Origin of the sequence: Arcicella gelida, assembly GCF_034931025.1 — a bacterium.
GTDB lineage: Bacteria > Bacteroidota > Bacteroidia > Cytophagales > Spirosomataceae > Arcicella > Arcicella gelida.
Genome location: NZ_JAYGIL010000006.1, coordinates 115,343 through 171,625 on the forward strand (window position 1 = coordinate 115,343; position 56,283 = coordinate 171,625).

The window sequence follows — 56,283 nt, forward strand, 5'->3', positions numbered from 1 at the left end:
GTTACACCCATATTTCTAAGAGTTTGCGAAGTAACATTTCCAATTAGAGGAATTTTTGAAACTGTTAAAGGAGCTAAATAACTTTTCTCTGTTCCTTGTAATATTTGTATTTGTCGAGCTGGTTTAACTTCATTTGTTGCTACTTTGGAAACAGTTTTATTGGTCGCTAATGCCATTGAGATTGACAAACCTGTTTCTTTGATAATTTTTTGGCGTAATTCTGAGGCAAATTTCCACGTACCAAAAAAACGCTCCATACCAGTCACATCAACATAAAATTCATCAATTGAAGCTTTTTCAACAACAGGAGCATTTTCAGTAATAATGTCAGTCACCATTTTTGAATGTGCTGAATAAGCTTCATAATCGCCTCTCAAAATAATGGCATCTGGACAAAGCTGACGTGCTAATTTCATAGGCATTGCAGAACGAACGCCAAACTTACGAGTCTCATAAGAACAAGCAGAAACAACGCCTCGGTCAGACTGCCCACCCACAATTACTGGTTTCCCTACTAATTGTGAGTCACGCAATCTTTCTACTGCCACGAAAAAGCAATCCAAATCCATGTGTACAATTGCCTTATCGTTCATTAATTTCTTTCTTTATGAATACAAATATTATTCATTTTTAATTGTATTAGCCAACAATATAAATAAAATTATTGTTCAAATATTAAATAATCGCCAAAATGAATAAAAAAAGTATTCAAAATGAGTTAATTCAAATGCCTTAAAATGAGAAAAGCCCATCAATTGATGGGCTTTTTAATGCTTGAGAAAAGTGGTTTCAATACCTAAATGGTTCGATTCAGAATCATTTTTGGGGTTACTAAACTGTTTCAGGAACTTAGGCTGCTGAATAATGCTAAAACAAATTTACGAATCTAATCGGTTACCCAAATTCTTTTGGTATTTAGCTATGACAATATTGTAGTATGAATATTGAAGGAACTCAAAAAGAATATTTGTACTATTATTTGAAAATATTTTAATTAGGACTAAAAATTAAATCAGTTTAGTTAGTTTTTTTATAGATTGGTATAAAGAACCATTTTGTATTTTTGTATTTTTGTATTTTTGAAATATTCTAAATGGTTTCAACATTGAATGACGATAAGTAGGAAGAAAGAGTTAGGAGCATTTTACACTCCTAATTTAGTTACAGATGCACTATGTAACTGGGCAATATTAAATAAATCAGATATTCTTCTTGAACCCAGTTTTGGAGGATGTAATTTTTTGGTATCATCTATTAATAGACTAAAATCTCTTGACTGTAAAAATCCCTTAGAAAATGTCTTTGGCTATGATATTGATAGTGATGCTTTTAGGATACTCAATGAAAAAGGTTTGTCTGGCGACAATTTTTTACATAAGGATTTTCTCAAATCACAACAAAATGACCTCCCGAATAAAGTAACAGCTACTCTTGGAAACCCACCTTTTTTACCAATAAACAAGCTTCCTTTACAGTACCGTCAAGAGGTTTTAGAAAATATAAAATTTAGAACATTAATAATTGATAAGAGGTCAAGCCTGTGGGTTTATTTTATAGTCCATTCCCTACATTTTCTAAAAGAAGATGGTAAAATGGCTTGGATTGTTCCTGATAGTGTATATTTCACAGATTATGGCAAAATATTTCTTGCTGAAATATCAAGTTTGTTTTCATCGGTGAAATTATTGCGTATTAAAGAAAGGTTTTTTTATGAATCAGGCACTCATGAAAAAACTTGTATTTTACTCTGTGAAGGTTTCGAAAAGACCCCTTTGGGGTTGGAAATATTTAATTATGAATCTCTAAATAATGCTCTCGCTGATTTAGCTAAGAATAAGTTTATAAATAGACCTGAACCTACAATTACTAATTTTTCTATCTCAAATAAATTCAAACTCATGAAGCTTGGAGATATATTTGAAGTTCGAATAGGAATAGTTATAGGAGCAACTAAATTACTCACTCTTAAAGTAAAAGATGCTGAAAAAAGCCCTTATTTCCCAGAGTATGTTTACCCTTTAATAACAAAGGGGAAGCAACTTAAAAATATAACAATAAATAAATCTACTCTTTTACAAGTTAAAGATACAGCTTCATACATTATAGATGGCGTTAATTTAGAAAAGAGTAATTATGAATTATATAAATGCTTACTTGAGAGTATTCCCAATGATGTAATTTCTAATGTAACGTTTCAAAAGCGTACTCATCCTTTTGGATATGATGACTTTAGAAATCCTGATGCTTTTCTCACATATTTTGCTCAAAAACTTCCACGTCTAATCGAGAATGAAAACAAAGCCCTAAATTGTTCAAACTCGATTCATAGATTGTATTTAAAAAGTGATTACCTAGAAAGGAGTGATATCATTAGATTTATTGCAATACAAATGTTTTGTAATTTTTTAAGTAATGAAACTCTATCAATTGCTCGAGAATATGGAAATAATATCTTAAAATATGAGCCAAGTGATGCTGTCAAAATTCCAGTACTAATTCCCATTAAATTTCAAAATTCTTTCAAAAAATCCTTAGATATAATTTTTGAAAAGCTAGTATTAAAAATTGAAGCAGGTAAGCTAGATGATGCAAGCAAAATAGCAAAAAAGTTCCTTGATTCATTTCTATTCTAAATATTCAAATTAAGTGTTTTTTTGTTTTTATTGACCATAATGAAAATCTCTAATTAAATATTTTTTATTATGTCTCAAAGAATTCATGTGACTATGTAAGTTATTAAAATATTGTTCGTACAAAAACTTCTCGTTTTTATAAATTAAGTCTCTCCATTCTGGGGCTTCATGGATTTGTACAGCATCATTATTGGTAAATTCACATAAAATCATATCAAGTAATAATGCTAGGTTCATGGGAGCAAAACTTAATCTTGGTATAGAGAGCCAGTTATCTAATTTGGTATCTTCTAAACCATCATCTAACATTTCCTGAGTAGATTTACCTCCATACTGTAAATGAAAAATAGGTACTCTTTGATTGGTAGTAATTTCTGGAAGAGCATAATCAAAATGGAATTTTCTTATTAATTGTTGTTCTTGCTCATCGCAAAGAGCTAGAAAATAAGAGTTGATGCCCTCTTCGCCAATAATGTTTGCTCCTAAAATTACCTTGTGAATTTGTTTTTCCACAACCATATGAAAACTTATGTGAATTTTAAAAGAGTTTTCACTAAAGTCGACACCTTTATAAGAAGAATAACTATTGTATAAGTTCGTGGCTAAATCTTGGAATGATGAATTGAAAAAACCTCTTGCTTGTATATATTCTAGGGTTTTAAATTCATTTTTTTTAAAATCCGTAAAAGGCGGATATTGAGTATTTATTTTCATTGTAAAGGTGCCATTAATCGTATTTCATCAAAATATAATAATTTTTCATAACCTCCATGTAAAATAGTTTCCCTGAGTTTTATGGCCACTGCGACAGAATCTCTTGATTCATCAACAAATGCAACTGTCTCAGGAAATGCTTCTTGTGTGGCATGACATTTTGAATAATCATCTTCAGTGATTCTCTCAAGCAAACGGCCTCTATGGGATGGTAAACCTGGAGAATTTACATTCTCTCCTAGAATGTTTATCAATTCAGACTTCCACCAACGAGGATTTTTATCATTCGAAAAGATGCCAGTATACTTAGCCCTTTCAAAAGTATCCTTTACTTTTTCAAATCCAGTTTCATTTAACCCCAATAAAGTAGCTGCCCATAGTTCATCATACAGAAATCCTGGACGAGACATAAGTGTTTTTCTCACCCAATTAGAAATTTCAATAATTAGTCCACCATCATGAAAGTTTTCTTTTAGATTTTTAGGAATTATTGCTTTTACTTTTTCTTGGTCAATTATTGGACATTTTAAGAGAGTTAAAAGTGAATTTATGCTCTCTGGTTTCTTACGTTTTATTTCATTAAAAGATGTTGCAATAGAATGAATTTCGGCATAATAATTAGAAATATTTTCAATTGGATACATTTCTTCATAAATATTTTTTTCTTGACTATCAACAATACTTGGCTCCATTCCAGTAAAACAAACAATAGGACATTCTTTCCATTGTTGCCTAATAATTGATGCGGCGGAAGACCCTTTTTTTATCAGATTCGTATTTGGTATTGAATCGATTAGATTATGGTCAATGATTATAAGCTCAGGTTCTTCATCTTTCAAAAGATTTTGTATTATTTCGCCTACATCTTGTTTGTTTACGTCAATAAAATCGCACTTTATCTCTAAAGAGGCTGCTAAATTATTCGAGCTTATTATTCTTTCAGGATTATCGTCAATCCAAATAAATTTCATCATTATGCTAATTTAATTTCTAATACTGCCTTCCATTGTTCAAATGGATTAATAAATTTAATACTTCCTTCATGAGCCAAAATTATCTCTTTAACAATTCCAAGTCCAAGCCCACTACCACTACCAACCATAATTGAATCTTCAGGATTTATCTGTTGTTCAAGCTTATTATACAAATTTCCTGTAGGGTCTGATATAAATGGGATAAATACTTCCTCATAATTTGATTCGTCAATTCCCAGACCTGTATCCATTATTAATATCTTATTCAATCCCGATTCACGACTTGCTTGGACATTTATTACCCTTTGGTTTCCCCCAGCAATTACAGATTTGATTGAATTTGATACGGTATTAAGTAAAATCGAATACAATTCAGCTTCTAAAATATTCTTAACCACTAAATTGTTAGGTATATCATTATACCTAATTTCAATATTATATTTTTTTGTAATAAGGTCAAAAACTTTGGCTACCTTAATAACTCTATCTTTAAGAGCAATATTACCAGCTCTAGCTTTTCTATAGTCTACTCCTACCAAAGATGTTAGACCCAATAACTCTTTAAGTCTCTCTTTCAAATTTTCAAATCCATCTGCAATTTTTAGAAGACTCTCTTTACTATTTTCATTGACATCCTTTCTAATATTATTTAAGGAATTTTTACTATCTTCTAATAGTCCCAGTAATGATTTTACTTCATGTGAGAAGATCAATAATAATGTTGAAGTAGAAGCTACTAATCGTAAATGTAAAAGTTCAGCTTTATTAGACTCATTATGTCTTTTTATTACTTCTGTAGCCTTAAGAAAAGATTTTTCAGTTTCAATTCTTTCACCTTCTGGTAATGTCTTTGTAATTAATTGAACTTCTCTTTCAAGGTAGTTTACAGCAGCTTCAACTGCTTTTATAGGTTCTATTTTTCTATGAAGGACGTCTTCAAACTCAAAAAGTGCTTTCTGAGTTTGTAATTGCGATTGCTGTCTAAGGTAGTAATCTCTTAGAATAGTTGACCAATCAATGGCAAACCTAGCAAAAATTTTCAATTCATCTACCGCATCAGAGGCTACAAAACCCTCTCTGTTTAGCTTCATCTCAAACCCTATCGCTTTTTCACCTATTACAACATTTCCCATGTAACTCCTCATTGACATCATGTTTAGTAAAGAACGTGAAGCATCAACACCTTGCAATTTTTGTGCAAAAGCTAATAGCTGGTTTTTAGGAGATGCTTTTCTCAAACCACGGTCTTTATCTATGTCTAACCAATCATCATCACCATATGGATATACCCTAAAGTTTCTAAATCGTACTTGAACACCACCCCATTCAGGTAATATTTTTTCTAAACTGTCTAATGATAATAGAGAAGTATCTCTCATTTGGTCTCTCTTATCAACAAAAATAGCCACCTTTAGACTCACATCATTTAGATGTGTAAGTTTAATATTTGAAATTATTGATTTTTTCCCAAGGCCAAGTGCATTTAAATCACATACTATTTGTTTGTCATCATTTATATAAGCACTCAAAGTTCCCCAGCCAGATTCCATAAAATCTTCACGAATATCTCTTACTCCTCCCTCAAAATCAGGTGCTAAAATTTTAACAGTAAATCCTGGGTCTTCCACATATCCTTCTCGTTTTGTACCAGTATTTGCTGACAAAACAGAAAGTTGTCTTTTTAACCAGTTATAACCTCTAAGGTTCCATTCATCTGCAATTTCTCTAATAATTAATATCGTTCCTGTTGAAGAATTTTGTAATATTTTTGTTTGACCTCTACATTCAATTTTTGTTACATCAGTACCTGGTTCAAACTCTAACCATGGGAAATCAACTTCTGTATATTGTATTTCGTTTTGAAAACCCACAGAACGATTATTCTCGGTACCCGATGTTATTAGTTTTAAATATCCTCCTAAACGTCTACACGAAAATCGCCCAATACCCTTTGCTCCTGTTAAAGGTCTGCCAAAAATAGGTGAAACGGAAACATTCTCTTTGTTATTTGTAGCAATACGCATCCAGTAATCTTGGAGCGTTTTAAAGTTCATACCTTTACCATTATCAATTACATGTATCTCCGATTTCCCTTCTACATTTTGAGTGAAAACGATTTGAACCTCAGTAGCATCAGCATCATAACTATTTTTTACAAGCTCAATCAATGCAAGATGAACAGTTTCTACTAGTTTTTCACCTAGCTCTCTAAGTAAAGCACTGTCAACAGTAAAATTAAGTATTTGCATGTATTTATATTTAACAAAAACACTCTGATATAAAAATCGTTTATTTAACGAAATATATAGTCACTACTAGCAATTAGAAATTGTTCAACATCTAAAGCTTTACGACTACCAAGATTAACCACCACTAACTATCATTTGATTGTTGAATATATTAGAATAAGAATCTACAATTAATATTTATACTAATTACTAAATATCAATGTTGATACTTCCTTTGAACTCTAATCTCATTATAGAAATTGGATAATATTAATTCTCTATGAAACTCCCATCACAAAATATACCTATTATTTTCGTATAACTTTCTAGTTTGTATGTATGGAGAAATATAATTCTTTGTTTAAAATTGAATACATTAGGAATTAAATCATTAAAACAATTTAAACTTTGCTTTTTCATTAATATTTCAACGCAATTTCGCAAATCTATCTACTTCAATTCATATTTTTTAGCGTATAAATACCTGTTTTATCCGCTAAAAAGTATAAATATGCCTAAAAATGAATAAAAAACCAAATGTAGTTTACTTTGGAAAATAGAACGGAATGCCTTGTATAGTTTGGTTAAGCTCATAAATATGGTTTACCAATTTTTTTTCAATAAAGCAATTATTAACCTTAGTAATCGGAATACTGAATACTAATTTCTCAACAACACGAAGCTTCTTTCGAAGTACGCAATCGTTTTAAAGATTGTTTATCAACCATTCTGAACATTCGGAGTTAAAGCCAGTCCAAGCTGCTTCACCTGTCAAAGCTACGACTAACAATTCATCATTCGAATCTATGTATTTTTTTAAGTGATCTTTAATTGTCACTGCTGTTGATGAGGATTTGATTATAAAAGTACTGTCTAAACAGTGCCACCAAGTACCAAGTTTTTTTATCTCATCAATTAAGGTTGTGTAATCTTGACCTGATTTATTTAAATCATAGCCAATTAAGTAGCTTTTTTTCATATATCTATTATTTTTTTTCCTTTTAATGTAAGGCTTTTTCCATCTTGTAACCTTTCTGGTGGATAAAGTCTGATGCACCTCAAGATTCATGAATGTTAATTAAGGCTATTCTGCCGGATATTAAGCCAAATTGAAAAGTAAAGGTTGATACACAGTTTCAGTCTGTCCTGCTTTTGCATATACCTATATAAGAACCAGTACATCTTCGGTCAATTCCTTCGCATTAGTCTAATTTTATCAGGCTCAGCTAAGTTTTTAATTCCTTTATTTATTATGTCAACATTCTCCTTGGGAGTCTTTGATTCCAATAGTTTCCCCTCTCTTTCAACAATCAAGTCTCGTCTTATTTCTTCTGAATTATCTTCAATGTGTCTCCTAAAAATAATATAGTTTTTGTCAGGATTAAAGTCAACTATTTCAATACTGAAATATTGTGGACAGTCACCTCCATTGAAATATCTAATGCCGGTTCGAATTTTTTGAACTCCAGTATAACCTTGATATGTACTTGAGGATTCACTGTAAGAAATAACTGTTGGTAATGTAATCTGTATGCTGTTATCTTGGTAAGTTACTTCCCATACTCCCTGATAGGGATAACGGTCTTCTACAAAGTAGCCTCTATATATCGCCGCAGATGTGCTTAAAATTGTTGATATTGCTACTGTCCACACAGCTTTACTAATCCATTGCGAACGGAATGGTAGGATTGAAGTAACATCAAGAATCCATAAATACATTACACTTGCAAAAGTCCCAACCGAGATAGCTAAAACTATATCTGAGGCCTTTGGTGGATTAAATATCAATCGCATTGAAAACCATAGTGATGGAGTCAGAATGATAGCAAGCATTAATATTAATGCTTGTGTAGCTAAAACGGGAGTTTTGACTATTTGTAGCGTCTCTAATTTTTCCTTTTTTTGTTCAGACATAAAAATGTTATTGAAAAGTTTTATTGCTAAGGATGGTATTGACGAAATAATGAGAATAGTTTCTCATTGCCTCATTTCGTATTGTACCCATTAGATTGAAACAAGTTTTTAACAATACAAAATGCGAATTGTATTTTATGGAGTGAGCCAAAAGTATTCACTTCATTTTGTCTCAAATAAACAGATTTATTAAATTTTAAAAAACAGTGAACATGAGAATAAATCATCATTGTTATTTTATAAAACTATTAATAATAACTAATATTCTTTAGCGTATAAATACCTGATTTATAATTAAAAATGGAATTTTATTCTAATTTATTTCGGTTAAAGTATAAACAAGCACAGAATTTATTTGCATTTTCAAAACAGTTTAGTAATTTTATATCAATAGGTGTAGAACTATTAACTAAATAGCCCGAGGGATTTTCCCACGGGCTATTTTCTTTATATTATTGAAGTGTTGATTTAATTTGATTTGTTAAAATCCAAATTCTGCAGTAACCTGAGTAGTCATTTCAAGAACAGCTTTATTCAAAATATTTTTTATTTCTTCAGGGCTTGGCGGGTCTTGCTGATTATAAGTAATCCCTTTTATTTCAAGGTTTTCTATCACGATTTGGCATTTTGGCCCACTATACACCAATTGCTTTGCTTTCCACTTATTATAAGTTGCTCTAATATTAAAAATGTTAAGGATGCTGCCCATTAGTTCTGATTGTTGTTAAGTTTTGTTTTTAAAATTGCGATATTCAAAAAGTGATTGACCGCTCCTAATTCTCCTCTTAAAGCTACCTGTACTGACAAATCTTCTGAAGTAACAAATTTATGTTCAGTCAAGAGTGTAACAGCCATCAAATACTCAAACAAGGTAGCTTGTTGCGAAACAATTCTACCTTGTAAGAAAGTAATGGTTTTCAATAAATCAGGCTCAAAAGCGATGCTTTCCATAGTTTTATAAGCTGAAAAAATCAACAATTTTATCTGTAAATGATTTTACCTTTCTCGCTCCAGATAAACCTTTACTTTTTTTGGGTCTTGGCTTTGAAATGGCGTAATCATAACCTACTCGCCTAGCAATTGCCTTAAAATCTGCTTTATCTCCAGCCAAAAGATTTTTATAGAATTTATTTTTTGCTCTTAACTGTTTAAGCTCTGCATCATCAGATTTTGCACCAAGCCCCATCTGATTTTTCTGAAGATATTCAGATAATTCCTTTGAAAGCTTATCCTTGAATTTCGAGTTTTGTTTTACCTTGGCAATAAGCTCTTTGTTTTCTTCACGAAGCTGCTCCTTTAAGATTTCATTCTTTTCTAATTGCGATTGCTTTGGTGCTTTTGTCTTGATGACCTTTGAAGGTTTTGATTCATTGGATTTAGTTTCTTGCTTTGCAGGTTTTTGAGCTTTTTGAACTGATGGTCTTGAAGCTTTTGAGTTTGGCGAAACAACAACAGGTTTTTCTACCTCCTTGATTGTTGCCTTTACTGTTTTAACCCATGACTCCAAAGTAGCTTCTGCATCTGGGACAACATCAAAGATTGAAAAATCGGTAAAATTATCTGTATCATCTTTAAGGATTTTGTAGTTTTCCTGCGATACATTGTCAAGTTTTGCCAAGTTTTTGGCATCAAAATTTTTAATGAATTCTTTGTCGTGTGCTTTCATTGATTGGGATTTATTTTAGTGCCATTCTTGCCTCTTCTTGCAACTGCAATCTAAGACGGTATTTGTATTTCTGTTTTGCTGCCGAATTTTCAGCCTTTGGTGTTTTAACCTGATTTTTAGCTACATATTCATTAAGCTTTTGATAATAAAGAGAAATGACAGAGCTTAGGGATGGGTCGTCGTTGGCTTCTTTGAAGTTTGCACTATAAACCTTATCAAAATCCTTTAAAACCGTTGGCAAAGTATTGAAAGGGATATTTGATGATTGTTGGATGTAATTACTTGCTGAAATCATTGTTTTTTATTTTAGTTGAATAAATTTCCCTTCTAAGCCACATTTTTGGAGAATCCTTGCATTCTGTTTACCATAGGCTATTAAAACAGATGGTGAACCAGCACTATCACCTTCAATGCCCTTAACAGTATAAAAATTAAGTCTTCCTTTTATAAAAAAAACTGCATCAGCTTTATTCCAAACTTGTTCAAAAAACATTTTTGTTTCAGTCCTGGCAAAGGTTAAAGCAATAGCATTTTTATGTTTTGAGCACTTTTCAAGCCATTTTGCTGTTTCTGTTCCATAAGGAGGATTACACCAAACTCGTCCTTTCCAAACTTGTAATAAACCATTTTGCTTTTTTGTATAGTGGTTTTTAGCCGTATTCCAAGGGCGTTTAACTGGACTACAAGGATCCAGGTTAAAACTTCCCAAAGCTTCAATAATATAGGGTGGTGTTAGCCATTCATCTATACCTTTATTTCGTTCGAAAGAAGTATCCATTTCTCAAATTTTAGAGAAATTATTAAAGAGAAAAATCTATTATCTATTTGACTGAACTCAATTAGACTGTAATCAACAATAATTGTAAAAAACAAAAAGCCCTTCAATGTAAAATGAAGGGCTTTTTAAAATTGTCGAAAATCTAAATTTGGTTGAGTTTCAATTTATATGACAATAGTTCATTTTTAAAGGTAATGGACCTTGGCAAAGGCTTCCTTAATTCTTTACCATCTGATAAACTGGTATCACTAAATTCATAACCAGTTATTTTAAGATTACGGTCTGAAACCAATAAAGATAAGCTGTAATTTTGTTGAAGAATTTCTAAAAATTTTGGCAAATTATCATCCGTCACAATTGCCTTAAATGCACTCCCTTGTTTTACAAAATCCTTTTCTATTGTAAGTTTTCTAAGAGATGAATCAAGGTAAATTTCACTCATTTTACTTTTGATAGGCAAAATAAAAATGTAACTCCTTACTGAAGATAAAGGACTGTTTTGTATCGTCATACCAATGTTAGTTGTTAAAACTGTACCTTGATAAACACCTCTTAATACTTTCAATCCGTTCCCGATAGGAATTGCAACCATATCATCTGCACTTCCATAAGTTCTTTTGCCATATTCAAAGTATTCTGGCATCAAAATTCCTTTTCGTACCTCACCTGTTTCAGTAGTATATTCAATTAATTTAAGCTTGTATTCATTAAAGGTAGGGCTACCAAAAGCTTGCAATAAATTACCTGTTAAAATATACCTTATAGCTCTCTCAGAATAATTTGCTTTTGAAGCTTCAGTCCATTTTTGGTAAGAATTATTTAAGTCAACTTTTTCAGGACTTCTTGAAATAGATTTAATTCCATTTACCCACTTTAAGCCATCTCCAGTAATATTGAAGGTTCTACTTCTTTTACCAGAAGAGATGGCAAATTTCAATTTGATGTTGCCCGGCGTAAAAGGGTTTTCTTTCTTTTCATTAATTTGAAAACCCGTAAAAATACCCAAAGTATCTCCCTCAGATGGCTTTTCAATGATGTATGGCAGATGTACCACCATACCGATTTTAAACCATTTGAAAATATTTTCGTTGAAATATTTAATTTGTTTATCTACTGATTCAACTTCACTGGTAATTTCTTTTTGTTCATCTATTTTGTATAAATTCAAAGCATTCTCAATCGCTATAAACCGCATTTCAACATTCTCAATTTTTTTGATGTCTTTTTTGCTTGATATTTTATCTCTACGTTCCTTATACTTCTCTTGAATCTCTAAAATTCTCTTTTCTTTAAGGTCAATGAGTTTATCTCTACAAATTTCAGTAAGAGTTATTGCGTATTTTTCAGGACTAAGCCCTTCTAATTGCCTAGTGATGTTTTTTTGAAGCTCGTCTGCTGAATAAGGCTTTTTCAATTCACGAACATCACATCTTTCTACATAAGTAGAAGTACTAAATGGAGATTTACCTCCTTTGCCTTCTACAATGATTTTTCTATCAAGCACTTTTGCTTGCAAATCCACAATTTCAACTTCCAAATCATAATCCCCAGACTCAAGCTTTATTTCGATAGCACTTCTGTATAATTCCAATACATCATTATAAAACTTGTCTTGGTCTGAACATTTCAAAAGAGCTATCCTTCCTGTTACTTTTTGCGCAGCATTTTCTTGTACTTCTGTGTCGGTATCTTTTTCTTTCTTTGGAATCGGATAACCAATTCGGGCATTAATAGCTTTGTTTTCTTCTAAATATTGTGTTACCACTTCGTCACCATACTTATTTAAAAAATCTGCTGATTTCAAAATTGATTCTGAATTACGCTGATTACTAGCAGTGTTGGCGTCGAGTGATTTTAGCTTTTTTTGCAGCATCATCATCAATCTTTTTTCTGCTGGTATAGAACTTGTAACGTAATCATACATTGGTTTTAAAATCTCGCCGGTTCGTTTAATTCTCCCCAATTTTTGAACCTCAGTATTTATATCAAGTTCCGATTGTAATACAATCATCACACGTTGTTTTACTTGGTTTACTGGCACTTTCTTAGTTGGAATAGCATGTGCTGAAGCACCCGTAGAACCGCTTTGATTTATCATCAAAACATCGACTTCGTTGTCATTAAATCTACGGAAAGCATCAGTAGCATTTTCTTTTGGACGTTTCACAATTCGTCCAACCCATCTCAAAGTTTGAGATTCAATTCTACCTAATCCTTTTTTAGGATTATCATTGCCCGTTCTCATTAATTTGGCAGCTTCTGCATTGGTCAACTTTTTTTGCTCCAGCTCAACAGCCAATTTTCTACCTGTTACCTCAGCTACTATATAACCTGCACGCTCTATTCTCATTTTCACCAAGTCAATCGGCGAAAGAACAACACCAGAAGATGTAGTCCTAATCATGTTTTCTATAAACTTGTATTCCGATATCGCATCTTCAGAAAAATTATTAATATCAAATTCCTTGTGTTCTCTTACTCCATTCGATGTAACTTCAGTGTACCTCAAGATTCCCTTTAATCCTTTCAATAAAACAGTAGTAAAATCTGCATTGATAAGGCTATCTTCTTCAAATCCATCTTCTCCACTTTCGTTCGACAAAGATTCAACAAAGCTCCCCATCGTGCTTGAAAAAGCAATGACAGGTTTTTTACCTTGCTTTAATCGCATGATGGCCCTATCTGCTACAGCCTCAGCCTTAATCGCAAATAACAATTGATTGAAAACATTAAATAATTTAGAAAAATATGGGGTTGTGTCGGCACCAGCTCCTTTAGTACCTTTTCTAATGTCAACTTCAGACTGACTTAGAGAAGCTATGTTATCAAGTTCTTTGACTTCTGGAATTATATATTTTTCTTGAAAATCAATGATGGCACGCATTACTTCAGTAACAGCATCAGACTTTTTCTTGTCAGCTCTAGCATTCTCATCAGTACAATAAAATTCTTGATACATCTTTTCAAACTTATCCTTAGTTTTCACCTCATTACCTCCATTTGCTTCAAGAGTAACATAGTTGACCTCAATGCCTTCAAAGTTTCTTTCTCTTCTAATCATTTGCCCTTCTCCGACCAATTGAGAAGAAACAATTTCTTGTAGAGCTACTCCTCCTTTATAAATAGCTTCTGACAACTCCGCTGAGTTTAAATTAGCCTCAGAAATAGATGTTTTGGAAGCATAAATAGGCATATTATCGGGTCTCTTTGCGAAAGTTGCAGACAAAAAGGCAACATAAGCATTCTTTAAAACCATTGATAATGCCATACCTCTAATAGATTCGCCCGAAGCATTGTGTGATTCATCTAAAATCACCAAATTATTTTTAGCAATATTTTTTAAGAAGTTAGCCTTTGGCGAAAGCTCTAAACTACCAGCCACAATTTTATTGCCTGACTGTATTTGTGAGTAGGTAAGCATCACAAGGTCAAATCCAGCAGGTATTTTCATAGTATCAAGCACCTTTTTTTGTAGAATTGGGTCTGACGCTTGATACAATATGTTTCCATCTGCATCTTTCACATCGGAAGCACGAGCACGGGCGTTCAATATGTATGGAATCGCATGACTACCTTTTGATAAATCCCGATTTTTATTTTCAGAATAACCTGCTATGATTTCATAAGGATTTTCTTCTTGAAAGGTTTTATACTCTTTTGCTGAACCGTATTCAATTTTTTCTTCTTCAGATAGGCTTGAATATGGCTTGTAACGAATAAGCTTTTTAGTTTCGTTTTGTTTAATTTTCAGGGGTTGAGAGGCATCTTCTAAGCCAATATCAACCAAATCACGATAAATGTCACTAAACAAATTGGGCTTTTCTGTTATAAAAATTGGAAGAATACCCTGTGCCATTGCATAACGAATCAACCCAGCGGCTACACGTCCCTTACCTACACCAGTTTGGTCACCAATGATTAGCCCTTGATTTTTGTATTCAATATTAAAAATTGCTAATGCTATTGCATCAATTTGTTCTGCAGCAAAGGCTCTATATAAGGCTTCTTTATTTGAGTACAGAAGTTTTAAACAAAGAAAATCATCAACATCACCGATAATTGATTTCAGCTTTTTTAAAGCTTTAACAGTCTCTGTACCCATAGAATCGGGGGTATCTACTTGTAATGATTTTGAATTACTAAGTGGCATGTATGGTACACCTAAACCATTGAAAAGAATTGATTTTTTCATTGAAAAATTCTTTGATAGAGTTCTTGAAAGGTATTTATTTGATTAGATTCTGTTTTGTTTTGAAGTGGAGCATAACCACTTACTTCTTTTTTTCGCCCATCAATTAGGATTAATCTGATGTTAAAAGAAGTTCCCATTCTTGAATACAAATCACCATTGATATTGATTACATCCTGAACATTGTAATGACTGTAAAGGAAATTAAGGAAAATACGGTTTTTGCCTGCCTGAATTCTGCCAACTTCATCGTAATTAGTATGCCCGCCAATAATAATGGCAGATTTACCTGAATCTTTCATGGATGAAAGAGCCAAAATTGCCATAAGATGGTCGAGGTCTTTGATGGTAAACCCATCAAAATTTTGGTATTCGTGCTTTTCTAAAGCCCCAAATGGAGGATTTGTTATCACTGCATCATACTTTTTGATTTTATCCTTGAAGAAATCCTGATTGGAAGAGTCTATTTTGGAAACTTTATCATAATTATCTCTTTTAAGATTGATTATTCTAATATCATCCAATTCATTCACATCAAAATTATCTGTAAAGCCAGCAATTGTAAGTAATCCATTACCCGCACTTGGCTCAAAGAATCGACTACTTTTATGAGGTTTGTCAATGCCACAATATAGGCCCATTAAATAAGCAATTGGTGCGGGTGTACTATATTGCTGCAACAAAACAGAAGTACTTGTTCTTAAAGATAAATTTACTTGCCGTTTGTAAAATTCAATGATTGATTCAAAACGCTCTTCAACATTTTTAGTTTCATCATGGGCCATCTTACGATAAATTACAACTAAAGCATATTCAGTTTGCTCTTTAACTTCACGGACATTGCTAATTCCGAAACGTTTAGCTTCTGATTCAAGCGAAGTTTTGTTAAGCTTATCCCCTTTATTAAATCTAAGTGTAATACTGTCAATATAATTTAGAGGACTTTCTATTGTTGAAATCTTTGTCAATTTGTCTTTAAACGACAAAAGTAAATCTTTCCAATTCATAGGGTTTTTAATTTGTTTTCAAACTTCAATAATGCTGTTTTCCACTTAGGAATTTTCTCTTTAGTTTTATTTTTTTCCAACCTGTTGTTAGCCCATTTTACTAATTCTGAATTGTTTCTTATTAAAGTTTCAGCCCACGAACTTTCTTTCAAATACAAAAGAATATGAGTATCCAAATCGAACTTGACTGACGAATAAAAAAATACATCAAAATAATCAGTCATTGTATCAGAATTATCATAATTATAGCTTTCTACTATGTTTTTACAAGTATTTAATAAGTCTTCAGCTTTTTTATTAAAATAACTCTCATTTGGATGTTCTTGATACCAAAATGAATCCCAACCATTATAATCTGGTTTAAATGGTTTAAAACCACAATCTTTTATCTCTACTTTAAGTGACCATACCCCTGAGAAGGATTTTTTATTAACAGAAATATCTATATCTGGATATTCCTTTAAAATATCATTTTTTACTAATTTTGAAATTTCAAGTGCTGTTAATTTTCCGTTGTAATTACTGCCTGTATAACCCATGACTATATTTTTTGAAGTTGTTCTTTGAAAGAAATAAGCTGTTTTCTAAAACCATTCTCTTGTTTAATAATCGACATTTTAGAATTTTCAATACGATTCAGTGGCTGAAGCATATAAATTAATTCACCATACTTAGTATCACATTGTAAGATTATTGGTCGTAAACGTTCGGTTGTTGTTGAAATACTTAGCGTAAATTCTTTGACCTGTAGTTTATTTAATAGCTTTAAAATTTGCTTAAAAAAATTACCTTCTATAAAAACTAAAAAGGAGTCAAAAGATGTATTAGAAATCAACTTTGTCTTAAATTCCTGAACTACTAATTCTTTTGTTTTAAAATCATAAGTTATGTTTTCAGTATTTATTTCAAATTCATAAGGATTTAAACTCGACCTAATAATGATTGGTTTTGATGCTTTATCACCATAATTTGAAAGTTTAAAGGCAGTCTGAAAAAAGGTATCAAACTCTTTTAGAGTAGGTGTTATCGTTACCCTTGGGTCATTATCACCCTTTATAAATCCTAGATAATCTACAAATTCCTTGTTAGAGTTAATTGGTTTTCCATCAAGCGTGTAAGTACCTCTATAGTCAGTTTTAGCATTAAAGTATAAAAATGAATAGTTATTAGTAGCTGCTAAACCATTTTCAGAAAAATTCACTCCAGTATATAGATCCTCATCCATCCCATCATTCTTATTGACAAAATCTCTAAAGAGATTCATGAATTCGACATTATCAGGCTGAAAACCTTCTTTAACCCGTGTTTTTTGTGGCTTTAAAGCTTCATTTCCAGCAATTTTAGCCACTAGACGAGATATAGTTTCAGGGTCGAAAGTAAGGGTTGTATTTTCTAATTCAACCTTAATTCTCTCTGCGAAATTAACAGTCGTTGCTCTGCCTCCAACAATTACTTCTTTCTTTTCGGCTGGCAAATAAACAGCTTTTACTTCAAGCTTATTTTTCAAATAACCTACCAGACTTTCAACGTTTTCGGTCGGAATAGTATTAGTCTCAATATCTTTATTATAAACTACCCCATCTTTTTGAAATGTATTCCAAAGCTTTACAATAAAGGTTTCTCTTGCAGAATAAAGGTTAGTTGGTAATTTTCCCAATCCATTCGTTTTAATTTCATAATCAATATATTTCCCTTTGTCTTCATAATTGAACATATCCTGAACAGGGTCTAAAACAGTATTACCAACTTTGATATAGATATGCTGCCAACCTTTTCCGTAATCAGCCATTCTGATGGTATGGCTGATGCCTAAATTACATAGAATAGAAGAACAAAAAATGGTAAAATCCTCGCAATCCCCTACTTTATCTTTCCAAAGTTTGTTTGGAAAACGTATTTCTTCAAAGCCCTTTTCATCTTCACGATACTTTATATACGTTTTTACAAAAGCATATATTTTCTTTGAAGTTAAGTAAGAGTTTTTCTGTTTTTTAAATCTAACAGCAATAAGCTCTGTTTGCTTTAATGAAGCGGGAATGTACCTTTCGCAAATATCATAAAAAGTATCCTCCGTATGGATTGCTACAGTCTTTTTGATAAAGTCGGCTTTTGTTGGCTTTTTAAAGTAATTATCCATCTATTTTTTTAGGAGCTTTTTAAAAAAATCAATCACTTTTTCTCTGAAAAAATAAGTGACAACAAGTAGAATGCCTACCAATATGGCCCAAAAACTATTGGATACATTTTTCTCATCTATAATAGTGATGGTATGACCTTTAGTGGCATTCATTTTCTTAACAAGGGCATTGTAAGCCACAACAGAGTTATTTACTTTGTCGGTTGTGTAGGTAGTTCCAACCAAAATACAGCCTAAAGTATCCATCTGGGTATTCCCCCATTCGATTCTTACGCCGGTATAGCCTTTTACGTTCTGAAGATAGAAGTACCTTTTGCCATTTGATGGCGATTGCTGAACAGCTAAAGCATATTTACCTCTCGGAATTGCGGTATTTCCATAAATCTTTAACTCCTTGATTTGTTCGAGAGTCATCAAGCTACTTAAATTTCTGTCAATATCTTCAAGGGTATAACAAGTAAAAGTACCATCGACATAGAGTTTGCCAATCGTACTTTTACTTGTTTTTAAAAATCGTTTTACGACTAAGTCCATGTTATTTTTTTATTCTTAAATAGATAGACAAACCAACCAAGGCACATAAAATAATGATGAGGTGTAAACGCTGTTGAGATTCAATTTTTGTAGCCTTCAAATCTGCTTCTAAAACTTTATACTTTTTCTCAACATCCTCTTTCTCAAGTCTATATTGCTCAACACGAGCGGGATTCTCCTTTTTAAGGGTATCCACCCTAATTGTTTCAATATAAATCGTTTGAACCTCTGGACACTTTACTTGAGGTACATAAGAAGTCTTTGTTACAGGATTGATTATTTCAGGACAATTCAAGAAGATTGCTCTATTGATAGTAGTATCTTTCCTGATGATGCTAAATCCTTTGATGTACTCTGTACCGATTGGAAATTTGTCGGCACAGGTTTGAGCCAACTCGGCAGGATGTTCCCGATAAAATTCAATAGCACGTGACCGAGCTTTTTTCTCGGTCACGCAACTGAATTGAAACAAAAATAAAATCGAAATTAAAAAATACTTTTTCATGCTATTCTACATCAAACATTTGGCAATAAATAGTCTTGTTGGCGTTTGGAATTTGGTTTAGATTAAGGTCTTTGTCAGCATATTGTACTGATTCCCAATCGTTAACTCCTACGCTAAAGTATTTCATTCTGTATCCTACCTGAGTCCTGGCAATAAAAGAAAGAGGCTCAACACCTTCGGGTCTAAAAGCTGTCAATAAAACCTTTGAACCAGATTTTTTGATTAATACACCCAGTACATCGGTAGTACTTGAATCCCAATCAATGGCATAGCTTTTTTTCCATGTTACCCCATTATCAAGGCTGTATTCTGTAAACCAAAATTCGGGAACTAATGATCTGTAATGTTCAATTGCCCCAATAGACTCTAGCATTTCTACCGCAGCAGTTGCACCACCATAAGTATCAATTCCACCTAGATTTCCCTCAACTGCTCTATCCCACAACCAGCCATCAACATCGTTCATAAACAATGCTATAATGAATAAAAAGGCGTATTTTCTACCTACATTCTGATTCGTATGACTTGCAAGAGTATCAGCAATTAATGCACCTGTTGAACTTCTTGAGAATTGATTTTTACCTAAATTACCACGGTCGCACACCATTTTAGGCATAAACATATTACGATGTTTACCTAGTTTGTAGTAACAATAGTAAGACTGCCATTGTAGAGCTGTTACCAACAAACTCATTGGGTGTCTAACTGTTTTGTTAGGGCCAAACTTATTAACAACAATAAAGTCTCCTGCATTATTCAAAACATAATTACTTCCTTGTGGGGCAACTTCTTCAAAGTAAAAAGATTGTTCATTACAAGGTAATGCTCTTTTAAAATCTGTTAACCTTAGTCCAATTAAATCCTTACTTTGTAAAGTTGTTGTAGTTTCGGGCTTCCAATCTTCATTAATGTTAACTTGTGGTGAATAGTTACCATTAGCATCTGGATAATTGTAGTACTTTTTGGCTTGAGTTGCTTGGTCTTCAGTGTAACCCATTTCTAAAAAGAGTCCTGAATACATACTAGAATAGTATCCGAATGTTCTACTGAGTACACCAAACCCAAAAAGTCTATGCTTACGTGAACCATTCTCAGTATTATTCTCAACATCCACAACTATTATTTGTCGCTTTGTAGTGTCAAGAATATTATCCCCACCTCCAAAAGCATTTGATTGCCCAACTCCACGTCCTAATTCAAACAATTCTTCATCTGTACCAGTAAGCCAAGGCTCTACTGCACCAGCACCATACTGACTATGTGTTCTGTACTGAAAAGGAATTGCACTTGTGAAAGTTGGGTAGGTTAATGCTTGCTCTGGCGTATGTATATATTCTACACCATCGTTAGCAGTGTCTAAATTTGTTGACCCACTAAATCCACATTCCCACGGTTTCTTAGCACCAAATGGATACTGTTCCAAATCCCAATATACGCCCCATACTGGTCGTGGATAGCCACTTTCATCCTCGTAGTAACGAGCATTAATAGTTCCAAAATGTGCAATGTTAAGGTTGCCAGTTTGTGGTGCGAGTGTTCTAGCTAAATTTCTGAAGGAAGGTAATTGGAATGGAGTAGCTACATCGTCAAAAAGTACTGGCAATGTAATCTGCTTATTGATGTTTGTGTTTGAAGGGTCTTCTTCTTTGCTAATATTACCTGTGGCAACATTGGCATTTCCATCAGAACTTTCTTTTTTGTTCGCAAATAAATAACGAACTAAATAATACACCACTACAATCGGAAGTACTATTTTGACAAGGATCGATATTAATTTATTTTTCATCAAAATTAATTTTAAAACTTTTGAAATTTGACATTGCTGTTGCCAGTGATGTTAAATTTCAAAAGTTTTAAAAATTGATTTTTGGCTTACCTGCCTACACTAGACGCTATTAGATAGTATCATGCTAAACTGGCTTTGCCTCAGTAGTTTCTTCAATAACTAAATAGTTAATTACTGTAGCATCCCAACCACTACCTGTTTTTTCTATTTCTAATATCAGTTCTCCACTCGTAGAAACCCTATCATTGATTTTGGTAACAGCTGGGTTACTATGCAATTCACCATCGGCGACATAAGGGTAACTCAAGCCTGTATCCTTAATTACTATTACATCACCTATTGTAAATTTTGTCTGATGTCCAGAATACTGAGAACATGAAATAATATAAAACTGGTAGAACTTGGCATCGTCCAATCCTATAATTTTGAGTTTCGCAATTGGGTTTCCATTATTAAGCTCCAATGCGGTTCTCATCGCATTTTCGCTTCTAATGTACAACCCTTCTGGAAGTGCATTTGGTGTTGCTCCTGTAAATCCAGTTTCAAATGCACTAATTGTAAGACCCGATGCTGAACCTGTGGTGTTAACAAGATTAACAGATTTTTCAGTCGTATCTGTAGGGTCTGGAGCATATTCATTAACATTAGAATCACTACTACTAGGGTGATAAGCACCACGAAAGCTAATTTCTACAGTTTGCAAAACCTCATAATTATCGCTTACTGGCTTATCGGTAAAGGCTGGAGAACCTACTACTAAGGATTCATTTCTATAAGCAGCTGCTTTGATTTTTGCTACATAATAATTTGCACTAAGTGCAGGGTCGCCAATACTAATAACCCCTGTATATTGTAAAAATGCTCCTCCATTTGTACTATAAACAATTTGAGACGAACCTAAAGGATGTGAAAATACCAATGTTCGAGTTAAATTATCTGCAATTACAGTTGGTGGTTCAGGCTGGTCGTTCATATCTGGACGTAAACCAGAGAAAGGACCAGGGTCAGTTGGATAAATTCGATTCAAACGGTTAACATCTAAATCAACACCATCTAACACAGCCGTGATTAATCCTTCTCCTGTTGAACCTGCTCGAAGTGACCCAAAAGGGTTTTGATTGACTGTAGCCCTTTGCGAGTACGGAATAAATAATGTGTTTTGTCCTCTAGTCAACTTATAATTAGTCTTATTGGCTTCTGTAACAGCAAAGTCTGGGTCACTCGGAAATGTCCATTCTACATAACGGTCAGTAATTGAGTCCGCTATCAAAATGTTATTGTTTTCTTCCAGTGGCATATCAGCAGGGGTCATTAATCTACCATATAGTCCTTGAAGAAAAATATTCCCTCTGAATTTGCGTAAATTCTTACAATCGTAAATGAAAAGTTTAAACTGGCAGTGAATCATATCTAAACCATTCAAAGCATACATATAGCTTGCGTTGGTAGGGAAATAACAATTTTCAAGTCTGATATTTACCCCCGTTTCAATAAATTGGGTATATGCTTCTTGACCACCAGTGATTTTAATTTCCGTTCCTTGAACGTTCTTCAATAAAGCATTTGAGCAATTTTCAAGTTCGCCCAAATCATATAGTTTGTCTCCAGACAGATTATAAATATTTTCAATCGTATATCCACTTGTCAACTTCAATACCAAAGCAGGAGAGTATCTTCTATTAGAGTTTGCAATAACACCACCTTTTCCTACAATTCCTGAATTTCCAGAAGTATCGTCCAACTTAATGTTTCTGATAATCATATTGCAATTAGGGTTTGTGAGTTCACCATTAATTCTAAATGAACCGCCCCACACATTACGTACAGTTATGTTGTCAATTTCAAAATCATGAATTCCTAAACCAGAAGTACCACCATCTGTTGCTCTAATACAACAGAAGCCCCTATCGAAAGTAAGGTCAAAGAATTTACAATGGTGTCTTTGGTCACCTCTAATGATAGTACCTGCATTTGCTTCAAGGTCGGCATTTCCTAGCTCCAGATTCCTTAAAATTGTATAACTTCTTATATTCCAAACTGTTCCAGCAAGCCCTTGAACATCAAATTTAGGTTTGATTCCAGCTGCTCCTTGAAAGGTAATCCAATTTGTACCATTGTTATATACAGGATTGTACTCACCGTCCAACAAATAGGTAGTTTGGGTATTGAATTGAACAGTTATATTTTCGGTAATATTAGCTGTAGCCAACCAAGCATCAAGTTCCTCTCTTGTATTACAACCGAATAGTACAGTACTACCATTTGATTTTTGAACCATGATGGGAGATGAACTATTTATTGTCCCTGTTATATCTACGGTACTGACTAAAGCGGCAGATGGCACTCTATCTGTAGCCTCTCCCACACGCAATGCAAAATCACCCATTGGTATATTAATATCACCAATTGAAATAGGGTTACTAGGTATAGTAAGCCAAGTAGGTGAAAATGAACTAAAATTTGGACAGTATTGATGGTCTGAAAGCGAGTATGCTGGATTCAACGTGAAATAAACTAAGTTGAGTTCATCATCAATCACCATATTTGTTGGAGCATCAGGCGTAATAATCGTTGAAGTTCCCTGTAAATTATAACTAACCAAATTGATGATTTTTTGTCCAGTACCATCAGCATAGAATTTAATATACAAATCTACATTCGGCTGATTAGCCGTGTGTACTCTAATCCAAGTAATACCACCGTCTGTACTGTGTTCATAGTAAATACTTGAACCTGTAGTCCGAAATCTCATCAGCCCTTTTGTAATTGCCTGAGTCGATAAGCCAGAAGTATCCCCTTCTTTCCATTCTTGCTTTCCTGCGTACTTTCTAGTGTAGAAATCCATCCCTGTAAATCCTTCAGGGTCAGGAGTATAATCTAAACCTAGAATAATACCATTGGTATCTTCTACGTTCCATTGTATAATTGAACTTGCTCCTGCTAATATTTTAACGTTAGCTACACCAGAAGCATTTGGAGTAGTTGACGTTATTGTATTGAAAGCAACTTGCATACTGTTCAACTCAATAAATTCTCTTACCGCACCCAGTTGAACAGCTACATTGTTTGTTACTTGATAATTTGTAAATGTATTTACTGCAAAATTGTACAAAGATTTCAATGCACCTTCTGAGGCAGAGTAACTTACTGAAATTGTAGATGATTTGAATAACTGAACATCAAACTTTAAAATCACTTTAGTTTTGTCTAAAGGAGGTATATATATTGTTGTTACAGGGTGAAAAATAGTTCTTCCAGCAAATTGCTCTATGATAGAAAAGGCATTGATAGCAGTTTGCTCATCTTTCATCTCTTCATTAAAAACTAACTCTATTGTAGAACCTAGAATATCTGTATTAATAGATAAAATAGTTGGCGGTTCATAAGAAGGTGCAGTAGTTGTACCTCCTGCTGTAAAACTAAATGGAGAAAATGAACCATCATTATAAGATTGTATTTTATAAAAGTAGTTCGAAGATGCAACTAAACCAAAATCTCTATAAGTCCGTAAATTAATTGGAATTTGAGCTACTTGAACATAAATTCCATTTGCTTCATTACTTCTAAATAAATTGAAATTTGTAGCATTTACTTCTTCTAAAATTGGGTAATCCCACTTTAATTCAACATTGCTTGATGTTGATTTATCTTGAATAAGGTTGGTTGGTTCAACCAAAACTCTTGCTGTTTTTCTTTCGACTGTAACTGATACTTGAGATAGTTTTTCTCCATCTACAAACTGCACTCTGAAATAATAAGTAGTATTAGGTGTTAATCCAGAAATAGTAGTTTCTGCGTTATCTCGATAAACTTCCTCAATAATTGCAAAACCTGAATTTGCTTCAGTACTCATATAGATACGAGCCTTGTTTTGACCTATATTTTCATCTATCCAAACAACTTTAATACTTGTAGTACTTAATATTTGAGTTTTTAAATCTTTAGGAGTTTTTAATACTTTCGTTCCAACTAGAGAGGTTTTAATTATTAATGGTAATGCACTAATTGTTGTTGTAATGTATTTAGCACTGGAGTTTATTACCGGTATTAAATTAAATACAGTTCCATTTATATCTTGCTTTACCTCTTGTTCTTCAAAATTAATAGATTCAATTATAGTAGCTGAGTTACTAACTTTTAATTTAAGATTATATGAACTATAGTCATCGACGGCTTTCCATGCAACTAAAATAGTATCATCAGTATCAATGTTTTTATAGGCAAAAATCCAAGTATCTAGCGAATAATCAACTACAATATCAAGTTCCGCAATACGCACCACTCCAGCTTCTATAACCGTATGTGAATAAGTAAATCCTTCTAGTTCTGTTTTGAAAGCTGCAACATACCAAAAAGGCAAAAGCCTTTTTCTGTTAGGTGAATTATAATACTCGATACCCTCTGTAAGCATAGAAGTATTAAACTTTTCACGAAAAACCTGTTGAGGTCCTAAGCTCTCGAGAAAAAATGGATTTGCTTGACCTGTTTGCCCATATATATATTGACAAACAACATCAAGTCCCAAACTATTATAAATCATATATGACCTTAATAACCCATAAGCTTTAAATTTTGACCTATCAATAGGGTCAAATTTATCAAATCCATAAAGAGCCTTATAAGTCTCATCATAACCAAATTCAGTGACACCAATGTGACAATTTTGCATCTCTAAAGAACGAAATGTATTCAAAATTTTCGTTCTATGTATTAACTCTCCATACTCTGGCATTAAAGCGTAACCCTCAGCACTTAAATCATAAGTCGGCATATCGTTTAATTCAGAATAAGTATTATAGTGGTGAAAGTTAAGGAACTTAATAGGATAATTCCCTTTGCCTCTATACACGTCCCACCACATTTTCATTACTCTTATATAGTCAGTGTTTATAGAAAACATACCCGGCATAACAAGTACTGCATTTGGGTCAGCACCTTTTAAGCCAAATCCAACTCCTAATTCACCTTTATGTCCATCCCAAAGAGCAGACAAATAAGCTGCCATTTCTTCTGGATTAAAGAAAGCAGATGCTCCATGCCAGTGTCTATCTCTTTCATTACCAAATTCATAGTATCTAACGTATCCTAAACCTTTTCTACCATCATTTTCAACGAATTGATTATATATTTCTGGTGCATCAGGATTAAATCCCCACCGATAAGCTAATGCTCCTATAATACGAGCAACATGACTATAACTATGCGGGTTAGTAGTTACGTTTAAGTCAAATTGATTTAATCCTTTATTTAAAGGTTTTGCATTTGTGTTGTCTGAATCACGTAAATACACAAAATCTGCAACAATTGTAATGCAAAAATCTTTAATTCCAAGACTCTGCATTTCTTCAAATTTTTCTTCCCAGTTAACAAAATCAGAAAGAATAGAATTCATTTGTATATCATCAGGATTTGTAGATACAACACCTGGCTCTCTATATATTCCGCTCATTAACCAATAAGCATTTGTATAAAGCCTATGGAAATTGGATACCTGAGCAGTCCAATCCAACTGATTTTCGTCTGCAAAAAGGTTTGTCCCCATTACTTGTGATAAAGTTTTTTGCGGAACAAAACTTTTGTATTTTTTCCCTAAAACACCAGAAGAACTTTCTTTTGTACCATAAGGAATAAAACCATTATACCAAGAATATCCTCCAGATACTGCAAGAACTATATATTTTACACCAGTTTTAGCTATACTATTAATTGGAATTTTAGTCCAACCTTCTATCATATTAATAGGATTTGATTCTCTGTCGAAAGCTTCAATCAAATTAATACCATCAGCACTTGTGTATAGTTTGAAACGATTATTTGTTCCAAACAAACAATAAATGTGATCCACAGTGTAAAAATCATCTAATTCAATGTAAATTTTGTAAAATCCTCCAACATTGAACCATGAAATTTCCCAAGTGCCATAACTTGATGTAGCGGCTACTTCTAAGAAAGGAGGAGTTCCTTGGGGAATACCATTGTTATCAATATAATAATTCTGAACTTCTGCCAACCTTTTAAATTCAGGATAATTTGTAAGCATTTCGCCTTCAGCAAAAGCTACCTTAGCTAGTGGTTGATATATTTTATCAGAAAAAATAGGAATTCGTTTAGGAATAGTTGGTGCGCCGTCTAACGCTGTAGTAAAGAAAGTTATCGTATTACTTATTGTAGAAGTTCGTGTTTTTCCGAATGCTATCTTTTGCGAATAAATAGCCACACAATATCTTTTTCCAGACTCAAGGTTTGGTATAATGTAACTTTCCTCTGAACCTGGAGAAAGTGGTACAATTTTAAGTACCTTACCATTTTCTGCGTTATCTGAAATACTTGAAAGCGATAGTATGAGATAGTACAAATCTGCTTTTGAAGTATCATTTTCTTCAAAGCCCTGTGGTGCTGACCACTTTATTTTAGCTGATACAGTATCAACAATTTCAAGAATTAAGTCATTTATTGGTGATGGATTGTTAATTGAAACATCACTTGTCAATTTTTCTGATGTCCAATATACCTTTTGGTCATCTGCTCGCCATTTCACCTCTGTTACACCAAATGGAGCAAATGCTAAATTAATAAATCCAGCATCTCCTTCTGGCATATTGACAATATGACCCCCAATTTCATCTTGATGAAAATGAATAATACCACTTGTTCCAGCGATTTTAATTTCTTTCGTTAAATTAACTGTGTCTGTTAAAACTACTTTTTGAAGTTTCATATTAGATATTTAAAAACCCATTTAATGGAATTACATATTCAAATTCTGCATTGTTTTGAGAAGATATTAGGGTAAACCCACTAGCATCGTGTAGATAGGTTGATTTCACATTACCCTTCGTCTCATCTACTGCTACGACAATAATTCGTTCGTCTTCAGGTGCTAAGTCAGGTATCAATGCGAAAGAATTGACATGAATAACTAAATCTCTATCAATTAAAGTCTGCACTTTATCATAGAGATTATTTATCACAATACTATCTACTTCGTTATCCTTATTGCCTGTTTGTGGAATGTTCGAAGAGCTTGTTTTCCTTTTGATGTAAGCCGAGAAATACCAGAAAAACCCTGCAAAAGTTGCAAGGATTGAAAGAATGATAAGGAGAATTGTTTTCTTGTTCATAATCTTCTTTTGACCCAGCCAAACGCTATTTTGAATACAAAAAATAAGAGAATCAAGGCTAAAAGGAAAACAAACCCTATTGTATATACGACCTTCTTATTTTCTTGAATCGCTTGAGAAGCCAATAGGGTTGTTTGTTGTTTTTGCTTATTTGCCTTAGCTACCAAAAGCAGATACAATTCAGTATCCTCTTTACTTGCTTCTGCCTCTGCTTCATAAAGCTTTTGTATTTTCTTACTATCTTCAATTGATTTTTGGGCATCTTTGTCAGCAAAGAATATCCCAATTTGAGATAATACTTCAACTGCAATTGAAATTGGCTCGAATGCAACCATTTTGAATTAAGTAATTGGATTTTGTTTTTTGGATGTCCATCCAAAAACAGCTTTAAAGACTAAGTAAATAATCCCAAAGGCTAAAGCAAGCACAGAGGCTACTAGCAACCAATTGGTTAAATTGTTTGATTTTGCTCGATTGGCTAATTGGGTAGCCTCATTAGTTTTTGTTTCTGCCTGTGCTTTCAGGGCATCGTAAAGGGCTTGGTCAGCCTTACTTGCCTCTGCCTGAGCCATCAGCTTTTCAGCCTCTACATTAAGCTTTGCTACTTGCTTATTTGCATCACCATTAATCCACGCCGATGCAACATTAGTAAGCGATGAAACGATACTTGATGCGGGGTCTCCTGAACCCGTATTAGCTTTATTTGAACCTGAACCAGATGCTCCAAAAATCCCCCCAATTACATCTAAAAAACTACCACCTGTTGAAGAAGAATCATTCGTTTCTGTAGTAGTCTTTGTGGGTGTGGTAGTAGATGGCGTTGAAGAACCAATAGGAAGCGATGTTGTTGATTTTTCAGAATTAAATAGACCCATTTCCTTATTGTTTATTTTTTTTGTCTTGTCTGCCTTTCCACAATAAAACACCACCTATAATTACTGATATAAACCCAAAGACAATCAATACAATTGTTGTAAGGTTTAATGAACTATTTCCAGCAGCATTACCCGTTTGGGGAGTTGTACCATCAGCCAGCTTATCAATAATATCTTGCTTTTTTTTAGCAGCTGCTTCAGTGGCTATTTTTTCTTTGTTCAGGCGCTTGTATCGTTCCTGTTCAGCCCAAACAGCATCTAGGGTAATAATTTCTGATTTCACATAGACGGGTCTTCTTTCCTCACTGTATGTACCTTGACCCCACCCCAAAAATCCACTAGACTCCCTAACAGTCACATTAAAACTCATCAACTGGTATTCAATACCTCCATCAATAATAACTTGACCTAAAGCAATTCCTAGTTTATCCCCTATAAGAAGTACTAAGTCTTTTGGTGGCTCTGCTGCACCATCTGTATCACCATAGAAGGTTTGTAAAATTTGCTTATTGCCGGGGAAATTTGTCGTTTCATAAGCGAATTGCTCCCCAGGAATACCCACATAACATTCTGTATCTTTAGTAATTGCTGCCATTTTTAATATTTGGATTTAAAAATCTTTCCCAACAAAATGATTAGGAAAAAAACTAGGATGAATACTCCGAAAAACCACATCAAAAAGGTACTATTTATGTCTTCACTTGCTTGCTGTGGAATATCTTCACCTTGTTTAATGAAATACAGTTTGCCTTTAATTTTTAGGGCGTTGTACCATTGACCAGCTCGCTGGAAGATTTGATAACCTCCATCTACAATTGAATAAGGTTTTGGTATCAAACCTAGGTGGTCGTATTTTGTACCATCTACGTGGATTGCATTATAATAAGACGGATAAATAAAGTCAGTTACAAATACATCATTGATATAATAGCCAATATCCAATCTATTACCCGGGTCGCCTAACTCTACCAAGAATGTAGCGGTTCTATCCGGAAACTCAGGGTCTGTACCAACCAGCCTATTTTCAAGAAATGGATTAATACACATTTCTATGATTTCTTCGCTTACTACTTTTTCAAATCTACTTTGTGTAAAATCAAAGTCTGTCCAATTTCTGTAAATAACCTTACAATAAGCTCTTCTAGCATCTCCAGTACCCGTAAAAGAATGATAACCATTTATTCCAGTACGCTCTGGAATAGAATCAACTACTGATGCTATCCAGTATTCATTTGGCACTTCAGATTCGTACTTAAACGCAACAACGTCAGCTTCAATACCCCAATGCGGAGCAACATCCCTTTGCATTTGGATTTGAATAGCCGAAGCTATTTCGGTAAGTCTAGTAAAACCAACTTTAGCGGAAATATCTACCAATGCAACTTTTCTTTTTGTATAAGCCATTACTATAAAATTGGTGTTTGCGGGCTTTGATTAAATTGGTTTCTTGCAAGTCGTTTTCTATTCGCACTTCTAATTAATAAAAAAATAAGTACTGGAATTAAAACCACCATTGGCATAAACCAAAGCCAATTTGCTTTTAACCAAGTTAAGACTGGATTGGCTACCTCTGTTTCTGTTTTAACATTATCAGTATCACTATTTTCAGTATCATCAGTGCCGTTTGTCACGTGTTTATTTGATTTATTTTTGCCAAAAAAATCAAATAAACTCTTCGCAAGGTCGATTCCTTTTTCAAAGATATTTTTATCAGAAGAGGTATTTGCTGAAACTCGTGTACTATCGTTTACAATAGAGTCTGCTAGATTAAACTCCCTTGTATTAAAAATTACATAGAATTTTTCTCCGTCTTTTTCAAATTCTGTAAACTTGGTGGTATCACCTAAACCCGATACATTTTCTTTGGTTACTTTACCGAGTAATGCACCGTAACCAGTACCATAGCTTCTTGATGAAATGGTAGGTGCTTCAAAATATTCTACGTACTCAATGCCATCATTGACGTACAGGTATTTTCCAATAATTGATGCCATTTGATTATTTGATTATTTGTTTAATGCCAATGATGGCACACGCTTAACGCCTGAATTAATAATCCATCTTCGTAATTGGAGTGGGCTTACTGATGATGGACGAACTGATGGTATCGGCAAAGAAACATGGTTTTTAATGGCTTCATAACAGATTTCTGAACAGAACTTACTATTCTTATGCTGAACTGCTATCCCATAAACCATGCCTATTACCCCCAATTTATCATAAGGTGTTCCTTCATGATTTTTCATAAACTGATACACTTCACGCCAATTTTCAGAAGGGAGCATATAAATCTCAAAAAGATTAGGTTTCTTGATGTTCTCCCATTTTTCAAAATCAGTTCCTTTGCTTCCCCACGAAGATGCTCTCAGGTTATCCAATTCATCAAAAATGATTTCACAGTGTACCCAATCACCTTTAACTCCCAAAAGCATTATTCTTTGCTTGAAGTAATTATCAATATTTTTGTAATGCTCAAACAGTAGGTGCATTTAGCTTTGGATGTTTAGGTCGTTGAAAATTATATCTACTGAACCGTTTGGTCCTAAAATATTGGTGATGTAGTTTGCACCAACAGCATGGGCTTTCACTTTTCTGTAATACTTGACAAGCTCATCCATTTTCAAATCTTGCGTACCGTCATTAATCATTCTACCTTCCCCACGGTTATAGGCAAAAATCCAGCGATAAGTATTAATAAAGCCATATTTGAAGGCTAAACCACTTAAAGTTGCTGCGCAAGCATGAATGTTAACATCTGGTTTAAGCAAATCTTTTTTTGTAAGAATAATTGTGTTATTCTTGATTAATCCTTTATCCTGAAACGGCTTCAATTGTGCTTTTGTAATCCAACCAATAGTCGGGTATCTAAGTACTGAATCTTTGGCAGTCGATAGAGAAATTTGAGCTAATCCGAGATAAATACCTGAAGATGAAAAGGCAGAATCTTTTACACTAACAGAATCATCATGCTCTACGGCAATAATACCTAAAATGATATGAGCAGGAATTCTATGCACATCTGATGCTTCTTGAATAATTTTACCGTAGGCATCCCAAACAGACTTAATTCTTACCTTATTATCTTCTCTATTGGTTGCTGACCATTTTACTACACTTCCAGTACTTATTAGTTTAGTCATTGGATAAAATGACTGTTTCGTAGCATCTGCAGGTACTGTTTCTGTCAAAGAATTGAAGAGCTGTCCAGAAATTTCATATTGAAAATTATTTTTGGCAAAACCTAAATCACGTGCTTGGAAACCAGCCTGATAACTAGAGTCTGGCTCATAAGTGTTTAAATCAAGTTTAGCGGACACTTTTTGTGGATTGTAATTAAGAAAGTAATATCCACCGAATAAAATCACGACAAAGGCTATGACAATAAGAACGAATTTTCCTGTTTTCATAATAAAATTAAAATGCTGTACTTCATCAATACAGCATTTTTGGATTAAATGATAAAAATTACTTGATTGATTTCAGAATTGCTTTTGGCGAAATTGACTTTACTTTTTCAAAAGCAATTTCTTTAGCTTTACTTCTTGAAATGTTGTAATGTTTCACCATCACTGTTTTCTTCACACCTGAATTATGCTGAATTTTTTTGGCAATTTGGTCAACTTGCTGAATGGTGTATTTAGGTGTTTTACCTAATCCTTCCAATTCGCCTAAACCCTCCCCTAAACCTTCACCCAAACCACGTTGACGAATTAGGACTTTTTCGGAAAAGTTGTGCATCGTTTTACCGTGTTTTACCTCATAAATATTACCTCTTTCCTTGTCGTGTTCAGCCGAAACAACTGTCATGACTTTACCTTTATACTTTTTTAAAGTACCGATGTAAATTACTTTATCACCTTTTTTAAATTTAAACTTATGAGTCTTCTTTTTACCCAATCCAAAAATTTCCATGTTATTGTTTTTTGATTTTAAAATTTCTTTTCTTAAAAATTTGCATCCCGACAAACAGCAATACGACGATTGAAACTGATACGATTATGTTGCCTACTTGATAATTTTGATAGTAATAATTGTTTGAGTCTTCGGGTTTCAAAAGCATAGATTTATCATATAAAATAGGGCATTTGCTGTCAATAAATTGCTTTACTTCTGCATTAATTACCTTACCATCTTTGTTGTAATCTAAAGCCTTGTTACCTGAATAAGCATTAGAACCTTCGGAATAAAGTACATAACTGTCGGGCTTTCTATAAGATATAGGATAGTGTATCAATTCGTATAACTCATAAGCCGATGATGGAGCAACTCCGTTTGCATCCTTGATACGCTCTTGAATATACGCTTTTGCATATTGCATATATCCTTTCCAAGAAAGCTTTCGCAATTCTGTGATGGATATACCAAGCCCAAGTGCCGTTGAAGGGGTAATTTGAATGTAACCATAAGCCCCAATTGAATTACTTACAAGTCTCAAATTTGACTCCGCATACATGATTATCATCAACCAATTTGGGTTCGCTATTTTGCAGTCTTTACAAATTTGCCTAACAACTATCTCAAACTCATTTTGATTTTCCTTCTCAATATTTCCAAGATATACTAACATTATTGTAGCTTTATTTTGTGCCGTCGCTTGTATTCTTTAGTGGCATTGTACCCAATCCAAACGATTGTGATGATGGTGGCAATCAAGGATAATACCCAACCCCAATACTCCATCTTGGGTGTTACTTTATTTTCATCCATCTTCGTTTATTGATTTTAAATTTAATTTCGAATGAAGAAGCATTTGAAATAATTTATCAATTTTCTGCTCTAACCTATCAATTTTCTCATTGAGAAGTTTTTCGTTTTTAGCTTGACCATTTTCAAGCGAAACGATTCTCCCTTCAAGACCTTTTATTGCAATCTTAACATTTGAAATCTCTTCGGCATTTTCCTCGTTCTCCTTCGACCTTGTGTCGATTCGTTTTGAAGTAATATTTGAATTAGATGTAAATACATAAACAATAAGACCTACAAAACCTGAGCAAATTAAGCCTATCATAATGGTGATAAGTTCCTTAAAATTATTTCCCATTTGTTTTTAAACGATTTAGTGGTGTACACCTGTAGATAGCTGATTTAGGGCGCCATTTAATGTAAACGCCATCACCATCTCTATCCACACCAGTTACACCCGAACTACTTGTATTACCTTCCAATATTCTACACATCGTTACTTTGGGGTCGGGATTCCATTCATAAACTGAACCGATGTGCCTTATTTCAGCATTTTTCCCAAACTTGTACCCAACGGGCCAACCGAATTCTGGAGGTCGTTCAATTCTAAGATTTGGGTTATAACTACCAAGCTTATCGCTAAAATACTCTCTGGCTCTGGCTGAACGTACCGTTAACTTTACATCAATCGAATAGAACAAAAAGTAATAAAAACAGGCACACCATGCAGGTTTAGGTTTCATAGCGTTAAGCCATTTTGCTACTGAGGCACGATAAAGGTCAATCTGATAACCATCGTTATGACCCGTTTCCTCTCGCACATTTAATTGAGCTAGAATTAGCTTTTTTTGAATTTTCCTAATTTTTCGGGTTGAATCTAAATTAGATTGCCCGAAGCTAAAGAGATTGCACAGTAAAAGCGCAATGCAAAATATGCGAATCTTAACCATAGTCGTGTTTCTGGTTTAGCATTATAGAAATCATTAATTTTATCAAGGGTCAGGTATTTGTTGCTATTACCATACCTACTCATGTAATTGTCCTTGAACTTTTCGAGGAAAATCAACAGAACTTCGGTTAATAACATAAATACCAACACCGCTGCGGCTTTGTGTAGGGTAACAATGGCATGAACGCCCGCATCTGGATACAAAGTAATAATCACATCATTCAACCAAAAGTATAAAAATGATGTAGCAAGCGTAATAAGAATAAACACCAAAGAATTTTTGTTTTTATTCTCATTTCTGAAATCGTTTAAAGGCGATACGCCATCCTTTTCTCTTTGCACATCTAATTCTTTTTGTGCTAAAAGCAAATTCTGTTCAGCGTCTTGAAGAGCTTTACTTTTTTTCATTATAGTTTTTGTTAAAGGGGAGTTCGAAAACTCCCCAATTGATTATCTATTTCTTAGGGCTGAAATAATAGCCCAACGCATTGCCCAATACATCAAAAATGCCATAATGATGAACGAACCCGAAAAAGCGATAAAGATATACCATCCCATTGTTTTTACGGTTTCTGTCTCGACTGAAACATTCGTATTAAGGTCAATTTTTGGAGCTGTTTTACCCGATATGAAGCCTTCCAACGTTTTGTTATCAAGAACTTCCAATAACTTCTCTAGTACGTTTGCCATTAGTAGTCTAACTTGTACAAAATCATTTTTTGAATAAACTTATCTTGTTGGTCTGTACCTGACCCAAACCAAATAGACCACCAGCTCTTTACTCGTGTGTATAAAGTTTTACCATCAACTTTACCATATTTCGCATTATAGGTATTCACTAGAGCTACGAACTGGTCATCGGTAAGGCTATTTGCTTCATTGTACAGCATGTGTAGTTCTGTGGTATCACTAATCCATGAAACGAAATAATTGTGAAATTTCAATGCCAATGGGTCGGGTTTCCAACCAACAGGTATTCCACTACCAGAAGTTGGCAGAGGTTGCTCCAAAAATAATTCTTCAGGAGGTTTTGTGAGCCTTTTCCAAGCTATGTAGGCAAGAAAAGCGATAACAACATACCAGAATACTGGGAATGCTACTATTTTCTTGATGCCTCTCCAGATTACCTCAAATGCCTTTTTCATTTCGCTTTTTCTCCTTTCTTGCCAAATTTTCTATAACCCCCAATTCCTAACATGATAACAGCAATGATAGCCACCACATAAAGCAAAATAGAAGTAATAGAAAGTGATGAAGAGCTTTCAGATTTAGCCTGTGGGTCTTCTGCATCTGTAATCCCTGAAGCTGTTTCTTTCGGCAATCCTTTAGACTGTGGCTTATTTTCAGAAACATTGTTTTTCCCGACCCAGCCCAGCTCTTTACCCGTTGATGAGAAAACTTTATAGAAAGTAACTGTGAGATACTGCTTACTTTCGTAATTAGTATAACCAACAATATCACCATAAGGAACAACTCTAACAAGATTACTCAAGTTTAAGGCACTTGGTGTACTTCTAAGCCTTGAGCCTCCTGTGGTAATCGCATAGATAGTTTTCAGCTCTTTAGTATCAACAACTGGCTTTGCTTGGGTAGTGGCAGAAACAAGGAAATCCAAGTCCTCAATTCTAAACCATAGGTATGACACATACTTATTGGAATCGTCGTAATATGGTTCGTCCAAAAGTACCTTCCCATATCTTCGGATTACACTTGTAGTCCCAGATTTCTCAGTAATTGTTGAAACTTGGTCAAGTACACCAATCACAGTACCCAAACCCAAAGAAAGGGTTTTAGGTGTACCAGTACCAAAAATAAACGATTTACCTACAGTTCGTTTATTGGCTTTTACCTTAGCACCTTGACCAGAACGGGCTTCAGCAGAAGTCAACGAACTGATATAATCAGCAACATTCATCATGATTTATCCTCCTTCTGCTTTTTTTTTAGGCTAGGAAACCATCTACTTAGTAGATTAATTGTTCCATTTGCAAAAACAACCACTACCCCAATAAAAAGCCCAAAGAGTAATGCTCCGATAAAGAAATCTAAAATTGAAAATGCCTTGTTTTGGATTTTCTCTTTGTTAGTTTCTTCGGTTGTTGTTGCTGTATTTTGAGTATTTTCCATTTAAAAATAAATAAAAAAAGGAGTCATCGCAGTCGTTACGATTGCTATACTCCTTTCTTAGTTTTAAAATGTTTTAAGGTTACTTTGAAACGACCTTTTTCTTCTTTCCTTTACCTACTACTGCTTTAATTGCCATCCAACCAAGTACACCAATTGCAGGAACAATCAAGAACCAACTCCAAGTTGGCAAAGAGGCTAAAGCAGCAGAAGCAGTTTTTGGACTATCAGTACTTGAACCACTTCCAGAACCAGTACCTGTTTCAGTTTTAGATTTTCCACTTCTCAAATCAATATCTGATGGTACGTCACTGAGGTCTTCTGCCTTTATCGTATCCCATTGAAATTCTCCAGTAGCAGCATTGTAAGCGTAAGCAGTTGCAGTCAATTTTTCAGATGTATATACACTATCTGTAATTGTTGCAGTGAACGACATTAAACCATTGATGGTTTTTTTGGGCGTTAGGTTAAAGGACGTTTTGTTGAAGAAATGGAAATTTCCTGCTACATCACCCTCCCAACCATAAACATAATTTTCGGTATCCACCTCTTTTAGTGCGTGGATTTTTAAGGTTTTAGTCAATGTTGCTCCATTTATAGATAATACTTCACCGACATTCGCCTTAATAAATTGAAATTTCTTTGCCATATTGTAAGATTTGTTTAATTGCGATTTGAATTTTATTTGAACAAATCTATATGTTGTATTTTTAAGGCATTTTGAGGTATAGACTACATTGGTTTGAATCAAGCTCTATTCAACCATTTTAGACTCATCTGGTTTATGTGAGCATAAAATCATCATATTTTTAGACTCTACTCGACTATCTGCACAAATAATCATCACATTTGACATCCATTGATGCCAATCATCGAATTCCTTCAACTCTACCATTGAGTTTATTTCATAATCAGTCGGGTTAAGCCTTCTTAAAAGGTGTACTTGCCAAGGCATTAAAGCTTTTCCCTTTAGATTTTCAATTTTTAATCTATAAGTAAGCCATAAATAATTATCAAATTGCTCCATGATTGCAACGTAAGTATCACAATGAATTTCATGTTCTATTGCCAAGGTTTTTAGATGAACCTTATTCGTAGTTGTTTTTTTATCGACTTTGTTCATTTTAAAAGCTTGCTTATGACAACAATTACAAAAAATACTATTAGGAAAATCCCTAAAATGATGATTATACAAAGCTCTGGATACATGGTTTAAGGTACTAAAGGTTCAACATCATCTCCGACCGCCCTATGATATACGTTACCAATTTTGGTGATTAATTCTCCATTTGATTGTTCAAAAATGTAGCCTTCATTTAGCCACACGATTAGTTCAGAAAGCCTCAATCTGTTTGGATGATTAGCAACTTGGTTCATCGCCCTAACTTGCATCTGTGCCTTTGTGAGAACGTCTCTACCTTTTTGAATTTTTTTGAAGCCAATACCATCTTTATCATCATCGGTTTCTTTTATGATAGCCCTTTGGAAATATGTCCAAAGACTAGGAGGCACTTGGTGGAAAGTATGGTAAGTAAAAAATACTTCGTTGCACTTAATTCGATTACCTGCCAAAATGGTAAATAAATGTTGAAACTTACGAGATGTTAGGTTACCCTTGATTACATTGTTAAGATCGTCGAAAATGATAATGAAATCTAGCAAGTTGTGTGCTTGATTAACAAAGTCTTGCAACTCCCCATCTGTTACTACAATCCAGTCAAACAGATTAGATTTTGCATTAGCAACTTGAAGAATTTTACTACAAGGAATTTTATGGAATACTCCTGGCATTTTCCAGCCGGGCTGAATCAAAGAAATGGCTTCTTGAATCTTTGATTTCGAAGAAAACATTGGATTGTATTCTTGTGGGTTAAAAATGATAACCCTTTTCGTTTTACCATGATGATAAGCCACTATTTGTAACATAGCTGCTGCGAATAGTGCAGAAACGGTTTTACCTGTACGTTGGCTACCAACAATCAGCCAATTAAAACTTTGTAATTCTGGCTTATTCATCTTTATTCTAAGTCATTTTCAGGCTTTTCATTATCAAAATCTACTTGCCCTTTTGTAAATTGTGGAAAGACGATTCTAGGATTTGTATTTTCGACTACTTCCTCATTTCGTTTTAATTCGCTTTCAGCCCACTTATCATTAATGTCCTTATCATCTACTTGCTCCGTCTCATTTTGCACATTACTTTGGTTGCTTTGAGCTTCCATGTTAACAATATCCATCAAAACCATTTTAGGGTCTGTAGATTCTTGGTTTTTTGTAATATTTTTGATAGCTCCATCAATGTATTTAGTTTTTAGAGCAGTTGCACCTTCAATGATTTTAGGTTTTAAATCAAGTGCATAATCGACTACATAGTCAGCAACAAGCTGTGTAAAAGGCTCTTGCATCTTCATCATCATCAACTCAATTGGGTTGATGTCCTTAAAATCTGGAGCAATACCATTACGATAATCCTCTTCAAATTCCATGACAAAATATTCTATGCAAGACTCTTTGAAATAATCTTCAATCTTAAAGTTTTCAATAGCCCGTAAATGCTTTTGGTTTCTTAAAATCTTTTGAATATCCTTTGATAATTGTGAAAATTCGTCATCGTCAATATCTTGGTGAGTTCTGGCGGTTTCATCGTCACCTTTATTTTGAATAATTACTTTAGCCAATACCTTTTGATAGAGGTATTTTCTTTGCAACTGTAGAATAATCATATCAGTTTTAACCGTCGCACGTTTTCTGAAAGATGCCATTAAAGCATCTGAAACCTCTCGCTCTATAACCTCTGGATGATGATAATGAACTTCCTCTTCCTCTTCTTCATATCGACTTTGTTCTTGCTGATACTGATAGTTTCTGAGTTGCCCATCATTGCCTCTTGAGGTTGTAGGATTACCCATCATTCCTTGATAGGCATGTTGGTTTGGTGATATTCCTCCGAAGGCATCAGCGGCGGTTTTTAAAGCATTCCCAGCCCCTTTTACAGTGTCAGTTGCTCTTTTAAATTTATCCAAAAATGACATATTGCTATTTGGTTAATTGTTTTAAGTTATAATATAAATTTTGAAAAGGGATGGGAAGTTTTTTGAAAATAAAAGTTCGTAACCATTTAAAACTATCACTTTTCAAACGTGAAAAGACAGATTTTTGAAAAGTGCCTGAGAGCTGCTGATACTGAATCTCAAATTGTCGCATTAGTTTCTTTCTACGGGATAACCGCCAAGCAGTTTTTGCCACTTCTTTTTCCACTACTTTCATCAACAGTGGTTCAAGGTTGATGTTTTGTTTTGTGATTACTCCAGCTTTGATACAGTGGCTAAGTAGTAGGTTGAGATGTAAAGTATTGAACTTTTCTAGGTCTGAAATAGTGCCTTGAAATTCGATTGCTTCTCGTGCTACTTCAAACTGTGTTTGCCAGAATTCTTCATCTCCATCACCAATGATTTTACTTATTCTTGTAGAACCATCTTGGAGGTGTTCCACGATTGCCAATTGTTTCATTTGAATGTATTTAAAAATTCAAAGAATGTTTCAACCTTTTGCACTTCCTCGGCTTTAATGCCTTCGTATAGCATATAGTTTAATTGCCTCATACGAAGCTGAGTCAGTGCATTTTGTTCCTGTTGAAAATAATAATTTATTGAATTCTGAACATTTTTCAACAGTATTTGAAAGATTTCGATAGCATTAAATGTATCCGATTTAGTGTTATCAGATACAAAATCAATGATAGTTTGCAGATATTCCATTGAAATTAAATCTTCCCTTGGATTTTCGTAAAAATCATGAATTATTTCTTCAAATCCTCTGTGTACAAAAACAGGAAGATTTTGCAAAATTACCTGTTTACGCCCGTTTACAGGGCTGTTCACACCTGCGTTCACATCTGTAAACGCTTGTTTACCAGATAATTGAGTGCCAATTTCTGGGTTTTGAAAAATAGAAGTATCTGTACACGGATTTCCATCCATATCAAAGTACATTTCATGCAATAGATTTGTTACCCAAACATCTACAGTTATGTTCTTCAAACCTGCAAAATATTGAAAGCGAGCTAAGGTATTTTGAGTAAGTATAATCAACAAACCATCGTTATTCTTCAAAAAATCAATGGCATGTCTAGCCTCAATGATTTCTTTTAGATAATCTGATTTATTTTTGCCTTTTGAAGCTGCTTCTAAGGTGAATTCCTTCTCAAGTTCATCGCTAGTTCGTATGCCTATGTGTCCCATGATTTAATTAGCTAAAGTGTTATACTGTCTCTCTAGGATAGACTTTACGGGTTCGGGAACACTGCTGAGTAATTCTTTTACAGATGTTTCACGCTTTTCTTTTATTTGCTCAGAAAGCAATTCAAAAGCTTCATTGATAGCTGCCATCAATTCATCGGGCGTTGGCTCTATTTTCCAGTTAAGATACGTGACCTTATTGTGTGAAACGATGATTAAAACATCATCCACAGTAAATTCAAATGTACTTTCAGCTAGTGTAGTTTCTACTACATCAAGCTTTGCTTTGAAATTCTCTAAATCAAATCCGAACATATTTCCTTCGATTTATATTGAAAAAGCGTAGGAAATATGTAATTTTAAGCTATTGATTTTCCCCAAAAACAATAAAACTGATTACATACCCCTACGTCCCTTTTTATTTCTCAAAATTGTTTAAAATTAAATTAGCCGAAAATAGCCGAAACGCTTTGGTAACGATACTGAAACACTTTGGTAACGATAAATGCTGCTTTTAGTAAATGGGACGTATAATTAGCAAAAAACAAATCAGATTTTATCTTGGTTATTCAAGTAGAAAGACATTTAATAGCCATCTCAGTAGCTCTGGGATAAAGGAAAAATTGCCTCAATTCTTTTTCTCAAAGAATAATTTCTTTGAAGGTGAAATTGAACAATTGGAAAAAATTTTTAATCTTAAGTTTGTTTTATGATATAGCTCCTTAATTTTTAGAAGAAAGCAACTTATCGCAAAATAAATGGCTTTCTTCTTATACTAGACAACTAAAAATTCATCTATACTTTTTGTAAATCAATTTGAGTAGGGCTCTCCTTTCAATTTTAATTTACATTCACTATTCCCTAAGTAATAAGGTTCAAAATTCTCACGACCATTCCTCTTTTTGATATTGCTTAACCTCTTTATTAAGGAATTAGCCTTTTCACTAGTTGATAATAGTTTAGTGATTATTTTGGTTGAAACAATTTTTTGAGATATGCTGTAACTAAAAATTACTTTATTGTTTTTTTTAGTATGAATCTTTTATGATGAATTCTATATAAAGTTACAAGTGGTTATCATTAATATAAAGTGTATTATTGGTACTAAATAGCATTTATATATCAATAATTCATAGGCTAAAGAGCTTAAAATAAGCTTTTTCAGCGTAGAATAAAGTGTATATTTGCACAATAATAAACTAAGAAAATATGGTAAATAATATAACATTTACAAACTATAAAATCTTTAATAGTGAACAAAATATTGTACTTGCCCCTATGACTATCTTAATTGGCAAAAATAGTTCAGGGAAAAGTGCTTTGGCAAAGCTCCCGACGTTGATTTCGGGAAGCTTAAAAGGTACGAAACAAGAACCCTTTAGTTGGGAAAATGAAGATGTTATTTTGGGAAATAATTATGCAGATTTGAACTATGAAAAAGATACTACTGGAGAGTTTGAATTTAGGTTAGAACTTAAAGATAAAAAGTTTTTACATATCAAAATATTATTTGGAGATTCCAACCTAACTATTCGCTCGTGGAATTATAATAATGAATTTAAAGTTCAATATTCTATTAAAGAAAAACTTTATACAATTAATGATGGAATAAAGCTGTATGAATGTATGTTTAACGGTTTTCTATTAAAAGAAATTGTCAATTTTGATGAAGAAATCCCAAGCCTAATTGATTTCAGTTTTGAATTTGACTATGTATGTTCATATAGGATTGAACCTAAATATATTAATGAAGACCTACCTAAGGAAAAAAATATCAAGAAAATTGGGATAGATGGTAAGCTAGCTTACGAAATATTAATTAATGATTCTATATATTCAGATAGCCATCTATTGCAGAAAGTAAGTAGTTGGTTTAAAGAAGTATTTGAAAACTGGGAAGTTAATATTGATAGAGATACACAACGTAATAAATTTTATTTTGAACTTAAAAGAGATTTTCCAAGACGATTTACTACATCTCTAGAAAATGTTGGACAAGGGATGAGTCAAATTTTGCCATTAATAACAAAATCTTTTTTAGACGAGGATAAACCCTCACTAAGTATTATAGAGGAGCCAGAATTACATTTACATCCTTCTGCTCATGGGGATTTAGCGGAACGTTTTGCGAAATCTCTAAAGGATGAAAATAAAAGATACTTGATTGAAACACATTCAGAAAACTTTATTCTAAGATTAAGAAGGTTGATTGCAGAAAGTAAATATCCTTATTTTACTGAGCAAAATCTTAAGATATATTATGTCCATTACGATGAATTATTAAATGAGAGTTTTTTGAAAGAAGTCGTAGTAGAAAAAAATGGAAATGTTAAAAATTGGCCTAAAGGTGTATTTAGTGAGTCAATGGATGAATTATTAGCAATGAAGAACGCTCAAAAGTAGATGTCTATATGCGAATAGAAATAAAAGAGAACATTTTTAATTCAAATGACCATAAAAAATTAGACCACCTTATTAGAATTGTATTTGAACGTCCTCTTGGTTCTGTTAATACAAAAGCTAAGGTATTTATAGATTTAAATGAGTGTTTGAATTCTAATCTTTATGAAAAGTTAGATTCTATAGATAAAGAACTATTAGAGGTTTCTACAAAAGATTATTTTTACGAAGATTCTCCAACAATAAATTACACTGTTTCAAATGATAATAATCAGGAATCTTATACTTTAGAAGAAGCAATAGCTTTATTAAATGCACCATTTTGGATTTTGCTTGAAAACTCCAGAAATGACCAAGAGCTTATCAAATCAATCATCTTTAATTTTGATGATAATGAAGAGTATCTTAAAGACTGTTTGAAAAATAGATGGATAGAATTTGATAATGCGGGTGGCTGTGGTAATGTAAAGAACTTATTAAAACAAAGAATTAATTCTTTTGAGAATTTTGCCAGTATCTATAGTACAAATCCTAGAAAATATTACCGTGGTATAGTTATTTTAGATAGTGATAAAGATTTCAAAACCCAGACTATTAAACCTGAATATGTCAAATTAGAATCTTTCTTTCAACGTACAAATATTCCTTATCATATTCTTGAAAAAAGAGCGATGGAAAACTATATGCCAGATGAAGTAATTATAGATATTTTAAGAAATAAATCAATGTCTAATAATCCTGATGATAAAAAATGTACGAGTTGGGGAAATTTATATCAATATTTGAATAGTGAACAAAAAGATTTTCTGAAATATGATGGTCTAGATAAATTTAACACTTTGAGTTTGGGTGCTCAAAATCTATATCGCAATTTATTACCAAGCAACTATAATATATTAGTTGCAGGAATACACTATAGAGATAATAATGCTACAGAAGACGAAGAAAAAAGATTCAAAAATGCTTTTCCTAAGTTGTTTACACTATCACCTTTAGTAAATAAGGCTTCCTTATCCTCTAGATGCGGTACAAATGAGTTGGAAAAAATTTTTAATATAATTAAACAATTGTTATGAGCTCATTAATAAGTTTAAAACCATCGAGTAATAATTTTGATAGCTATTTGAAAGATATTAATTCTGGTTTATTACAAATACCTGAATTTCAGCGTGATTTTGTATGGGGGCTTGAAAATGTACTTAACTTATTGAATAGTATAAAAAAAAATTACCCAATAGGCTCCTTTTTATTCTGGACACCCGAAACAGAATTTAGAATAGCAAAGCAAGTTGGCCCCTATTTTCTTAAAGATTCATATTTAGAAGATTTTGAACATAGACAAAGGAAATATATACTAGATGGGTATCAAAGAATGTCTACATTGTTTGGGGTACTTTCTAATCCCGAAGATATTGAAAATTTCACAATAAATACTGAATTATATAACTCTACTTTCAATATTAATTATAATCTTGAATCAGAAGTGTTTGAAGTGAATTTACGAAACTTGGAGACTTTCAGTGTTCCAGCTTATACTTTATTAGACTATGAATCTTTCTTAACGCATTCAGAAAAAATACAAAGAGAATATAATTCTGAACAGTCTAAAATTTATACTACTCGATTAAAAAGAATCGTTACAACTTTCACTAAATATCAAATGCCAGTAATCGAAATAGCAGGAGGTACTTTAGATGAAGCTATAGATATATTTACATTATTAAACAAAGAAGGTAAACCTATTACACCAGATTGGATATTGTCAGCAAAAACATATACAGATAATTTTAGACTAGGAGATAAAATTGATAACATAGTAGAGAAGATTGACAAGTATAATTTTATAGATAAAAAGCCTAGAGAAGTAGCTGTAAGAGATTTGATTTTTAGAAGTATTCAAAGCTCGTTTGGTGATTTATATTTAGATAATAAAAGAACAGACATAATAGCACTATCTAAAAAAGAGAACTTTCAAGCACAAGTCGATATTACTGTAAAAAGTATTGAACTTGTTGCTAAATTTTTATTTGAAGAACTCTTAATAGTTGATAATAAATTGTTACCAGCAAATATTCAATTTATTTTTTTGGTAGAATTTTTTAATCATGTTCCAAACCCAAATCAAAAACAAATAGAAAAATTAAAACTATGGTTTTGGGTTACAACATATTCCAATTATTTTACAATTTTTAGTCCAAGTAAAAGAAAAACGGCATTCCAACATTTTCAAAGGTTTATTTATGAAGTAGATATAAACCCTGTTTACCATGAAGTAAATAACCATATATTTGATGTACCGATATTACCTGAAAAAGTAAATTTAGGTTCCGTCCGTTCAAAAGCTCATATTTTATTCATGTTAAATTATTCAAATAATTTCGAGCGAGTAGATGTTGAATACGTGGTAGATTATAAGATTTTAAAATTATTTTCTGAAACAGAAGTGCCTTTTTATTTGAAAGAAAGTGCAAACATGGTAGTGTGTTTAAACACTACAACCAATAGTATATTTATATATGAAGGTAAAAAGAAATCTGACTTATCTTTCATGCTTCACCAAGAGAATAGAGGAAAATATTTAGAGTATTTTATTACTGATGAAATGAGAGACAATTATTCAAAAGGTAATATTATTCGTGTACTTGAGTTAAGATACCACTTGATTTATACAAAAGAGCGAGATTTTGTAGATAAATTTGATTTGGAATATCAAGAAAAATATGAATTATTTTAATAATTCTACACTATTTTGATTTTATAACCCATCTACTATAATCAAAAAAGTATAGAATTATCAGGTATATTTAAATTATCGAATTGTAAGAAGGTGAGTACTATTTTTTGCTTTAATCTTTCTTTCAAGGCTCAATATCTAAATTCCATTGGTTTGAGTTAAAAGCACCACAATCACATTGAATGGGTTCATAATTTTCTACAATTTCATATTTTGCAAATACTTTCTTGAAGTGAGGATAATGTCACAGTTACTGGTATATGTTCATTTCTAATCTTCGTGAAAATTGGCTCAAATTACTCAATTAACATCGGTTATTAAATAACATTTGTACTTACAATTTTTATGGAGAATAATAATTTTTTAGGCAACTAAACCTTTTCAAAAATCTTTATGTACAAACAATAAACTCCATAACAATTCTGTAAAAAAGTCTTTAAACAACCAATAAAATCAGCATGCTTGAAAATATTATACATTCTTTTGATTCAGTTTATAATAAATTAATCGTTTGGAAATTTTGGGGATAATACTTTATCCCCAAGTTTATAGTTGTGCATATTTTTTTCGTTTTTTCTTACCGTTCACATTGTATTCTTTTCCGATTCTTTTCCCTTGGTTGATTAGCCATTTACCCAGCTCTCGCATTTTCTTAGGTGTTATTTGTACTTTACCTTCAAATGCTAATTCTAAGTCGACTACATCCCAATCTCTTTTTTCCTTTTCAAGAATTTGAACAGTAATTATTGAATCAAACTCCACAGATTCTTGTACAACCATAAGATTAATTTTCAGTTAGGGGTACAATTTCAAGATGTTGGATTGATACTAAACCTCGTTTGCCTTCAATCATACAAACTTCTTCGCCTGATGGCAATTCTGTTACTTCTGAAAGAATACGGGTTTTAACAGGGTTTAATTTTGTACCATCTTCTTTGATGGTATGATAGTAAGTAACTAATTGACCGACGGTAACTTCTGATTTTTGCATTGTTTGAATTGTTTATTTGTTTGAAAATGCTTTAATTAATCTTTAAACTTTTTACGATTGTGCCTTTAGGAAGAATGATTTCGTGAAATTTACCTGAGTAACTATTCTGCATTATAATTCGGTTGATGGTGTCTCTAGTCTCTAAAGAATATTGAAGGCTGCAGATTTTTCTATAGAATGGTATTTCATTACTATTCTTGGTTTTATTACCATGCTCTTCCATATCTAAGCGTTCGTTGATGACTGTACAGAATATAAAAACCAAGAAGCCAAAAGCAAGTGCTTTGATAAGTTCGCTTAACAACTTTATCATGAAATTTTGAGTTTTATGTGAATGATTGAAATGAATAATCTCCGTTAATGAGTGCAGAAATTGAACACGATAAAATCCATTTTTCAATTCTTGAATTATTGCTCATTTGAACGCTAATAATATCTCTTTCTGGATCCATGGAAATTACCTTTATGGGTATTGAATCATAGGGTTCATTATCATTGGTAAGATATTGTGAGTAAAAGGTATCACCGACACGAAATTTGTATTTTCCCTTTTCATCTTCTTCAATAAAAACTTCAATGTTATCATAGCCGTTGGTATCGGTTATTTCGTTGTTTAGATAACCGTTTAGCAAAAAATACTCTTTGCTATCTGGATTTAGCTTTGTGTTGGTTTTGCCGATTTCAACTAATTCATTGGCTGTTTCTAACTGGTTTTCATCTATCAAAAAGCCCATTTTGCGGGTAATTGTCTCAGTGACTTTAATCCATATTACTTTTTCCATTTTCGTTATTTGGTTTAACTTTTAATAAAAATATGTGGTAAATTATGCTTTGAATAACCTTCCCAACCTACAGAATTCCTTTCTGTTAGAAATTCATCCCATTGTTTGATAAGCTTTTCTTGTTCTGCTTTACAATCTGGATAATTGTACATCTTCATCAGTTCTCGAAAATTGTTAAAATTATTAATGTCGAAAAAAAAGGACGATAAAACATCAACACTAGCTTTTCCAGCCTTAATCATCGGTATTCTTGCGAATTGATTCATTAAATAACTATCAAGATTTTTCCTGAGTACATTTTATATTTTAAACAGATTTGGTGCATTGATGGAATTGCCCTGAATGTATAGTGTTCCCCATCTACACTATTGAATTGTTTGATATATGGCTGTCCTTTTAAGATTTTCCAACCGTTTCGCTTTGCCATAATAACGGCTCTTTTTTCAGCAAAGGAAAATGGAAGATCGATGCAATTATTTAAGTAATCCCTGATAAACAAGCTGGCATTACAATGAAACTCTTTTCGTGCTGTTTTAACCTCTCTGTCAGAGATTATTGTAATTGTTTCGCTCATCGTTTGTTTCTGTCGTGAATTCCCTCTATAACTTTTTCAAAATCTTCTACTTGCTTCTTGAGATAACCAACCGCTGCGACAATAGCAGATTCAATCGTTTTGTGATGCTCTGGTTCGATTTCCGCTATCTGGAGAAAGTTTTCTCCACGATTGCAAACTTTAATAAAGAATCCATCCTCAACATCGTGATTAAAGACTACTGTCTTTTCTTGGATTAATTTTTCAAATTGTTCTAATAATTCGTTCATTATTTCTTGCAGTTTTTCAGCATAAAATGCAGTGTTAAATACTTCTCTTTTTCATCAAAAATTGTTTGATAATCATTCAACTCGCAAACCTTTAAGCATTCATCAAGGAAAACAATTTTGGTTTTATAAATAGCCATCGCTATTCCGTAATCCTCTTTAGGAAGTTGTCCTAAAAGTTGAATGGAGCTTATCTGTAGGGCTGTTTCTTTACCGCTTAGTTTCATTTGATTTTTGGATGTATGAATTAATTGAAAGCCCTATTTTCAGGATACTTAATACAGAAAGAAACCAGCACATAAATAAGAATAAGAAGTGTCTATAACCCCATTTGAAATTTGTGTCTATCGAACCGTCAGTCGCTTGTTTTAGGATATATTTGTTACTTGGATTATCCCATTGCATTGTCATGCCTACTTTTTCATCACCGAAAAAACCTGAAGCTTGTAGGTAATCTGTCAAAAAACTTATACTGATTGCGGAGCCGAAAAAGAGTAATATCCAGATGGCTGTTAATAGAAAATATTTGTCTTTCATTTCAATAAATTTTAAGTGATTTTTACTAGATGTTAATGCCTTTATTTCAAGCGATTTTAGCTTAGTTTTTTTGAGTTTATGATAAAAAAAAACTTCTAATAATACTTGAATCTGTTTGTCTGTTGGTAATTGATATTTACCTTCTTTTTCTAATGAATTCATAGTTTTTGAAGAGTAATAAATCTTTGGTAGATTTAAATTTGAATAATACTGGTAATGGAAAAAAAATCACAGGTATAACTAAAAGAATATGGTAATTATCTAATATTTTAAACCACTCCTTTCTAAACCTAAAATGCCAAAGTATTTGAATCACAATCACTAAGATTTTAAATAGCCTTTCAACAATTAGGTACAGGATTAATAACATCCATCCAAAAATGTACAGACAAGCAATTAGTAGGTATTTCATCACTTCATAATGTTTAAACGTTCTGCTATTATTTGTACAATTTGTGCGTATTCTAATTTTATGCTTTCTTCTGAAAGCATTTCTAAGTAATTCTGTCAAAAGCTATTCTTTCAATTTCAGATGAGCCATTTATAGACATTGCAATATCACGAGCCTCATCCCAAAAAGCTGAAATCCAAGCATTCAAATCATCTACTTCAATCCAATCTTCTCTTCCAAAGAAATGAACAGTTCTGTCAATTTCATTAACGTCGACATATTCTGAAATTTTTGCCATCTTAATAGTTGTTAAATAATCCAATTTTTTGTTCAGGGTAATTCATCCAAATAACTTCTTGGACTTCGCTAGAACGTATGTTATTTTTTTTGATTGGCAATTCTACTTTTCTCCAGTCCGAGTACAAATCATTGTATAATTTTGTGTTATAACTACTAATCATGGCCAGTCCATTTATACTGTGAAGTTTCTCTGAAAGAGTTATGTGGTCTTCGGTTGAAAATTCAAACTTATAATCATTAAATGAAGCTCTACATTCTTCTGGATAGGGTGGGTCAGCATAAAAGAATGTTTTTTGACTATCTATCTTACCTATAGCTACTTCAAAACTAAAATTGGTTATTTGGATATTAGTTCTTATTGCTTCAGCAACTTCATGAAGTTTTTCTAAAGCATTATTCCATTTTGATACGGTTTCTCCACCTTTGGCATTATTTTGAGACTTAGCCATGTGCCAACCTTTATTCTTTCTTGAGCAACCCAATCCAAAAAATGACTGTCTTACTCTTACATAGAATCGTCTTGCTTGCTCAATTTTATTTTGTGATGGTTCCCAACACCTATCATACTCTAAATTTGAACAAGGTGTTAATAAAAGCAATCTCATAAGCTCTTGTTCATTATCCCTTAAAACTTCAAAGAAGTTGGTAATGTCTTCATTAATTTCATTGACTGTTTTTATAACTTTTCCCTTGTAATTGAGTGAAACAGCACAACTTCCACCAAAAAGTTCACATAAATGATTAAACAATGAAGGGTCTGGAAAATGGTAATTCAAATGTTCTATCCAACTGAATTTTCCTCCAAAATAATTAAATGCAATAATTTTAGACTTATTCCCACTCATCACTTTATTTTATTTAAATGTTCTGTAATGTTGTAACCAGCGTTTTTAAAGCCAACTGAAAAGCCACCAGTACCACTGAAAAGCTCTACCATTGAGATGTCTTTTTTCATAGTATCTTGAGTTTTGCATAACCTTGAGTGTATGCTGAATGGATTGAATCTTTTTCAGTGAAGTCTTTTTGCTCGTGAGTCATATTGCCGTAAATAAAATCAACGATTAACTCATGGTTATCAATCATTTCGTCAATTTTATCTTGTTCAACAAAAATGAATTTTGACACAAAAACAGTTGCAGGATAGGTAATTCTTACCTTTTTAAGTTCGCTCATTTTTGGGGAAATTTTTAGATTAATTGGCAAAGGGTTTAAATTTCAAAAGCTCTTTAAATTCAGTTATGCTCTTCCCAAGTATGTGGTTTGAAGAATCATTATAGTCGTAGTCGCAAGAATGATTATGATAATGAATATCAACTTGATTTTCATCGCTAAAAAAGAAGTGAAACGATATTGAACCATCGTAAAATTCTTCGTTATGAATCACACAATAAGACCACTCTGACAAACCTTTTGAATCGAATGTAAATTGAATGTTTCGTTTAACTAATTCATTCACGCACTGGCTGATAAGGGTTGCCTTTGGGGAGAAAAGCAGTTGCTTAATTCCTAGAGAATCTATGATAAGAACATTGTACACTAAGCACAAAGTGAAAATTGTACCTAATATAAGATTGACAAAAATTGTTTGCCATGTGCATAAGTCATTTATCATCTTCTATAAAGGGTTTTAATTTCAGAAGCTCATCCATAGTGGTGATATTAACTCTTACGCCTTTTCCCAAATATTTATACACTGTAATTTCATTTACGAAATCAATAAAGAAATATGGTTCTTGTTCTTGAACATTCTCAATAAAACAATCTCCATCTTTGTCAAAGCCAACCGTAAAATCAATTTTCCTTTGAACCAATTCTTTGATACATTGCTGAAAAAGCGTCTCTTTCATTTTAAGTCTTTGTGCCTTTTTCTTGAAGTAGATTATTCCTACCAATACTGGGGAGATAGTTACCAAAAAAAATGTGATAATTCCAGCCATAATAGTGATTAAAAAATCTTCTGTAGTAGTCTTACTCATAGCTCAATTTGGTTCTGGTTTGGTTGATTCTAATATTACTTTTAAGCTTGCAGTTTTCATCTGAATCAAGTAATCTATTTCCCAATATATCACATTCAGTATCTACAATATCCAAGCTGTGAAAGTAATCTTGGAGGTCTTGCTTTTTTGACTCTTTCGTTGCTTCTCGTTGTTCGTGTCCTGGTCTTTTAGGAATGGTGATTATCATCATTTGGATATTTTATTTTGAGGTAAACGATTTCAAAAAGGAGTTCTAAAATTGGCATCAGGAATGCCATCGTTAGCACAAAATTCGATTTTTGAAGGCTTGTAACTTGCGATACTGAAGCAATGAATTCGTTAGAAACCTTCATATTAAAATTGATAGCTGAAAACAACACTTGGATGGCAAACACTATCAACATTATCAAAATAGCGTAAATGCGTAAAGAGTTATTAACATTTTGTATTAGCATTATTAGTGGAGCAAATACTACAACAATAGCGACACAAAAAGCGACAAAATGAATGTCGTGCATTTGTATCAATACGCTAAAAACGCTACTAATGCTATAAATTTTCATCAATCCGATATTGATTAATATCAACCAAGCTTTTTCGCTTTTTCGCTCATCTTTCGCTACTAAAACGTCACTAATTTTGTTTATAACTTCTTCTTTTTCAGATTTTACCGTAAAATTATCGTCACTAATTCGCTCATCTACCGCTATTGTTACTTCCTCTGTTTTTATAGAAGAAATTGCATTAGCTTTGTCTAAAATAGTAGCCTCCCATTGTGACCGATACATACGCATTGTCGATGATGGATAGCCCAATTCCTTCGCTACATCCGCTGCAGTTTTTCCCTTTGAAAAAAGGTTAAAAACAGCTTCTTTATCTATTTTATTGCGGATTGCCATTTACTTATTTTTGTTTTTTTTGAAGAGGTAATATTCATAATCATCAGGCTGTCGCCAGTGGTCTGTGTCAAAAACTTCAAGCAGTTCATCACTCTGATTATCAATCAACCAAGCATACCCAACTTCCATTCTTTCATGTATTGTTTTGATATACTCTTTTGCCTTTTTAGGGTTCAATCGGTTGATGAAACTGTAATGTGTTTTTGTTTCGCCATTTTTTAATATTATCCAAACCCTGTATAGCGACTTCTCGGGGTGTGGTTGTCGTTCTTTGGTAGAGGTACTCAATTTTCTAAATTTTTAAACCATTCATTGAAAGGTTTTTCGGGTTGGTCAAAAACAAATTGAATGCTTTCAAAATCATTTGTTTGTTAACCGTGCAACGTTCAATGTGAGCCTTCCAATAGGAAATTAAATCGATCATTGAATGTATTTTTTTGATATTCCGTGGTACTTTCCCAGTTCTAACAGATTTTTCGGCAGCTCTCAGAATCTTTCGGTCTTTATTTAGCTTATTTTTTCTGAATCTGCCATAAGCCCGGCTCAAACCATGTGCAAAACTTTTATCGAAAAATACTGCTGGATTAGCGTGGACATAGCTATCAGGCTTATTATCAAGTTCTTCACGTGTCATCACAACCAATTCTTTCAAATCCTCAAACATTTTTTCTAAAAACTCCAAGGTACAGTTCTTGTTTTTCACGTAAGGCTGAAACCAATGAATCCAGATGGTGTTAAGTATCAATTTTTGTTGAGTTTTACAGCTTTCTCGGTGACGTGGATATAAAATTGGCATCGCATATCTATATAATTCAACAGTTAATTCCACTGATTTGGCTCTAATTTCATCAGTTTCAGGCTTTTCCACAGCGTTATCCACATTTTTGGAGGTATCAACTGCACTTGTGATTTTTTCAGTGCTTGAAGGCTTACCGAAATATTTGCCCTTTATTTGCTCGCTACGGAACGATATATCATTTTCGACATCGCCCGCAGTTTGGGTATTATTTTGGGCTTGTTGCCCTTGCAAATAACGTTTTAGGAAAGGATTAATGTTAGCAGGTTGACTCTCTTCATTTGTTCCTGTTTCTTGTTCCTGAATAACTGTAAAGTTATCCGCTTTTCCACAGGGACTTATAGTAGTATTATGCTTTAGCATTGTTCCTTTAATAAAAGGTAGATTGCAATTTGCAACCAGAGGCAAAAGGGGCGATTGGTTTTGGTTTTCAAAATTTTGAGGTTTTTGCCACTTTTTTTCGGTTTCCGTTCCCCAATTTTCGATAATTTGACCCGTTAAAATCCAAGGATTTATCAAAATAGTATAATCTTGATAAAAGCCATGAAAAATTTTCCGCATTAATACACCACGACCTTCACCAAGGTCAACCTTACAAAGAAAGTTCATGGCTCTCCATGCAGTTGACTTCGCTTCTACACCTACACGCTCTATTAAATCAAGGTTGTTTAGGTATAAATTCGGTAGCATTTCAGGGTTTTTATCACCCCATCTTTTAAGTTCTAATGTATAGAACTTATTGTAAAATGCGTACAAAATCCTGTTCGCAACATTGTCACGTGTAAGCCTAATTTTGGCTTTTAAGTCCTCACGTGAGTCATTATACGTTTCCTTAAAAATCCTGTAACGCTCGTGCATTGGGCTGAGCGAAAAAGAATTTCCAGTTTTAAAACTTTTGTTATTGCCTGGCTTCCCATTCTGAGAAGAGATGGGCAATTGAACAATGTTTGGATTTTGTGATAACATTTTACAAAAATTAAGTTTTTCGGTCTTTCCTTGCTGTCAATCCAGTTGTTTCTATTTTTTGAGAGTCATTGACTAACTGAATAAAGAAGTTTTGACTCTGTAGCGGGAGCAAGAATCGAACTTGCTACCTTAAGGTTATGAGTCTCACGAGCTACCTCTGCCCTATCCTGCCTTAATATTGACTACTTCATCATACCCATCCTCAAAATCATCTTTTCTCTTGGGATAAGTAAAGTTATTTTCATCGGTAATAAGGACATCTAAAGGAGTAAACACATGAAAACATCCATTATTCCAAGGAATCAAATAACATTCGTCATTGGAATGACTTACAGGAAGTCCTTTATAGGTAAAATGCCAAGGCATACCATTTACAATATTACCGCCATTGTCTTTGCCAAATTGTACAAATTCTTCAAAGGTAATTGCCTCTATTACTACAGGTTTTCTGATGTATTTAGCCATTTTAAAATTAAGTTTAAAAGAGGGAGGCTTCTCACACCTCCCTTTTACTTGCACACATTTTACTCTACTTCATTTGTGATGGTTGAGAGAATCGAACTCCCATTAACTAACGACCTTCCAACATTAGCCTTTTCCAATTAAAAACCATCATCTAAATGACTGTATATTAATATGTAAAAGCTTCATAAAATCCCCTAGGCAAAACCTAGGGTTTTATAACTTACCTCTACACCTATTTAACTTAATTAACAAATTGTAATGAATTCTTTGGAAAAACACGTTGGTTTTTCGAATTGGCATCTTCAACTGGGATAAATCTACCATCTATTGGTAAAACTTTTATGGTTTGTCCTTTTAGGAAACCGTGGATTGGCAACGTAGTAGTTGCAATAATAACAGGATTCATCTTTGTGAGTTAAATTTGATGGTTGAGTAAATCATTAATACAAATCCAAAAAGAAAAAAGGCTATAGACAGCTTAAAAAATGCTATCAAAAAGCAAACTATTGAAAACAATCCTAAGAAGTATTTCATTTGATGATAAGTTTAGACTTTTTACAAGCTTTCAGGTTATGAAGTGGGCAAACCAAAACACCATCTTGCTCAATCATTTTTGTACCCAAATGCGGACAAATATTTTCTTTAACTTCTTTGCCTAGAAATTTGTCATACCACTTATAGTACTTCAAACCCTTTAAATGAGACCAAATGCTTGTTGCTTCTCGACTAGGTGGATTCACACCTGTGGTTAACCTAACACATTTCTTCTGCTTAACTAATAGCTCAACGATGCAATTCCAATCAATATCCAATTCATCAGCACATAGAATAACATTTGTTCTACCTTCATCATCAATCTGGTATTTTTCGGTTACTGATTTTGGCAGAAAAAATCTTCCATCAATATGATAATGCTCGCCAACAACACCCAGCTCAGGGTCAGCATGTCTTTTGCCTATTAATGGTATAATTGCACCATCCTTCATTTTCGCACATCTAATAGGGTAACTCTTACCTACAGTTAGTTGCGTAGTTTCATCAATTGGGGTTAAAACAGCTTTCATATTACAAAGCCATTGGGAGTTCTTCGCCGATTAATTGGAAAAACTCATAAGTTCCATTGAGCTTCCATTTTCCATTAACTTTTACAAAAAGTTTTTCCAAAACTGCTT

At 33.1% G+C, this 56,283-nt stretch carries 68 protein-coding genes, 1 tRNA gene and 1 pseudogene (2 of these 70 only partly in view); 4 read left to right on the top strand and 66 right to left on the bottom strand.

Going from position 1 to position 56,283, the window contains the following annotated elements:
* A protein-coding gene (dinB, locus tag VB776_RS06695) for a DNA polymerase IV (RefSeq protein WP_323327287.1) crosses the window boundary here: on the bottom strand, positions 1–593 show its 5' portion. It extends 574 nt beyond the left edge of the window; 593 of the gene's 1,167 nt are visible here — the first part of the coding sequence; its start codon is at positions 591–593; the stop codon falls past the left edge of the window.
* A gap of 516 nt (positions 594–1,109) precedes the next feature.
* On the opposite strand from dinB, the gene VB776_RS06700 reads away from it, so the two are divergent.
* Positions 1,110–2,633, top strand: coding sequence for an N-6 DNA methylase (locus VB776_RS06700; RefSeq protein WP_323327289.1), 1,524 nt, complete (start codon positions 1,110–1,112; stop codon positions 2,631–2,633).
* 27 nt (positions 2,634–2,660) lie between these two features.
* On the opposite strand, the gene VB776_RS06705 is transcribed toward VB776_RS06700, so the two are convergent.
* The 43 genes and pseudogenes from VB776_RS06705 to VB776_RS06910 form a co-directional block, all read right to left on the bottom strand.
* Entirely contained in the window at positions 2,661–3,347 is a 687-nt protein-coding gene (locus VB776_RS06705) for a hypothetical protein (protein ID WP_323327291.1), read from the bottom strand.
* Positions 3,344–4,321 carry a hypothetical protein gene (locus VB776_RS06710; protein ID WP_323327294.1) on the bottom strand — a complete coding sequence of 326 codons (978 nt, stop codon included), beginning with the start codon at positions 4,319–4,321 and terminating at the stop codon, positions 3,344–3,346. Before VB776_RS06710 ends, VB776_RS06705 begins: the two co-directional genes overlap by 4 nt.
* Positions 4,321–6,570 carry a sensor histidine kinase gene (locus VB776_RS06715; protein WP_323327296.1) on the bottom strand — a complete coding sequence of 750 codons (2,250 nt, stop codon included), beginning with the start codon at positions 6,568–6,570 and terminating at the stop codon, positions 4,321–4,323. The genes VB776_RS06710 and VB776_RS06715 overlap by 1 nt, the downstream gene beginning before the upstream one ends.
* A gap of 685 nt (positions 6,571–7,255) precedes the next feature.
* Positions 7,256–7,618 (bottom strand): hypothetical protein, encoded by a 363-nt coding sequence (locus VB776_RS06720; protein ID WP_323327298.1) that lies wholly within the window; start codon positions 7,616–7,618, stop codon positions 7,256–7,258.
* A gap of 119 nt (positions 7,619–7,737) precedes the next feature.
* A complete protein-coding gene (locus VB776_RS06725; protein WP_323327300.1) occupies positions 7,738–8,463 on the bottom strand; it encodes a hypothetical protein in 726 nt (241 codons plus the stop codon).
* Between the two features lie 481 nt (positions 8,464–8,944).
* Positions 8,945–9,172 (bottom strand): hypothetical protein, encoded by a 228-nt coding sequence (locus tag VB776_RS06730; protein ID WP_323327302.1) that lies wholly within the window; start codon positions 9,170–9,172, stop codon positions 8,945–8,947.
* Positions 9,172–9,414 carry a hypothetical protein gene (locus VB776_RS06735; protein ID WP_323327304.1) on the bottom strand — a complete coding sequence of 81 codons (243 nt, stop codon included), beginning with the start codon at positions 9,412–9,414 and terminating at the stop codon, positions 9,172–9,174. Before VB776_RS06735 ends, VB776_RS06730 begins: the two co-directional genes overlap by 1 nt.
* A 4-nt stretch (positions 9,415–9,418) precedes the next feature.
* On the bottom strand, positions 9,419–10,129 hold the full coding sequence (locus VB776_RS06740; protein ID WP_323327306.1) for a hypothetical protein: 711 nt from the start codon (positions 10,127–10,129) through the stop codon (positions 9,419–9,421).
* Between the two features lie 10 nt (positions 10,130–10,139).
* On the bottom strand, positions 10,140–10,424 hold the full coding sequence (locus VB776_RS06745; protein WP_323327308.1) for a hypothetical protein: 285 nt from the start codon (positions 10,422–10,424) through the stop codon (positions 10,140–10,142).
* A gap of 6 nt (positions 10,425–10,430) precedes the next feature.
* On the bottom strand, positions 10,431–10,907 hold the full coding sequence (locus tag VB776_RS06750; protein ID WP_323327310.1) for a DNA N-6-adenine-methyltransferase: 477 nt from the start codon (positions 10,905–10,907) through the stop codon (positions 10,431–10,433).
* Between the two features lie 142 nt (positions 10,908–11,049).
* Positions 11,050–13,074 (bottom strand): strawberry notch C-terminal domain-containing protein, encoded by a 2,025-nt coding sequence (locus VB776_RS24525; RefSeq protein ID WP_407653798.1) that lies wholly within the window; start codon positions 13,072–13,074, stop codon positions 11,050–11,052.
* Positions 13,075–13,920: 846 nt separating this feature from the next.
* Positions 13,921–15,099 (bottom strand): annotated as a pseudogene (locus VB776_RS24530) (strawberry notch-like NTP hydrolase domain-containing protein); the annotation flags it as partial.
* Positions 15,096–16,103: a hypothetical protein gene (locus tag VB776_RS06760; RefSeq protein ID WP_323327314.1), complete on the bottom strand. Its 1,008-nt coding sequence runs from the start codon at positions 16,101–16,103 to the stop codon at positions 15,096–15,098. The pseudogene VB776_RS24530 and the gene VB776_RS06760, both read right to left, overlap by 4 nt.
* On the bottom strand, positions 16,100–16,642 hold the full coding sequence (locus VB776_RS06765; protein ID WP_323327316.1) for a hypothetical protein: 543 nt from the start codon (positions 16,640–16,642) through the stop codon (positions 16,100–16,102). Before VB776_RS06765 ends, VB776_RS06760 begins: the two co-directional genes overlap by 4 nt.
* A gap of 2 nt (positions 16,643–16,644) precedes the next feature.
* On the bottom strand, positions 16,645–18,240 hold the full coding sequence (locus VB776_RS06770; RefSeq protein ID WP_323327318.1) for a transglutaminase-like domain-containing protein: 1,596 nt from the start codon (positions 18,238–18,240) through the stop codon (positions 16,645–16,647).
* Positions 18,241–18,774, bottom strand: coding sequence for a DUF5675 family protein (locus tag VB776_RS06775; protein ID WP_323327320.1), 534 nt, complete (start codon positions 18,772–18,774; stop codon positions 18,241–18,243).
* Position 18,775: 1 nt separating this feature from the next.
* Positions 18,776–19,279: a hypothetical protein gene (locus VB776_RS06780; RefSeq protein WP_323327322.1), complete on the bottom strand. Its 504-nt coding sequence runs from the start codon at positions 19,277–19,279 to the stop codon at positions 18,776–18,778.
* 1 nt (position 19,280) lies between these two features.
* Positions 19,281–21,065, bottom strand: a complete 1,785-nt coding sequence (locus VB776_RS06785; RefSeq protein ID WP_323327324.1) for a hypothetical protein — start codon at positions 21,063–21,065, stop codon at positions 19,281–19,283.
* A 124-nt stretch (positions 21,066–21,189) separates the two neighbouring features.
* Positions 21,190–27,783: a fibronectin type III domain-containing protein gene (locus VB776_RS06790; RefSeq protein WP_323327327.1), complete on the bottom strand. Its 6,594-nt coding sequence runs from the start codon at positions 27,781–27,783 to the stop codon at positions 21,190–21,192.
* Between the two features lies 1 nt (position 27,784).
* Complete coding sequence (locus tag VB776_RS06795) at positions 27,785–28,186, bottom strand: hypothetical protein (protein ID WP_323255538.1); 402 nt, start codon at positions 28,184–28,186, stop codon at positions 27,785–27,787.
* Positions 28,183–28,521: a hypothetical protein gene (locus VB776_RS06800; RefSeq protein ID WP_323327330.1), complete on the bottom strand. Its 339-nt coding sequence runs from the start codon at positions 28,519–28,521 to the stop codon at positions 28,183–28,185. Before VB776_RS06800 ends, VB776_RS06795 begins: the two co-directional genes overlap by 4 nt.
* 6 nt (positions 28,522–28,527) lie before the next feature.
* Positions 28,528–29,061, bottom strand: a complete 534-nt coding sequence (locus tag VB776_RS06805; protein ID WP_323327332.1) for a hypothetical protein — start codon at positions 29,059–29,061, stop codon at positions 28,528–28,530.
* A gap of 4 nt (positions 29,062–29,065) precedes the next feature.
* On the bottom strand, positions 29,066–29,656 hold the full coding sequence (locus tag VB776_RS06810; RefSeq protein WP_323327334.1) for a hypothetical protein: 591 nt from the start codon (positions 29,654–29,656) through the stop codon (positions 29,066–29,068).
* A gap of 2 nt (positions 29,657–29,658) precedes the next feature.
* Complete coding sequence (locus VB776_RS06815; RefSeq protein WP_323327336.1) at positions 29,659–30,465, bottom strand: hypothetical protein; 807 nt, start codon at positions 30,463–30,465, stop codon at positions 29,659–29,661.
* Between the two features lie 2 nt (positions 30,466–30,467).
* A complete protein-coding gene (locus VB776_RS06820; RefSeq protein WP_323327338.1) occupies positions 30,468–31,055 on the bottom strand; it encodes a hypothetical protein in 588 nt (195 codons plus the stop codon).
* A 12-nt stretch (positions 31,056–31,067) separates the two neighbouring features.
* Positions 31,068–31,550 carry a hypothetical protein gene (locus VB776_RS06825; protein WP_323327341.1) on the bottom strand — a complete coding sequence of 161 codons (483 nt, stop codon included), beginning with the start codon at positions 31,548–31,550 and terminating at the stop codon, positions 31,068–31,070.
* Positions 31,551–32,468 (bottom strand): transglycosylase SLT domain-containing protein, encoded by a 918-nt coding sequence (locus VB776_RS06830; protein WP_323327343.1) that lies wholly within the window; start codon positions 32,466–32,468, stop codon positions 31,551–31,553.
* 58 nt (positions 32,469–32,526) lie between these two features.
* Positions 32,527–32,973: a hypothetical protein gene (locus VB776_RS06835; RefSeq protein ID WP_323327345.1), complete on the bottom strand. Its 447-nt coding sequence runs from the start codon at positions 32,971–32,973 to the stop codon at positions 32,527–32,529.
* A gap of 1 nt (position 32,974) precedes the next feature.
* Entirely contained in the window at positions 32,975–33,628 is a 654-nt protein-coding gene (locus VB776_RS06840) for a lysozyme family protein (protein WP_323327348.1), read from the bottom strand.
* A gap of 132 nt (positions 33,629–33,760) precedes the next feature.
* Positions 33,761–34,102, bottom strand: a complete 342-nt coding sequence (locus VB776_RS06845) for a hypothetical protein (protein ID WP_323255518.1) — start codon at positions 34,100–34,102, stop codon at positions 33,761–33,763.
* Positions 34,092–34,565, bottom strand: coding sequence for a hypothetical protein (locus tag VB776_RS06850; protein WP_323327350.1), 474 nt, complete (start codon positions 34,563–34,565; stop codon positions 34,092–34,094). Before VB776_RS06850 ends, VB776_RS06845 begins: the two co-directional genes overlap by 11 nt.
* Before the next feature lie 56 nt (positions 34,566–34,621).
* Positions 34,622–35,101, bottom strand: coding sequence for a hypothetical protein (locus VB776_RS06855; RefSeq protein WP_323327352.1), 480 nt, complete (start codon positions 35,099–35,101; stop codon positions 34,622–34,624).
* 42 nt (positions 35,102–35,143) lie between these two features.
* Positions 35,144–35,383: a hypothetical protein gene (locus VB776_RS06860; protein WP_323327354.1), complete on the bottom strand. Its 240-nt coding sequence runs from the start codon at positions 35,381–35,383 to the stop codon at positions 35,144–35,146.
* On the bottom strand, positions 35,383–35,838 hold the full coding sequence (locus VB776_RS06865; protein ID WP_323327356.1) for a hypothetical protein: 456 nt from the start codon (positions 35,836–35,838) through the stop codon (positions 35,383–35,385). The genes VB776_RS06860 and VB776_RS06865 overlap by 1 nt, the downstream gene beginning before the upstream one ends.
* Positions 35,835–36,611, bottom strand: a complete 777-nt coding sequence (locus VB776_RS06870) for a hypothetical protein (protein WP_323327358.1) — start codon at positions 36,609–36,611, stop codon at positions 35,835–35,837. The genes VB776_RS06865 and VB776_RS06870 overlap by 4 nt, the downstream gene beginning before the upstream one ends.
* Positions 36,608–36,820 (bottom strand): hypothetical protein, encoded by a 213-nt coding sequence (locus tag VB776_RS06875; RefSeq protein WP_323327360.1) that lies wholly within the window; start codon positions 36,818–36,820, stop codon positions 36,608–36,610. The genes VB776_RS06870 and VB776_RS06875 overlap by 4 nt, the downstream gene beginning before the upstream one ends.
* A gap of 79 nt (positions 36,821–36,899) precedes the next feature.
* Positions 36,900–37,466 (bottom strand): hypothetical protein, encoded by a 567-nt coding sequence (locus tag VB776_RS06880; protein ID WP_323327362.1) that lies wholly within the window; start codon positions 37,464–37,466, stop codon positions 36,900–36,902.
* Between the two features lie 105 nt (positions 37,467–37,571).
* On the bottom strand, positions 37,572–37,940 hold the full coding sequence (locus VB776_RS06885; protein WP_323327364.1) for a hypothetical protein: 369 nt from the start codon (positions 37,938–37,940) through the stop codon (positions 37,572–37,574).
* Positions 37,941–38,029: 89 nt separating this feature from the next.
* Positions 38,030–38,833, bottom strand: coding sequence for a hypothetical protein (locus VB776_RS06890; protein ID WP_323327366.1), 804 nt, complete (start codon positions 38,831–38,833; stop codon positions 38,030–38,032).
* Between the two features lie 2 nt (positions 38,834–38,835).
* Positions 38,836–39,849: a hypothetical protein gene (locus VB776_RS06895; protein WP_323327368.1), complete on the bottom strand. Its 1,014-nt coding sequence runs from the start codon at positions 39,847–39,849 to the stop codon at positions 38,836–38,838.
* Between the two features lie 4 nt (positions 39,850–39,853).
* Positions 39,854–40,327, bottom strand: a complete 474-nt coding sequence (locus VB776_RS06900) for a hypothetical protein (protein ID WP_323327370.1) — start codon at positions 40,325–40,327, stop codon at positions 39,854–39,856.
* Positions 40,324–41,058, bottom strand: coding sequence for a hypothetical protein (locus VB776_RS06905; RefSeq protein ID WP_323327372.1), 735 nt, complete (start codon positions 41,056–41,058; stop codon positions 40,324–40,326). The genes VB776_RS06900 and VB776_RS06905 overlap by 4 nt, the downstream gene beginning before the upstream one ends.
* Positions 41,059–41,061: 3 nt before the next feature.
* A complete protein-coding gene (locus tag VB776_RS06910; RefSeq protein WP_323327374.1) occupies positions 41,062–41,370 on the bottom strand; it encodes a hypothetical protein in 309 nt (102 codons plus the stop codon).
* 894 nt (positions 41,371–42,264) lie between these two features.
* Here VB776_RS06910 and VB776_RS06915 point away from each other — a divergent pair.
* From VB776_RS06915 to VB776_RS06925, 3 genes are read left to right on the top strand one after another with little or no spacing between them, the layout of a single operon-like run.
* Positions 42,265–43,458: an AAA family ATPase gene (locus VB776_RS06915; RefSeq protein ID WP_323327376.1), complete on the top strand. Its 1,194-nt coding sequence runs from the start codon at positions 42,265–42,267 to the stop codon at positions 43,456–43,458.
* 8 nt (positions 43,459–43,466) lie between these two features.
* Positions 43,467–44,531, top strand: a complete 1,065-nt coding sequence (locus VB776_RS06920) for a hypothetical protein (protein WP_323327378.1) — start codon at positions 43,467–43,469, stop codon at positions 44,529–44,531.
* Positions 44,528–46,189 carry a DUF262 domain-containing protein gene (locus VB776_RS06925; protein WP_323327380.1) on the top strand — a complete coding sequence of 554 codons (1,662 nt, stop codon included), beginning with the start codon at positions 44,528–44,530 and terminating at the stop codon, positions 46,187–46,189. The genes VB776_RS06920 and VB776_RS06925 overlap by 4 nt, the downstream gene beginning before the upstream one ends.
* A gap of 546 nt (positions 46,190–46,735) precedes the next feature.
* On the opposite strand, the gene VB776_RS06930 is transcribed toward VB776_RS06925, so the two are convergent.
* From VB776_RS06930 to VB776_RS07035, 22 genes are all read right to left on the bottom strand, one after another.
* Complete coding sequence (locus VB776_RS06930) at positions 46,736–46,969, bottom strand: hypothetical protein (protein ID WP_323327383.1); 234 nt, start codon at positions 46,967–46,969, stop codon at positions 46,736–46,738.
* 4 nt (positions 46,970–46,973) lie between these two features.
* On the bottom strand, positions 46,974–47,180 hold the full coding sequence (locus tag VB776_RS06935) for a hypothetical protein (RefSeq protein WP_323327385.1): 207 nt from the start codon (positions 47,178–47,180) through the stop codon (positions 46,974–46,976).
* 31 nt (positions 47,181–47,211) lie between these two features.
* A complete protein-coding gene (locus VB776_RS06940) occupies positions 47,212–47,493 on the bottom strand; it encodes a hypothetical protein (RefSeq protein ID WP_323327387.1) in 282 nt (93 codons plus the stop codon).
* Between the two features lie 13 nt (positions 47,494–47,506).
* Positions 47,507–47,962 (bottom strand): hypothetical protein, encoded by a 456-nt coding sequence (locus VB776_RS06945; RefSeq protein ID WP_323327389.1) that lies wholly within the window; start codon positions 47,960–47,962, stop codon positions 47,507–47,509.
* Positions 47,963–47,976: 14 nt separating this feature from the next.
* The gene (locus VB776_RS06950; RefSeq protein WP_323327391.1) at positions 47,977–48,228 is read right to left on the bottom strand and encodes a hypothetical protein; all 252 of its coding nucleotides are present in this window, start codon (positions 48,226–48,228) and stop codon (positions 47,977–47,979) included.
* Entirely contained in the window at positions 48,228–48,536 is a 309-nt protein-coding gene (locus tag VB776_RS06955; protein WP_323327393.1) for a hypothetical protein, read from the bottom strand. The genes VB776_RS06950 and VB776_RS06955 overlap by 1 nt, the downstream gene beginning before the upstream one ends.
* Positions 48,533–48,784, bottom strand: a complete 252-nt coding sequence (locus tag VB776_RS06960; protein ID WP_323327399.1) for a hypothetical protein — start codon at positions 48,782–48,784, stop codon at positions 48,533–48,535. The genes VB776_RS06955 and VB776_RS06960 overlap by 4 nt, the downstream gene beginning before the upstream one ends.
* Positions 48,784–49,008: a hypothetical protein gene (locus tag VB776_RS06965; protein ID WP_323327401.1), complete on the bottom strand. Its 225-nt coding sequence runs from the start codon at positions 49,006–49,008 to the stop codon at positions 48,784–48,786. Before VB776_RS06965 ends, VB776_RS06960 begins: the two co-directional genes overlap by 1 nt.
* Positions 48,992–49,480 (bottom strand): hypothetical protein, encoded by a 489-nt coding sequence (locus tag VB776_RS06970; protein WP_323327403.1) that lies wholly within the window; start codon positions 49,478–49,480, stop codon positions 48,992–48,994. Before VB776_RS06970 ends, VB776_RS06965 begins: the two co-directional genes overlap by 17 nt.
* A gap of 332 nt (positions 49,481–49,812) precedes the next feature.
* Positions 49,813–50,007 (bottom strand): hypothetical protein, encoded by a 195-nt coding sequence (locus tag VB776_RS06975; RefSeq protein WP_323327405.1) that lies wholly within the window; start codon positions 50,005–50,007, stop codon positions 49,813–49,815.
* 1 nt (position 50,008) lies between these two features.
* Positions 50,009–50,854, bottom strand: a complete 846-nt coding sequence (locus tag VB776_RS06980) for a DNA adenine methylase (RefSeq protein WP_323327407.1) — start codon at positions 50,852–50,854, stop codon at positions 50,009–50,011.
* A gap of 106 nt (positions 50,855–50,960) precedes the next feature.
* Positions 50,961–51,182, bottom strand: coding sequence for a hypothetical protein (locus VB776_RS06985; RefSeq protein ID WP_323327408.1), 222 nt, complete (start codon positions 51,180–51,182; stop codon positions 50,961–50,963).
* A gap of 428 nt (positions 51,183–51,610) precedes the next feature.
* Positions 51,611–51,985, bottom strand: a complete 375-nt coding sequence (locus VB776_RS06990) for a hypothetical protein (protein ID WP_323327410.1) — start codon at positions 51,983–51,985, stop codon at positions 51,611–51,613.
* Positions 51,978–52,196: a hypothetical protein gene (locus VB776_RS06995; RefSeq protein WP_323327412.1), complete on the bottom strand. Its 219-nt coding sequence runs from the start codon at positions 52,194–52,196 to the stop codon at positions 51,978–51,980. Before VB776_RS06995 ends, VB776_RS06990 begins: the two co-directional genes overlap by 8 nt.
* The gene (locus tag VB776_RS07000; protein WP_323327414.1) at positions 52,174–52,884 is read right to left on the bottom strand and encodes a hypothetical protein; all 711 of its coding nucleotides are present in this window, start codon (positions 52,882–52,884) and stop codon (positions 52,174–52,176) included. Before VB776_RS07000 ends, VB776_RS06995 begins: the two co-directional genes overlap by 23 nt.
* The gene (locus VB776_RS07005) at positions 52,885–53,172 is read right to left on the bottom strand and encodes a hypothetical protein (protein ID WP_323327415.1); all 288 of its coding nucleotides are present in this window, start codon (positions 53,170–53,172) and stop codon (positions 52,885–52,887) included.
* A gap of 4 nt (positions 53,173–53,176) precedes the next feature.
* Positions 53,177–54,646 carry a hypothetical protein gene (locus tag VB776_RS07010; protein WP_323327417.1) on the bottom strand — a complete coding sequence of 490 codons (1,470 nt, stop codon included), beginning with the start codon at positions 54,644–54,646 and terminating at the stop codon, positions 53,177–53,179.
* Between the two features lie 100 nt (positions 54,647–54,746).
* A tRNA-Met gene (locus VB776_RS07015) sits at positions 54,747–54,818 on the bottom strand.
* Entirely contained in the window at positions 54,809–55,111 is a 303-nt protein-coding gene (locus tag VB776_RS07020; protein WP_323327419.1) for a hypothetical protein, read from the bottom strand. Before VB776_RS07020 ends, VB776_RS07015 begins: the two co-directional genes overlap by 10 nt.
* Before the next feature lie 241 nt (positions 55,112–55,352).
* Entirely contained in the window at positions 55,353–55,517 is a 165-nt protein-coding gene (locus VB776_RS07025; protein ID WP_323327421.1) for a hypothetical protein, read from the bottom strand.
* Between the two features lie 124 nt (positions 55,518–55,641).
* Positions 55,642–56,175, bottom strand: a complete 534-nt coding sequence (locus tag VB776_RS07030; protein WP_323327423.1) for a hypothetical protein — start codon at positions 56,173–56,175, stop codon at positions 55,642–55,644.
* A gap of 1 nt (position 56,176) precedes the next feature.
* Positions 56,177–56,283, bottom strand: partial view of a hypothetical protein gene (locus tag VB776_RS07035; RefSeq protein WP_323255446.1) — the 3' portion only. The gene runs 169 nt beyond the window's last position; only the last 107 of its 276 coding nucleotides appear in the window; its start codon lies beyond the right edge, outside the window — the gene reads right to left on this strand; its stop codon occupies positions 56,177–56,179.

What these genes read in the sequence shown, in the direction of transcription:
- VB776_RS06810 (WP_323327334.1), bottom strand. Translation starts at nt 29,656, where the DNA reads ATGGCAGCAATTACTAAAGATACAGAATGTTATGTGGGTATTCCTGGG.
- VB776_RS06765 (WP_323327316.1), bottom strand. Translation starts at nt 16,642, where the DNA reads ATGGGTTATACAGGCAGTAATTACAACGGAAAATTAACAGCACTTGAA.
- VB776_RS06705 (WP_323327291.1), bottom strand. Translation starts at nt 3,347, where the DNA reads ATGAAAATAAATACTCAATATCCGCCTTTTACGGATTTTAAAAAAAAT.
- VB776_RS06800 (WP_323327330.1), bottom strand. Translation starts at nt 28,521, where the DNA reads ATGGTTGCATTCGAGCCAATTTCAATTGCAGTTGAAGTATTATCTCAA.
- VB776_RS06985 (WP_323327408.1), bottom strand. Translation starts at nt 51,182, where the DNA reads ATGAGCGAACTTAAAAAGGTAAGAATTACCTATCCTGCAACTGTTTTT.
- VB776_RS06725 (WP_323327300.1), bottom strand. Translation starts at nt 8,463, where the DNA reads ATGTCTGAACAAAAAAAGGAAAAATTAGAGACGCTACAAATAGTCAAA.
- VB776_RS06795 (WP_323255538.1), bottom strand. Translation starts at nt 28,186, where the DNA reads ATGAACAAGAAAACAATTCTCCTTATCATTCTTTCAATCCTTGCAACT.
- VB776_RS06945 (WP_323327389.1), bottom strand. Translation starts at nt 47,962, where the DNA reads ATGGAAAAAGTAATATGGATTAAAGTCACTGAGACAATTACCCGCAAA.
- VB776_RS06930 (WP_323327383.1), bottom strand. Translation starts at nt 46,969, where the DNA reads ATGGTTGTACAAGAATCTGTGGAGTTTGATTCAATAATTACTGTTCAA.
- VB776_RS06900 (WP_323327370.1), bottom strand. Translation starts at nt 40,327, where the DNA reads ATGAAACAATTGGCAATCGTGGAACACCTCCAAGATGGTTCTACAAGA.
- VB776_RS06880 (WP_323327362.1), bottom strand. Translation starts at nt 37,466, where the DNA reads ATGGCAAAGAAATTTCAATTTATTAAGGCGAATGTCGGTGAAGTATTA.
- VB776_RS06995 (WP_323327412.1), bottom strand. Translation starts at nt 52,196, where the DNA reads ATGATGATAATCACCATTCCTAAAAGACCAGGACACGAACAACGAGAA.
- VB776_RS06895 (WP_323327368.1), bottom strand. Translation starts at nt 39,849, where the DNA reads ATGTCATTTTTGGATAAATTTAAAAGAGCAACTGACACTGTAAAAGGG.
- VB776_RS06875 (WP_323327360.1), bottom strand. Translation starts at nt 36,820, where the DNA reads ATGGAAAATACTCAAAATACAGCAACAACAACCGAAGAAACTAACAAA.
- VB776_RS06720 (WP_323327298.1), bottom strand. Translation starts at nt 7,618, where the DNA reads ATGAATCTTGAGGTGCATCAGACTTTATCCACCAGAAAGGTTACAAGA.
- VB776_RS07030 (WP_323327423.1), bottom strand. Translation starts at nt 56,175, where the DNA reads ATGAAAGCTGTTTTAACCCCAATTGATGAAACTACGCAACTAACTGTA.
- VB776_RS06845 (WP_323255518.1), bottom strand. Translation starts at nt 34,102, where the DNA reads ATGGGAAATAATTTTAAGGAACTTATCACCATTATGATAGGCTTAATT.
- VB776_RS06835 (WP_323327345.1), bottom strand. Translation starts at nt 32,973, where the DNA reads ATGGAAATTTTTGGATTGGGTAAAAAGAAGACTCATAAGTTTAAATTT.
- VB776_RS06815 (WP_323327336.1), bottom strand. Translation starts at nt 30,465, where the DNA reads ATGGCTTATACAAAAAGAAAAGTTGCATTGGTAGATATTTCCGCTAAA.
- VB776_RS06935 (WP_323327385.1), bottom strand. Translation starts at nt 47,180, where the DNA reads ATGCAAAAATCAGAAGTTACCGTCGGTCAATTAGTTACTTACTATCAT.
- VB776_RS06735 (WP_323327304.1), bottom strand. Translation starts at nt 9,414, where the DNA reads ATGGAAAGCATCGCTTTTGAGCCTGATTTATTGAAAACCATTACTTTC.
- VB776_RS07025 (WP_323327421.1), bottom strand. Translation starts at nt 55,517, where the DNA reads ATGAATCCTGTTATTATTGCAACTACTACGTTGCCAATCCACGGTTTC.
- VB776_RS06975 (WP_323327405.1), bottom strand. Translation starts at nt 50,007, where the DNA reads ATGGCAAAAATTTCAGAATATGTCGACGTTAATGAAATTGACAGAACT.
- VB776_RS06785 (WP_323327324.1), bottom strand. Translation starts at nt 21,065, where the DNA reads ATGAAAAATAAATTAATATCGATCCTTGTCAAAATAGTACTTCCGATT.
- VB776_RS06920 (WP_323327378.1), top strand. Translation starts at nt 43,467, where the DNA reads ATGCGAATAGAAATAAAAGAGAACATTTTTAATTCAAATGACCATAAA.
- VB776_RS06825 (WP_323327341.1), bottom strand. Translation starts at nt 31,550, where the DNA reads ATGCACCTACTGTTTGAGCATTACAAAAATATTGATAATTACTTCAAG.
- VB776_RS06910 (WP_323327374.1), bottom strand. Translation starts at nt 41,370, where the DNA reads ATGTTCGGATTTGATTTAGAGAATTTCAAAGCAAAGCTTGATGTAGTA.
- VB776_RS06950 (WP_323327391.1), bottom strand. Translation starts at nt 48,228, where the DNA reads ATGAATCAATTCGCAAGAATACCGATGATTAAGGCTGGAAAAGCTAGT.
- VB776_RS06925 (WP_323327380.1), top strand. Translation starts at nt 44,528, where the DNA reads ATGAGCTCATTAATAAGTTTAAAACCATCGAGTAATAATTTTGATAGC.
- VB776_RS06710 (WP_323327294.1), bottom strand. Translation starts at nt 4,321, where the DNA reads ATGATGAAATTTATTTGGATTGACGATAATCCTGAAAGAATAATAAGC.
- VB776_RS06915 (WP_323327376.1), top strand. Translation starts at nt 42,265, where the DNA reads ATGGTAAATAATATAACATTTACAAACTATAAAATCTTTAATAGTGAA.
- VB776_RS06830 (WP_323327343.1), bottom strand. Translation starts at nt 32,468, where the DNA reads ATGAAAACAGGAAAATTCGTTCTTATTGTCATAGCCTTTGTCGTGATT.
- VB776_RS06760 (WP_323327314.1), bottom strand. Translation starts at nt 16,103, where the DNA reads ATGAATTGGAAAGATTTACTTTTGTCGTTTAAAGACAAATTGACAAAG.
- VB776_RS06940 (WP_323327387.1), bottom strand. Translation starts at nt 47,493, where the DNA reads ATGATAAAGTTGTTAAGCGAACTTATCAAAGCACTTGCTTTTGGCTTC.
- VB776_RS06960 (WP_323327399.1), bottom strand. Translation starts at nt 48,784, where the DNA reads ATGAACGAATTATTAGAACAATTTGAAAAATTAATCCAAGAAAAGACA.
- VB776_RS06700 (WP_323327289.1), top strand. Translation starts at nt 1,110, where the DNA reads ATGACGATAAGTAGGAAGAAAGAGTTAGGAGCATTTTACACTCCTAAT.
- VB776_RS06890 (WP_323327366.1), bottom strand. Translation starts at nt 38,833, where the DNA reads ATGAATAAGCCAGAATTACAAAGTTTTAATTGGCTGATTGTTGGTAGC.
- VB776_RS06970 (WP_323327403.1), bottom strand. Translation starts at nt 49,480, where the DNA reads ATGAATTCATTAGAAAAAGAAGGTAAATATCAATTACCAACAGACAAA.
- VB776_RS06885 (WP_323327364.1), bottom strand. Translation starts at nt 37,940, where the DNA reads ATGAACAAAGTCGATAAAAAAACAACTACGAATAAGGTTCATCTAAAA.
- VB776_RS06780 (WP_323327322.1), bottom strand. Translation starts at nt 19,279, where the DNA reads ATGAAAAAGTATTTTTTAATTTCGATTTTATTTTTGTTTCAATTCAGT.
- VB776_RS06805 (WP_323327332.1), bottom strand. Translation starts at nt 29,061, where the DNA reads ATGGGTCTATTTAATTCTGAAAAATCAACAACATCGCTTCCTATTGGT.
- VB776_RS06740 (WP_323327306.1), bottom strand. Translation starts at nt 10,129, where the DNA reads ATGAAAGCACACGACAAAGAATTCATTAAAAATTTTGATGCCAAAAAC.
- VB776_RS06990 (WP_323327410.1), bottom strand. Translation starts at nt 51,985, where the DNA reads ATGAGTAAGACTACTACAGAAGATTTTTTAATCACTATTATGGCTGGA.
- VB776_RS06750 (WP_323327310.1), bottom strand. Translation starts at nt 10,907, where the DNA reads ATGGATACTTCTTTCGAACGAAATAAAGGTATAGATGAATGGCTAACA.
- VB776_RS06820 (WP_323327338.1), bottom strand. Translation starts at nt 31,055, where the DNA reads ATGGCATCAATTATTGGAAAATACCTGTACGTCAATGATGGCATTGAG.
- VB776_RS06840 (WP_323327348.1), bottom strand. Translation starts at nt 33,628, where the DNA reads ATGTTAGTATATCTTGGAAATATTGAGAAGGAAAATCAAAATGAGTTT.
- VB776_RS06855 (WP_323327352.1), bottom strand. Translation starts at nt 35,101, where the DNA reads ATGAAAAAAAGTAAAGCTCTTCAAGACGCTGAACAGAATTTGCTTTTA.
- VB776_RS06730 (WP_323327302.1), bottom strand. Translation starts at nt 9,172, where the DNA reads ATGGGCAGCATCCTTAACATTTTTAATATTAGAGCAACTTATAATAAG.
- VB776_RS07010 (WP_323327417.1), bottom strand. Translation starts at nt 54,646, where the DNA reads ATGTTATCACAAAATCCAAACATTGTTCAATTGCCCATCTCTTCTCAG.
- VB776_RS06715 (WP_323327296.1), bottom strand. Translation starts at nt 6,570, where the DNA reads ATGCAAATACTTAATTTTACTGTTGACAGTGCTTTACTTAGAGAGCTA.
- VB776_RS06865 (WP_323327356.1), bottom strand. Translation starts at nt 35,838, where the DNA reads ATGAAAAAGGCATTTGAGGTAATCTGGAGAGGCATCAAGAAAATAGTA.
- VB776_RS07020 (WP_323327419.1), bottom strand. Translation starts at nt 55,111, where the DNA reads ATGGCTAAATACATCAGAAAACCTGTAGTAATAGAGGCAATTACCTTT.
- VB776_RS06770 (WP_323327318.1), bottom strand. Translation starts at nt 18,240, where the DNA reads ATGGATAATTACTTTAAAAAGCCAACAAAAGCCGACTTTATCAAAAAG.
- VB776_RS06980 (WP_323327407.1), bottom strand. Translation starts at nt 50,854, where the DNA reads ATGAGTGGGAATAAGTCTAAAATTATTGCATTTAATTATTTTGGAGGA.
- VB776_RS07000 (WP_323327414.1), bottom strand. Translation starts at nt 52,884, where the DNA reads ATGGCAATCCGCAATAAAATAGATAAAGAAGCTGTTTTTAACCTTTTT.
- VB776_RS06955 (WP_323327393.1), bottom strand. Translation starts at nt 48,536, where the DNA reads ATGAGCGAAACAATTACAATAATCTCTGACAGAGAGGTTAAAACAGCA.
- VB776_RS06745 (WP_323327308.1), bottom strand. Translation starts at nt 10,424, where the DNA reads ATGATTTCAGCAAGTAATTACATCCAACAATCATCAAATATCCCTTTC.
- VB776_RS06790 (WP_323327327.1), bottom strand. Translation starts at nt 27,783, where the DNA reads ATGAAACTTCAAAAAGTAGTTTTAACAGACACAGTTAATTTAACGAAA.
- VB776_RS06775 (WP_323327320.1), bottom strand. Translation starts at nt 18,774, where the DNA reads ATGGACTTAGTCGTAAAACGATTTTTAAAAACAAGTAAAAGTACGATT.
- VB776_RS06870 (WP_323327358.1), bottom strand. Translation starts at nt 36,611, where the DNA reads ATGATGAATGTTGCTGATTATATCAGTTCGTTGACTTCTGCTGAAGCC.
- VB776_RS06860 (WP_323327354.1), bottom strand. Translation starts at nt 35,383, where the DNA reads ATGGCAAACGTACTAGAGAAGTTATTGGAAGTTCTTGATAACAAAACG.
- VB776_RS06965 (WP_323327401.1), bottom strand. Translation starts at nt 49,008, where the DNA reads ATGAAACTAAGCGGTAAAGAAACAGCCCTACAGATAAGCTCCATTCAA.
- VB776_RS06905 (WP_323327372.1), bottom strand. Translation starts at nt 41,058, where the DNA reads ATGGGACACATAGGCATACGAACTAGCGATGAACTTGAGAAGGAATTC.